This window comes from Mucilaginibacter daejeonensis (genome assembly GCF_020783335.1).
In the GTDB taxonomy this organism is placed as follows: Bacteria; Bacteroidota; Bacteroidia; order Sphingobacteriales; family Sphingobacteriaceae; genus Mucilaginibacter; species Mucilaginibacter daejeonensis.
Genome location: NZ_CP086068.1, coordinates 4,381,001 through 4,438,671 on the forward strand (window position 1 = coordinate 4,381,001; position 57,671 = coordinate 4,438,671).

Genomic DNA, 57,671 nt, shown 5'->3' on the forward strand with positions numbered 1-57,671 from the left:
GTTCCAAGTTCCAGGTAACGCGTGAGTTCATAGATGCGGCCACTCAACTCAAATTCATTGCACGTGCGGGCGCCGGGATGGATAATATCGATGAAGAGTATGCTAAACAGAAAGGCATTGCATTGGTCAATGCACCTGAAGGCAATATGGACGCTGTAGGCGAGCATGCTGTAGGAATGCTATTGTCTTTAATGAATAATCTGAACCGTGGCGATGCCCAGATCCGCAACGGAGAATGGCTCCGCGAAGCCAACCGGGGTTATGAGCTGAAGGGCTGTACCGTAGGCATAGTGGGATACGGCCATATGGGCCAAAGCTTTGCCCGCAAGCTAAAAGGCTTTGGGGTAGATGTGATCGCCTACGATAAATACAAGACAGGCTTCAGCGATGGCTTTGCCCGCGAGGTAAGTATGGAAGAGATCGTTAAACATAGCGAGGTACTAAGCCTCCATGTGCCGCTCACCAAAGAGACCAAGGCGCTGGTGAATGACGAGTATCTGTTCCATTTTCGCAAGCCTATATTTTTGATCAATACCTCACGCGGGCAGGTGGTGAATACCCAGGCGGTACTCAACGGCATCAAGGCAGGCAAGATATTGGGGGCAGGCCTCGATGTGCTGGAGACCGAGAAGTTCCCGGTCCTGGCCGAGCAGCCCTGGTTCGATGAATTGAAGCAGAGCGACAAGGTGTTACTGAGCCCGCACGTGGCCGGCTGGACCTTCGACTCGTACCGCAAGATCAGTGAGATAATGGCACTCAAAATAAAAAATTTGGATATTCAAACTTAAAAATCCTATCTTCGTTGTAATACCAAACAAGACTATGCTGGCGTTAAGCCTACATAGTCTTGTTTGTTTTTTATAGCAGCCGTACGTCCTTTCTACAAAATGGGAAGGGCGGTTTTTTTTGGTCGCTATTTCGTTTACATATCTATTTAAAATATTGTGTTATGGCAGATGTTGCTTACTATACCAAAGAAGGTCTGGAAAAACTAAAAGAAGAATTACAACAGTTAAAAACTACTGGCAGAGCCAATATAGCCAAGGCCATAGCCGAGGCGCGTGATAAAGGTGATCTTTCGGAGAACGCGGAATATGATGCCGCCAAGGAAGCTCAAGGCCTGCATGAGACCAAGATCGCCAAGCTGGAAGAGACACTGGCCAACGCACGTTTACTGGATGAGTCGAAACTTGATACCTCAAAGGTGCTGGCTTTATCGATCGTGAAGATAAAGAATAAAAAGAACGGTGCCACCATGAGCTACCAACTGGTATCAGAGACCGAAGCCGACCTTAAGGCTGGCAAGATATCCGTAGCATCGCCAATAGCCAAAGGCCTGTTAGGCAAAAAGGTAGGCGATACCACCGAGATACAAGTGCCCGCCGGCAAAGTGGAATTCGAGATATTGGAGATCAGTAGATAAGTGATTAGTGAGCGGTCGATCGGTGAGTGGTTGATACCTCTCATACGACCGATCAACTACTTAACCATTCTAACTATTTAACTAACCACAACTACCCATGAGCGTTTTTTCAAAGATCATATCAGGAGAGATTCCTGCCTATAAAGTCGCTGAAAGCGTTGACTTTTTAGCATTTTTGGATATCGGTCCGCTTGCCGAAGGCCACGTGCTGGTGATCCCTAAAAAAGAGGTGGATTACTTATTTGATCTGGAGGATGAGTTATACACAGGCTTGCAGTTGTTCGCCAAGATCGTGGCCACTGCGTTGAAGGCTGCCATTCCCTGTAAAAAGGTGGGCGTAGCGGTGATCGGTTTAGAGGTACCTCATGCACACATTCACCTCATACCCATGAACCGTGTGGACGACATGAACTTTGCCCGCCCTAAACTCAGCTTCACGCCAGAAGAATTAGAAGCTACGGCCGAGAAGATCAAAGCGGCCTTAAGAGAAGAATAATTTTTTTTTCTACAGCAGCCGTCATTTTAGATGATAAGCATACAGATCAGGTATCTGTTCGATCATTTAAAATGACGGCTCTTTTTTAAGCGGATCACTCCTTCTTTTTGATCTGTAAGGGGTTGGCTACCCGCTTGCTGTTATCCTTCACAAAAGCCTCCCAGCCAGAATAGCTGATCTTGCTTCCCCTGCCCGTGGTGATCTTTTGGAAGCTATGACAAACGGCCACGGCCAATCCGTCGGTAGCATCCAAGAACTCAGGAGTTTCTTTAAAATTTAACAAACGTTGCAGCATGGCAGCTACCTGCTCTTTGGTGGCATTACCGTTGCCCGTGATCGCTTGCTTGATCTTACGCGGCGAGTACTCGTTGACCGGGATATTGCGTGATAAGGCGGCAGCTATGGCCGTACCCTGAGCCCTCCCCAGTTTGAGCATCACCTGGATATTCTTGCCATAAAAAGGTGCCTCGATAGCCAAAGCATCGGGGTGATAATTATCGATCAGCGCTATCGTCTTTTCAAAGATGCGTTGCAGTTTGAGCATGTGCTCCTCGGTGGTGCCGGGTATCTTCACACTACCCAAGGCGATCAACTCCATTTTGGAGCCTGTCTCTTTCACCAGCCCGTATCCCATTACGGCGGTGCCCGGGTCGATGCCTAAAATAATGCGTTCTTTTTGCGGTTGCGCTATCACACAGCAAAGATAGCTTTTAAACGGCGGTCAGCCTTGTAGTATATGCAGATACTCGTCCCGGCTGATGAAGATAGCACCCATACTTTCGAGGTGTTCGGTATGTACCTGACAATCGATGAGCTCAAAACCACCGTTGAGACAAAGGTGAATGAGCGCGGTCTTAGAGGCGTTACTCACCTTACTGAACATGCTCTCGCCGCAGAACACCCTGCCGGTATCCACACCATACAGGCCGCCAACCAGCTCATCATCCTGCCAAACCTCGTAGGAATGTGCATGGCCATTACGGTTGAGCTCGATGTAGGCCTCCTTCATATCATCGGTTATCCAGGTACCGTCCTGACCTTCGCGGGGCATAGCCGAGCACGCCTCAATGACCTGCGGAAAAGCCTCATCTACAGTGACCTTGAACCTACCCGAACGCAGCACCTGCCGCATGCTTTTACTGACCTTGAGCTGCGATGGATACAGCACGAACCGCTCATGAGGCGAATACCACAGGATCGGGGTATCATCACTATACCAGGGGAATATGCCCTGACGGTAGGCCAGCAACAACCGCTCGACCGACAGATCACCGCCTACGGCGAGCAGACCATCAGGCTCGGCAAGGGCCGGGTCGGGGAATAAAAGGCGGTCGTCTAACCTGAAGATCATGCCGCAAATATAACAGGGAACGGTATATAACGTGATCTTATACCATGCGGCCGTGATCTGTTACATTTATGTGCATAACGCTGCCCTGCTTATCAACTGCTTGAAAATTCTTAATAATTACAGCTTTTTCTTGTTATTTCCGGAAATTCAAGCTTGTCGGAATGGTTAAAGCCAGCCTGTTTTGTTACATCTGTGAAACAGAAATGAAGTAGTGAAACAGCAGGTCGGTCGGCCAATTCGAACAACCTTATGCCTTTTTCCGGATCACCAGTTTTTTGTTCTGTGCACGGGTAATGGCGTCCATATATTGTTGCATTTCGGCGTATTTAGCGGCCGGGATCACGTGCTTATCCAGGTTGAACTTTACCGTACTGGTGAGCTCATTTTTGGCGGCATCGTACTTGTAGCTGGCATCATAGGTGCCGTAACTGAATTTTAGACTCACATTTTCAGGTACCGATTCAGCCTCGAAACCCTCGGGTAAACTGATCACCGTGGTACAGGCCTTTTGCATAGGATGATCAAAGTAAAAGTCGCCACGGCGCTTGTCTGTTACTGGCGGCGCGAATTGCCACAGGTCAAATACCCTCGGGCGGTAGAACTTCTTGTTACCGGCAGACAGCTCGGCAAAGGTATCGTACTCCAGATCAAAGTTCACTTCTTTAGTACCCGCACTATCGGCAGCTTCCTTGATATCGAACGCGGATGGTTGTTTAAAGTTGAGCGACCGGATCAGATAGGCCTTTTGCTGGTCCTGGCTAATGGTGGGCAATTCATCAACGAACAGGTCGCGGTAACCGCCCGTGCTCAGGATCTTCACTTTGGCCGTGGCGCCACCTTCCGGCGTCAGTTTGACCAAAACACGGCTATTGAACTGGTTATCGGCACGGGTGCTGCGTGGCGTATTCACCAGTTTGCCACCTTCCTCGGTAATGATCAGGGCGTTACGGTTCTCTGTAAATTCGCCCAATTTGCCAAAGGCGCTGGTGTTGCTGGTACATTCCAGCCAGGTGGTATCGCTTTTAAAAGGGATGCAAAGGATCACATGGTTAAAGGGTGAGGCCGGAAAATCAGCATCCACTGGCTCATCATTGGTACCGGAATTGATCACCGCGTAGTGCGACCGGATGCCGGCCGCTTTTAGCAAAGTGTACATGTAATTGGATAACGCTTTGCAATCACCATACTTGTTCTTATCAACAAATGATGCCGGGAATGGCTTTAATCCACCTATGCCCAACTGCACGCTAACATAACGCATGTTCTGCTGCATATAGGTGTATAGCGCTTTAGCCTTGTCCTTATCGTTGTTGTAAGGCTCTACCATTTTCCTGATCTCGGCCACGCGCTGCGCCGAAAGGTCGCAAACGTCGGCATTGAGGTCTTGCTGCCACTGGCCAAAACTTTTCCAGGTACTGATGTCGCCCGGCCGGCCAAAGTACTCGAACTTATCCGCCGCGAACATGATCCTTGGCTCTACCGACCAGTCGGGCACGTTGTCTTCATGTTCCTCGGCTTTCAGGTCCTTTACCTGCCAGGTGTAAACATCGTACTGACCTTGTTTTTCCTGATTAGGTACGATGTTGGTATTCTTGTTCTTGTACCTGAACTTAACTTCGGGCACAACCGATATGCGATAAGTGGAGTTCTGTACCGAGGTCTCGCGCGGACGCAGGCGCCACTGAAAAAGATCGATGTAGCTATTCATCGACATCTCATAGATCTTCTCGATGGTGATCGGGTAGCTGGCCACACTGTGCCGCAATGCCATAAAACGGCTATCGGTGATCATGGAGAACCCATCGGCGGCCGAGCGATCATACATATCGCTCTTGCTATATTTTTTGATGAGTTTGCCCTGCGCATCATACACCAGCATTTGAGCCGAGTTGATGCTGCTGAACTTTTTATCATAAGGCAGATACATGGATGCCGAGGCGTCTCCCTTTTCGTCCAATATGGTCACTATATCATGTGTACGAGCCACGATGTGGCCCGGGCCCGATACTTTCATATCCTCCAGTGAATAGCGTACCACCCGGTGAGCATCTTGTTTAAGCTGTTCGGGTATGGCCGATGCGAGGTAAAGATCCTTAGGAATATTTTTATCCTGGGCAATGGCCGTGTTCACGCATAACAAGGTCAGCGCGGCAAAAAATAGTTTTGAAGACATGATAGGGTCTATCCTTTTTTAAGTACTACCTGCTCGTTCAGCATCTCGTGCATCTTTTTATAGAACTCGCGCAGGTAAGGGTAATCCTCCTTAGGATAAAAGTTCTTCTTGTTGTTGATCTGGTAACGGATCAGCAAAGTACCGTCCTCCTGGGCCACTGTTCTATTGCACGATATGCTTTTGTCGGGCATCATCAGGCTTAGGCTTTTAGGCAGTGCATCGGTATGGTAACCAGCGGGTAGTTTGATCACCGTGGTCAGTGAGTAGGTATTGCAGTGGCCCAGATCAATGTTGCTCACCCTGTTCTCGGTGATGAACGGGTTGCTGCTCATACCCGAGAAGGGTATCGGGTTAAAGTAGATGTAATTATTGTCAGACCCGGTAAGTTCAAGCTTAAAGTTGATATTGTGATTGAGCGGCAAGCTATCCACATCAATGTTATCCATCTTTAATGAGGTAATGGTAAGGCTGTTGTTATTGCCACGCAGCTGATCGGTATACTTTTTCTCGCCGTTGGTCTTGAAGTTGGTCAAGCCGGCTAAACGCCCGTAGTTGAAGTTGCTGATCTGAGCGGTACCGCTCATGCGGCTATCTGCCGATATCTCGGCGTTAATGTAGGCCACATAGCGCTCAGGTACCTCATTGTCCACAAATTTAAGGTCGTACCTCTTATTATCCTTATCGACCCACAGGGCGTGCGAATTCAATACCTCGTCGGGTATATCCAGGTGGCTGTTATACTTGTTGGTGGCATCAAGCACATAATACTTGGTACTATCTACCGGTACGTAAACCACTGCACGGTTGAATTGATACAGGAACGAGAACGCCGGGTTCACTTTACCGTGCGAGCGGGTGCTCACCAGCATAGGATATGACCTTACGCCGCTTTGCTTAAGCAGGTGATAAAGGATCAGGTTCACTTCAGTAGAGTTACCTGTTTTCTTTTCCCATGCCTTTACGGTTCCGTCATTAGTATACCAGCGGTCGATGCCGTTCCATTTCATGGCGTTCTTTACCTCACCGAACAGGTAAGCTATCTTTTGTCCGTCGGTCTTCAGCGCTTTGGCCTTGGTGATCAGCTCTTCCTCGCCGGCCAGTTTACGCCTTAACTGCGAGCCAAAATCTTCGTGATCGGCCAGTATGCTACCTACCTTGGCCCAGGTGTCTGAAAATGATTGGGTGAAACCTGCCGGTGGTTGGAAGTGTACCAGTTGAAAATAGATCGTGCGGGTATTATCTACCTCTGAGCTCATGTACGGCTCCTTGATCATGGAAGGTACATCGTCCATCACGTACAACTCCTTATCCTCGTTAAGCATCACTGCATTGGTAGCACTGCCTGTAGTGATGGAGCGCGTTACCTTACTGGTTAAATGTTGGGTAAATGGCGCGTAGTTGCGCTGCTGGGTACGGAAGATGAACCACTCGGGTATGGTGGTGATCAGTTCGCTGTGTTTGACCGGGATGGTCTCCTGGAAGGCCCAATCGGGTATGCTGCTTAATGAATTTACGGTACGGCGGTATTTGTACTCGATCACCGATCCGGCCTTAACGTTCGGGAACGAAAAGATCATGGCCATTAGGTTCTTGTCCACGTTCTCGGTATACACCTGCTTTTTATCAAGCTTGGTCACCTCTACCTTGTCATTGTTCAGGTTAAAGATCTCGGCCTGCAGGTTGGTGATGTACTCATAACGGTTACCACCATAATATTCTATACGGATGTCGCCCTGCTTTTTGCCTGCATCGGTCAGTATCTTGATGCGCTTGTGGTATTCCACAACGATGTTAAAAGACTCATCGTAATAAACATCGCCTTTACTGAAAAGCACCATGGCGTTGGCGTCCTTCTCAAAGTCGCATGTCTTCATTTCAAGGTCGGCCTTGTCGATCTTGCCGAAAGCAGGTGTGTGGGATTCGATCTTTTGTTGTCCAAAAGACAGCGCGGTGCTCAATAGCAACACCGCAAGAGGCATTAGGGTACGCTTCATGTGATAAGGAATGATCGTACCAAATTACAAAGTTTTAAAAACTTTCAAAACAATTATACTACTTGATCTGTAAATGCGTTCTATTAAGTACGTCAAAAAATTATTCCCGTCGATCAAACCTTTAGCTCTGCTGGCCGTCGAAGTATAAATAAGCTGATCTATAGCTTCTGAACACACTCCTCTTTATTGATATAAATTTAACATGGCCACACTTGTTAACGATGCGGTAATAGCGCAACTTTACAATTGAGCATAGCATGTTACGTTAATGAACATCAACATATACAGTTCTACTGACCATAACTGTTATATATGGACAATTCGAAGCAAATAAAGCATTTGTATGCACGGGCCGGCTTTGGCATCGACCTTACCGACCTGCATCAGCAGCGCAACTGGAGCCCTAAAAAGGCACTCAAAAAGCTGTTCAAGGATTCGGAAACGATCACCCCGCTACAAGCCGTGACCGAGAACCTCGACATCACCTTTGGCTCGCGCAAGGATGCCACAGAAGAGGAGCGCAAGATGTTGCAGGAGAAACGCAACCAGCAGGAAAAGGCGCTCAATGCTGCCTGGATGCTGCAAATGAGCAACACCAAGGCTCAACTGCGCGAAAAGCTCACCTTGTTTTGGCATAACCACTTTGCCTGTAACATTGGCAACTATTATTATCAGCAACAGCTAAATAACATACAGCGCAAGCATGCTCTGGGCAACTTCAAGACCTTGCTGGTCGAGGTATCGCAGTCGCCCGCCATGCTGCAGTTCCTGAACAATCAACAGAATTACAAAGGCCACCCCAACGAGAACTTTGCCCGCGAGCTGATGGAGCTTTTCACACTGGGCAGGGGGCATTATACTGAGCAAGACATCAAGGAATCGGCCAGGGCCTTTACCGGCTGGGCTTATAACGGCAAGACCGGCGACTTTACCTTTCGCCCGGGTAGTCATGACAACAAGCCCAAGACCTTCATGGGCCGCACCGACAACTTTTGCGGCGAGGATATTATCGATATCATCCTCGATAATAAGCAAACGGCCAAATACATCAGCACCAAATTGTACCGCTACCTGGTGAACGAGATCCCTGACGAAGGGCACGTGAACCAGATGGCCGACGTTTTTTACAACAACAAATATGAGATAGCTCCGCTGCTGGAGTTCGTGCTCACGGCCGACTGGTTCTACGAGGATAAGAACGTTGGCAATCTGATCCGCTCGCCGGTGGAGCTTTTGGTGGGGCTCGACCGCAGGTTCTATATCACTTACAATAACCCCGATGTGCTGCTGCAATTTCAGCGTACGCTGGGGCAGGTATTGTTCCGTCCGCCCAATGTGGCCGGCTGGCCGGGTGGCCGCAACTGGATCGACAGTTCATCGCTCATGTACCGCATGAAGATACCATCGACCATTTTGAACGCCGGCGTGATCGATTTTGCGGGCAAGGCCACCCCTGAGGATGAGGCCTATTTGGCATCACAGCGCAAGCAGCAGTTCAATGTGATCAAACGCGTGCAGGCCCAGCCTGATTGGAACAAGTTCTTGCAGGGAGTGCCGCTCAAGATATCGCACGAAGAACTTGCGCAATACCTGCTGGAGCCGCCGATCAATGCCCGCATCAAGGCCGAGGTGGATGCCGCACCGGATATTAAAACACTGGTGATCCAGTTGGTAAGCACGCCTGAGTATCAGTTATGTTAGTTATAGGTTGAGCAGTTGAACGGTGAGTGGTTAAGTGGTTATCGAACCACTCACTATTCACTACTTCGCCGCTCACTAAAGTGAAACGCTATGAAACGCAGAGATTTTTTAAAGACCAGCACCCTCGCCTCCAGCGCCCTGCTGATACCTGCTTTTTTAAAACCTTTTGAAGGTTTTGCCATGGATGCCATCACCGGCCACAAGAACCTGGTGATCATTCAGCTATCGGGTGGTAATGATGGTTTGAACACCGTAGTGCCCTTTGGCAACGACATATATTACCAAAAGCGAAAAAGCATTGCCATTGCCAATACCGATGTGGTGAAGCTTAACGATATGCAGGGCCTCAACCCTGCCCTGGGCGCACTAAAGGAAATTTACGACCAGGGATGGATGAGCGTGATCAACTCGGTGGGCTACCCTAATCCCGACCGGTCACACTTCCGCTCCATGGATATATGGCAAACCGCCAGCGATGCCAACGAGTTCCTGACCACCGGCTGGATCGGCCGCTATCTTGATTCCAACTGCCAAACCTGTAAGGATCCGTATACGGCCATTGAGGTGGACGATACCCTTTCATTGGCCATGAAAGGCAAGAACATGAAAGGCATTGCCGTTCAGGACCCTAATAAATTATACCAAACCACCCGCGAGCCGTTTTTCAAGGACCTGGTTCACGGCCCTGAAGATGCCCACTTGCACGAGGATAACTTAGGCTACCTGTACAAGACCATGATCGAGACCTATTCATCGGCCGATCACATTCAAAATACTTCCAAGATCTACAACGTAACGGCACCCTACCCTGCCACGGGCCTGGCCAACCAGTTGCGCACGGTATCCAAATTCATCAACTCAGGGCTCGAAACGCGCATCTACTATGTGTCATTAGGCGGATTTGACACCCACGTGGGGCAGCAGGCACAACAAGGTCGTCAGCTTAAGATCTATGGTGACGCGGTAGCGGCCTTTGTGAAGGACCTAAAGCAGACCGGCAAACTGGACGATACCCTGATCATGACCTTTAGCGAATTTGGCCGCCGCGTAGAGCAGAACGCCAGTAACGGCACCGACCATGGCACCGCCAACAATGTGTTCCTGTTCGGCGGTAAGCTCAGTAAGGCCGGTATATACAACGATGCTCCCGACCTGCAGAACCTTGACAACGGCGACCTTAAATACCAGGTGGATTTCAGAGATGTTTACGCTACCCTGTTGAATAAGTGGTTAGACGTTGATAACGCCAGCATATTGAACAAGAATTTTGCCGGATTGAACCTGGTATGACCTTGGCCTTCTTGAATTGATAGTGGTCACTTAAGGATCGACGATCATCAAGTGATCCGATTTCTATCAAAAGCCTTGCATATTTACTAATTTATTTAGCAAATTTGTTGTATGGCTTTTGAGCGGAACGATGAATTTTTCAAGGGGCGGGGAGCGCAGGTCAATACGCACAATAAGTTCTTGGCCAACAGGTACATCGCTGAGCACATCGAGGGGCTGGACGAGCCGCTTTTGCACAATAGCCGTACGCAATTATTCCACGAGAATCCGAAGACCATCGTTAGCAAGTCGAACAGTCCTGACCTGAGCCACATGCACTCGATCAACCCATACCAGGGCTGCGAACATGGCTGCATCTATTGCTACGCCCGCAACAGCCACGAGTACTACGGCTTTAGTGCCGGGCTCGATTTTGAACGCAAGATCATCGTTAAACATAACGCTCCCGAACTGCTGGAAGACTATTTTAACAAACGCCGTTACGAGCCGGTGCCCATCGTGCTTTCGGGCAATACGGATTGCTACCAACCCATCGAGCGTGACCTCAAGATTACACGGCGCCTGCTGGAGATATTTTTGCAGTACCGCCACCCGGTGAGTATCATCACTAAGAACAACCTGATCCTGCGCGATCTGGACATCGTGACCCAACTGGCCAAGCTCAACCTGATCCATGTCAATGTATCCATCACCACGCTGGATGAGCAGCTACGCCAAAAGCTCGAACCCCGCACCGTGACCTCCATAGGCCGGCTCACCACCATTGAGAAACTGGCTCGCAACGGTGTACCCGTACGGGTCATGACCGCGCCCATCATCCCCGGGTTGAACAGCAATGAGGTACCCGGCATCATCAAGGCCGCTGCTAACAGGGGGGCGGTATCTGCCGGGTTCACCATGGTAAGGCTGAACGGTTCTATTGCCGAGATCTTTACCGACTGGCTGCACAAGACCTTCCCCGACCGGGCCGAAAAAGTACTGAACCTGATCCGCGAATGCCATGATGGCAAGCTGAATGACAGCGACTTCGGCCGCCGCATGAGCGGCGATGGCGAGGTCGCGGCATCCATACATCAGCTGTACCGCATGGCCTGCAAAAAATACCTGGCCGACCGCGAGATGCCAGGCTATGACCTTACCATCTTCACGCCAAAGACCGGACGGCAGGTAACGATGTTCTGATCCGACTTGTTAAACTCACATTACATCGCTAACTTCAGGTAACTTAACCAATAACCATTATGACCTTTAAGAATGCGATCAGCTGGTTCGAGATACCGGCAGTTGAAATTGAAAGAGCTCAACATTTTTATGAGACCATTTTTGATATGAAAATGGAATTCATGGACTTTGATGGCTACAAAATGGCCATGTTCCCGATCGAAGACCCGATGAACGGGGTGGGCGGCGCCCTATGCCAAATATCTGACTTTCACCAACCATCTGCCAACAGCGGCACCATGATCTATTTGAACGCTAACCCTGATGTTAGCTTGGTATTGAATAAGGTAGAAGCTGCCGGCGGCAAAGTGATATCACCTAAAACGGAGATATCGCCAGAGTACGGCTACATGGGTGTTTTTCTCGATACCGAGGGCAACCGCGTGGCACTGCACTCGGTTCCTGAAAAATATTTGTGAAAGTAGCTTTGGTGTATGCTGAGCCTGTCGAGCCACTGTCATTGTTTAGATGCTTCTACAGGCTCACACATTTTTATGACCTACTGTTGCAAAATGTAATAGCTACCCGTAAAGGTTAAATAACAACAATTATGAGAACCTTTATCAAGATCACTTTCATTATCATGCTGTTCAGCGTGGTAAGCGCCTGTAAGAAGGACAAGTTGAATACCACATCTTTGACCGGGAAATGGAAACTCACAGAACGATCATACAGCACAGGCGGACCTATGGTCACTGAAAAAGTGTCGGGCAACCAATACGTTCATTTTAAAGCTGACGGCAAATTTGAAAGTGACCATATAACCGGTTACGTGAGCTACAAGATCACCGATGGCGGCAAGGTGGACCTATACAAAACCGATGGCACCATTTTCACCTATGCCTATGGTTTTGATGACAACAAACTGTTCATGAGCCCAAGAACTGCGATATGTGTAGAAGGCTGTAGCACCGGCTACGCTAAATTGTCTGACCGTTAAAAGTGCCTATGCAGGCACCCCTACGCCGATCTCGCTCAACAGGTCAACTGCTTCATCGATGCTCATCACACCTTCCACACTAATGCGGAGGGTGTTCTTGACCTCTTTCATGTTCACCTTACGCGGGTTGTTCTTCACAAATTGCAGCACCTGCATAAAGGCTACCGACTCAAAATACTGAGATTGCTGGTTAGTTAAAAAGTAGCCACGCAGCACGTTCTTCTTAAGCGATATCTTTTCGAAGCCAATGGCCTTGCCTAACCATTGCAGGCGGATGGTGTTGAACAGGTCCTTCACCTGCAGAGGCACCGGCCCAAAGCGATCGGCCAGTTGTTTTTCAAAGGCCATCAGCTCGGTCTCGTTCTCCAGCTTTGATATCTCGGTGTACAGGTTATAACGCTCGGTCAGGTTGGTCACATACTCATCGGGGATCAGGATCTCCATATCGGTATCGATCTGGGTAAAGGTGATGAACGGCCGCGGCTTTTCATCCTTGAACACCTCCTTGAACTCTTCGTCCTTCAGCTCCTGAATGGCCTCGTCCAGTATCTTGTGATACATCTCAAAACCTATCTCGGCAATAAAGCCGCTTTGCTCGGCACCCAGCAGATTACCGCTACCACGTATATCGAGGTCGCGCATGGCCACGTTGAAACCGCTACCCAACTCGCTAAACTCCTCTATAGCGCTCAAACGCTTGCGCGCCTCAGAGGTCAAGGTCGATAGCGGCGGACTCAACAAGTAGCAGAACGCCTTTTTATTGCTACGCCCCACGCGGCCACGCATCTGGTGCAGATCGCTAAGGCCGAACATGTGGGCATGGTTAATGATGATGGTATTGGCATTAGGGATATCCAAACCGGCCTCAATAATGGTGGTGGCCACCAGCACATCGTACTCATGGTTCACAAATTTGAGCATCACATCCTCCAGGTCATCACCCTCTAACTGCCCGTGAGCTATGCCTATACGAGCCTTAGGTACCAGTTTGCGGATCAATCCACCCAATTGCGGCAGATCGGCCACGCGGTTATGGATGAAGAATATCTGCCCACCGCGATCGATCTCATATTCCACAGCTTCTTTGATCAGCGTGTCATTAAAAACGTGTAACTCGGTCACCACCGGTTGCCGGTTAGGCGGTGGTGTGGATATGATGGAAAGGTCACGCGCGCCCATGAGCGAAAAGTGCAGGGTACGCGGTATAGGCGTTGCGGTAAGCGTCAGCGTATCTACATTGGCACGCATGGCCTTAAGTTTCTCTTTGGTGGCCACACCAAATTTCTGCTCCTCATCAATGATCATTAACCCCAGGTCTTTGAACTTCACATCCTTGCTCACCAAACGGTGCGTACCAATGATGATGTCCAGTTTACCCTCAGCCAGTTTGGCCAATGAGTCCTTGATCTGTTTGTTGGTCTTAAAGCGGTTAATAAAATCGATGTTGGCCGGGAAACCTTTGAGCCTATCGCTAAAGGTCTTGTAATGTTGCGCTGCTAAAATAGTGGTAGGCACCAATACGGCAACTTGTTTACTATCAGCCACGGCCTTGAAGGCCGCCCTTATGGCCACCTCCGTTTTACCAAATCCCACGTCGCCACAAATAAGGCGGTCCATCGGGTGCGGCGATTCCATGTCCTTCTTGAGGTCGTTGGTCGCTTTTTCCTGATCTGGGGTATCCTCGTAAATAAAGCTAGCTTCCAACTCGGTCTGCAAATAGCTATCGGGCGAGAACGCGTTACCTTGCTTGGTCTTGCGTATGGCGTACAACTTGATCAGGTCGCGCGCTATGTCTTTAACTTTTTTTTTTGTGGTCTTCTTCAGCCGCTCCCAGGTGTCGGTACCCAACTTGTTCATTTTAGGAACCGAACCCTCCTTACCGCTGAACTTAGAGATGCGGTTAAGCGAGTTGATGTTGACATAAAGCAGGTCATTATCGGCGTAGATCAGCCTGATCATTTCCTGCATCTTGCCGTTCACCTCCACTTTTTCGAGGCCGGCATACTTGCCTATGCCGTGATCGATGTGCGTCACATAATCGCCCGGTTTAAGGTCACGCAGTTCTTTCAGGGTGATCGCTTGCGAGCGCTGATAGCCTTTGCGCAGTTTGTATTTATAATAGCGGTCAAATATTTGGTGGTCGGTATAGCAGGCCAGTTTCTGTTCACGATCAATAAAGCCTTCCCGCACGCTCACGTGGATGGGTGTGAACTTTACGGTCTTGTCCAGATCGTCGAATATGGCGTACAGGCGCTCTACCTGTTTGGTACTATCGGTAAAGATCAGGTTCTCGATGTGCTCTATATCATTGTTCTTGATATTGTGGATGAGCAGCTGAAAATCCTTATTGAACGATGGCTGTGGACGGATATCGAAATTGAGCGTATGATCGGCGTTGTAGAAGAACTGCTTACCGAACTCGATCACGGCAAAATCATGCAGCTGATCAGCGATCAGTTTTTCATCAGTAAAAGCGAATTTCGGGTCTATCCAATCCGGGTTCTGGTTCTTTTCCTCAGCCGATAGGGCTTTCCATAATTGGGTGGCCTTTTTAAAGCCATCGCGGATGATGTCGAAAGTGAACTGCACATCACGTATCCAAACCTGGGTGTCACGCTCTACATATTCCAACAGCGAGATATTGTTCTCGGTCAGGAACTTTGATTGAACGTTAGGCACGATGGTGATCGCCTTGACCCTTTCTGCAGATAATTGGCTTTCTATCTCAAAAGTACGGATGGATTCGATGTGATCGCCAAAGAACTCCACGCGGTAAGGCAGATCATGCGAAAAGGAGAAGATATCCACGATACCGCCTCTGATCGAGAATTGGCCCGGCTCATAAACAAAATCAACACGTTCAAAATCATACTCGATCAGGAACTCGTTGATGAAATCGATGCTTAATTTATTGTCAACACTTATCTCAAGCGTGTTCTTCTCCAGCGATGAACGGTCGATCACCTTTTCGGCCAGGGCCTCAGGGTAACTCACAATGATCTGTCCATACTCGGTGGAGTGGTTCAGTTCGTTCAACACCTCGGCTCGGGCCAGTACATTGCTGGCATCAGGCTGCGTGAACTCAAAAGCTTTGCGGTACGAGGATGGGAACAGCAATACTTCTTTACCGGTCAAGTTCTCCAGATCGGCCTGAAAGTAGCTTGCCTCCTCCCTGTCGGGCAGTACGAATAGCTGATGTTTATGCTGTAAAAAGTACAACGCAACGGCAATGGTGGCATCGCTCGAGCCTACCAATCCGCGCAGTTGTATACGAGGATTACGCGAGCTGTTGAGTGCCTGAGCCAGTTGAGTGACCCTGTTGTCGGTCTTGTACCTTTCTAATATATCACGAATGTTCAAAACAATGCAAATGTAAACCCCGTGCCGCCTAAAGGGGAATGTTTTGGAAATTAATTTTCAGCAGAACTACCGATGATCAAAAAAGTTTCGGTGCCAGATATACCTGACAAGTTATCTAAAAAACTCCCTCGGGTAAGTATGATAAGCAAACAATTAAGTATTAATGATCCTTTTAAACACATAATCACTCAAAACAAATAGTCAACTTAACCAAATAGAACCATGAAGAATGCATTTTTATCAGGGCTCATCATTGGCGTACTGAGCGGCCTTTGGCTGTTCATCATGCGGTGGGCCGGCTATACCACTTTTAACGATCAGGTAGCACCTATAGAATATGTTTCGATACTGATCCCGGTGATCGGCGTATTTTGGGGCTTGTGGAGCTATCGCGAACAAGACCTGGGCGGCAGGATGGGCTTTTTAGAAGGCCTGATCCAAAGCTTTAAGATACTGATCATTGGCGGCCTGCTTGCAGGTTTCTTTGGCGTAGTGTATATCAACTACGTAGAAGCAGGCTCAAATTTCCGCGATTTTTCGGGCCGATTATTTGGCGCATTGCTCATCGGTGTGCTATCTTCATTGGCGGCAACATTGCTGCTCATGAACAAGTCGAACCACAGCGTTGATTGATCTACTCAAAAAGAACATTGAACTGATATTCTGGACAGCGGCCATCCTTGCGTTGGCCGCTGCTGATCCTTCGGCACAGCCACATTACACAATTTGCGTGTTCAAGCTGGCTGGTATCAACTGGTGCCCGGGCTGCGGCCTGGGCCATTCTATTTCATGGCTTTTGCACGGCGATATAGCTGCATCGTTGAAAGCACACTGGCTCGGCATACCTGCGTTGGCAATAATTTTTTGGCGTACCGGCCAATTATTGAAACGGATGGCTATCTTTAAAGCATCACAAAACTACGAACCATCATGAACCAAAATCCTTTCGTTATACTGCCAGGTATCACCCCCGAAGAACTTTCATTCCTTCAGCAAGCAACAGCCGGCCTGAGCGAAGTGCAGTTGAACAGTTTCAAATTTATTTATCAAGGCAAACGCCGCAGTCCGCAAGACATTTTATTGTTCACACTGATCGGGTTCGTAGGCGTAGCCGGTGTTCAACGCTTTATGATCGGCCAGATCGGCATGGGCATCATTTACATCCTTACCGCTGGTTTTTGTATGATCGGTACCATTGTGGATCTGATCAACCACAAAAACCTCGCTAACGAGTATAATGCACAAATGGCCATGGAAAGCGTACAAATGGTACAGATGGGGACGTTTTAGACCCCCTCTAGATCTCCCCCAAGGGGGAGACTTGAAGATCAGCAACTAAAATATCAACCTACAAATAGAAGTCCTCCCCCTCGGGGAGGGTTGGGTGGGGTTATGAAATTATATCAATTGACCACATACCTGGAAAGTATAGCACCGCTGGCTTACCAGGAAGATTACGATAACTCGGGCCTGATCGTGGGCAGCGGTGACCAGGAGATCAGCCAGGCGCTCATCTCGTTAGATTGCACCGAAGAGGTGGTGGACGAGGCTATCCGCACCGGTTGCGAGCTGATCATCTCACACCATCCGATCGTTTTTAAGGGACTAAAGCGTTTCAATGGCAAAAGCTATGTGGAGCGTGTAGTACAAAAGGCTATCAGGCATGATATCGCCCTTTACGCCATCCACACCAACTTAGATAACGTGACCGGCGGGGTCAACGCCCGCATTGCCCAAACGCTGGGTTTGCAGAACACGCGTATACTGGCAGCCAAGCAAGGGCTGTTAAAAAAGCTGGTGACCTACGTTCCGTTAAGCCATGCTGATGCCGTGCGCAGCGCACTTTTTGAGGCCGGCGCAGGCAACATTGGTAACTACAGCGAATGCAGCTTTAATGCTGAGGGAACCGGCACCTTTAAAGGTAACGAACATACCGACCCGTATGTGGGCATACCAGGCCAGCAACACCAGGAGGCCGAGGTACGCATTGAGACCGTTTACCCGGCGCACCTGGAAAGCAAGATACTGATGGCGCTGGTATTAACTCACCCTTATGAGGAAGTGGCCTATGACCTTTACCTGCTCACCAACAAGCACCAGCAGGTAGGCTCAGGCATGGTGGGCGAGCTGGAAGCGCCAATGAGCGAGACCGACTTTTTACGGCATCTGAAAGGCGCCATGCGTGCCGATGTGGTTAAGCATACCGCGTTACTGAACCGCACCGTAAAAAAGGTAGCGGTTTGCGGGGGATCGGGAGGCTTTTTACTGAAGCAAGCGATCGCCGCCGGTGCCGATGTGTTTGTGACCGCCGACTATAAGTATCATGAATATTTTGATGCCGAAGGAAAGATCGTGATCGCCGACATTGGGCACTTTGAAAGTGAGCAATTTACACAGCACCTATTGTATGAAATAATACAGAAAAAATTTAGTAACTTTGCGGTCCGTTTAACAGAAATTAATACAAACCCCATAAAATATTTTATTTGATGGAACAAACCGTAGAACAAAAGCTGAAAGCTTTATATGACCTACAAACTATCCATACCAAGATCGACAGGATACGCCAGGTAAGAGGTGAGCTGCCAATGGAAGTTGCTGACCTTGAAGATGACGTAGCCGGCCTGGAGACCCGTATCCAGAAAATAAAGAACGAGCTTGACGATCTTGAGGACGATATCGTTACCCGCAAGAACCTGATCCGTGATGCTCAGGCCAACATCAAAAAATATGAGGGCCAACTTTCAGAAGTTAAGAACAACCGTGAGTATGACGCTATCTCGAAAGAGATCGAGATACAAGGACTTGATATACAGGTAAGCGAGAAAAAGATCCGTGAGTATGGTTTCGAGATCAGCTCAAAAACTCAGATCTATGACAAGGCCATGGCCGACCTTGAAGGCCGCCGTACCGACCTGGAAGCTAAAAAAGAAGAATTAGGCACCATTACCGCCGAAACTGAAAAAGAAGAGAACGAACTGACCGCTCAGGCCGAAGCTGCAAAGCAGAACATTGAGGAGCGTTTACTTACTGCCTACAGCCGGCTACGCGGTAACGCCAAGAACGGTTTGGCCGTAGTGACCATTCAGCGTGATTCATGCTCAGGTTGCTTTAACCAGATCCCGCCTCAACGTCAGGCTGATATCCGTCAGCGCAAAAAGATCATCGTTTGCGAACATTGCGGACGTATCTTGGTTGATGAACAAATGGCGCTCGAAGAAGAGAACGCATAACATCAGTACCCAAAATATTGAAGAAGTTATAAGGCGCCTGCATCAGGCGCCTTTTTTTGTACATGAAGAGATACATCTTACCCCTCGTTCTTTTTTTACTCGCCGGTCACCGGGCTTCCGCTAATTTTGATATTAATGCCAACTGCCTGCAGGCGTATAAAAATATCCTGAGCTTTAAGCTCAAAGCTGCACGCACGCTTATCGACCGCGAAAAAGCCGCTCACCCCCAAAATGGCTTTGCCATACTGCTCGATAATTATTACGACTATTTCTGGCTGCTTACCACCGAGAGCAAGACCGATTACGACCGCCTGAAAGAGAACCGCTCAAGCCGTATCGACCGGTTAGAGGACGAGGATAAGAACTCTCCCTACTACAACTTTGCCCTGGCCCAGGTGAACCTGCAATGGGCACTCATGAACAGCCGCTTTGGCGATAATACCGCCGCAGGCTTTGCCATTAACCGGGCATTTAAACTGCTCAAAGAAAACCAGAAGAAGTTCCCTGGTTTTCTACCCAACGATGTACCGCTGGGGGTGGTGAACGTAGCGCTGGGCGCCCTGCCTGACGGTGCACTCAAAAGCGCATTGAATCTGTTCGGCATCAAAGGCAACATCGAGAACGGAATGACGCTGTTACAAAACGCCACCAACAAGCTTTTACGGACCGATCAGGCATACTTTTATGATGAAGCGGTGTTCTATACCACTTACCTGCAAACCGACGTAGTGAACGACCCACAGGCGTACTCCAAGATGCTTCAGTATACCTCGCACATGGATGACGCCAGCTTATTGAAAGGCTACATTAAAGGCTACGTGGCCTTGCGTACCGGGCATAGCACCGAAGCGATCAGCTTTTTTGACAAATCTCCTGACGGTGCCGACTACCAGTCATACCCTTATCTGGATTATCTCTCGGCACTGGCCCGCATGAATATTGACGACCATTCAGCGATCAACTATTTCAATAAGTTCCTGCAAACCAATAAAGGCGTAAACTTCATTAAAGATACCTACCTGCACCTGGCATGGGATGCCTTGCTGGATGGAAACGTTAAACGCTACAATGCCTTTGTCCAGTTGGTCAAGACCAAAGGCTACATCTATAACGAACGCGATAAACGCGCCCTCACCGAAATCGCCGACCCGCAATATGACCCTGCCTTGCTGCGTGCCCGTTTGTGGTACGATGGTGGCTTGTATGAAAAGGCATTGAACCTACTGAAGAATAAAGATGCTGCATCCTTTAACACCACGCATGACAAGGCCGAATATTTTTACCGCCTGGGGCGAGTGTATGATGCATTGAAAAAGGACAGCAACGCACTGAGCAGCTACCAGCAGGCCATTAGTGCGGGAAAAGGTACCAAGTACTATTTTGCGCCAATGTCGGCCTTAAAGATGGGCAACGTGTATGAGGACATGAAGGATACTGCGCGAGCCATAACCTATTATCAAATGGCGATCAGCTTTAAAGATCATCAACAAGAGAACAGCATCGAACAGCGAGCCAAAGAAGGCTTGAAGCGTTTGAAGAAGTGATCTGACGACCAGCTCCCATCAAATATAAAGCGCCTGCCGGACGAACCGGGCAGGCGCTTCTGTTTATATGAACATCAAATAAATGTCTTACTTGGCAGCCACATCAAAGCGGTCAAGGTTCATTACCTTGGTCCAGGCGGCCACAAAGTCGTTAATGAACTTTTGTTGGCCATCGGCACTACCGTAAACCTCGGCAATGGCACGCAATTCCGCATGTGAACCGAATACTAGATCGGCACGGGTGGCGGTCCATTTTACCTCACCGGTCTTGCGGTCTGCACCTTCGAATAGCTCACGATCGCCGTTGACCGACTTCCATGCTGTACCCATATCTAACAGGTTCACAAAAAAGTCGTTGGTCAGCTGACCCTCGCGTTGAGTAAATATACCATGCTTAGAACCATCAAAGTTGATGTTGATGGCACGCAAACCACCGATCAACACAGTAAGTTCAGGCGCGGTCAGGGTAAGCAAATGTGCCTTATCTACCAGTAACTCCTCAGTAGGCACTTGTACACGTGGTTTACGATAGTTACGGAAACCATCAGCAACAGGTTCCAGGAACTTGAATGACTCCACATCGGTTTGCTCCTGTGAAGCATCGGTGCGGCCAGCCGTGAATGGCACGGTAACATCATGACCTGCATCCTTAGCTGCCTTCTCTATAGCTGCATTACCTGCAAGCACGATAAGATCGGCCAATGACACTTTCTTACCACCAGTTTGTGCACCGTTAAAGTCGTTCTGAATACCTTCTAACACGCCCAATACCTTTTGCAACTGAGCAGGGTTATTCACGTTCCAATCCTTTTGTGGAGCCAAACGCACGCGGGCACCATTAGCGCCACCACGCTTGTCTGATCCACGGAAGGTAGAGGCTGATGCCCAAGCGGTAGAAGCCAATTCAGAAACGCTTAAACCAGAGGCCAGGATCTTATCTTTCAAGGTGGCCACATCAGCATCATCTACCAAAGCATGATCAACGGCCGGAACGATGTCTTGCCATAATAGGTCTTCCTGAGGTACATCATTCCCTAGGTAAAGCATCTTAGGCCCCATATCGCGATGGGTCAGTTTGAACCATGCACGCGCAAATGCATCAGCAAATTGGTCAGGGTTCTCTAAAAAGCGTCTTGATATTTTTTCATACTCCGGGTCGAACCTTAAAGAAAGATCGGTAGTGAGCATGGTCGGTTTGTGTTTTTTATTGGCATCGTAAGCATCCGGAATAATGTCGCCGGCATCCTTAGCTACCCATTGATGGGCACCCGCGGGGCTTTTGGTCAACTCCCACTCAAAGCCAAAAAGGTTCTCAAAGTAATTGTTGCTCCACTGGGTAGGCGTAGTGGTCCAGGTCACTTCCAAGCCGCTGGTGATGGTATCGGCACCTTTACCTGTACCAAAGCTGTTATGCCAGCCAAAGCCTTGTGATTCCATCGTTGCACCTTCAGGCTCATCGCCAACGTGGTCAGACGGTGCAGCACCGTGCGTTTTACCAAAGGTATGGCCACCGGCGATCAGCGCCACGGTCTCCTCGTCATTCATGGCCATGCGGCCGAACGTATCGCGAATATCCTTAGCGGCCAGTACCGGGTCAGGGTTACCATCAGGGCCTTCAGGGTTCACGTATATCAAACCCATTTGTACCGCAGCCAGTGGCTTTTCAAGGTTACGGGTATGCACCTTTCCATCGGCATTATCGTCAGATACCAGGATACCATGATCCTCGTCAACACCTTCTGAACCTTGTGCGTAACGGATATCGCCACCTAACCAGGTGCGTTCCGAACCCCAGTAAACCGATTCATCAGCCTCCCAGGCATCTTTACGGCCACCGGCAAAGCCAAAGGTCTTGAAGCCCATTGATTCCAGCGCTACGTTACCGGTCAGGATCATCAGATCGGCCCATGATATTTTACGACCGTATTTTTGTTTGATGGGCCAAAGTAAACGGCGGGCTTTATCCAGGCTCACGTTATCAGGCCAACTGTTCAAAGGGGCAAAGCGCTGTAAACCTGCACCTGCACCGCCACGACCGTCGGTAACGCGATAGGTACCGGCGCTGTGCCAGGCCATACGGATGAACAAGCCACCGTAATGGCCAAAATCAGCAGGCCACCAATCTTGCGAATCGGTCATTAAAGCATACAGGTCTTGCTTTACCGCTTCCAGGTCAAGGCTTTTAAATTCTTCTGCATAGTCAAAGCTTTCATCCAATGGATTCGATAAAGATGAGTTTTGACGAAGGATATTCAGTTTTAATTGGTTAGGCCACCAGTCATTGTTACGGGTGCCCCCACCGCCAACATTGTGCTTCATGTCACCGTTCAGGAACGGGCATTTAGTGATGTCATTTGATCCGTTTTCCATGTAAATTTTCGGTTTATTATTTAATTAGTGATGCTGATACGGCTATTACCTATTTACATCTGTTATACAAATGTATGTGTTGGATACATTGGTAGTATGCTTATCAATTAATAAGATAAGTTATAGATATTACCTATCGATATTTAATTTTATATAACTTAGCTGAATACCTATACCCCATGAAGACCATATTGATCCTACGCAAAAGTATCCTGTTCGCCATCATACCCGTTCTATTTTTGAACATCACAGCTTTCACGATGAAGATCCAGCATTGGCCCTTTACACAGTGGGTAGTTATCGCAAGTGCTTGTGTATCGGCGATATTGATGTTGATGATATTTGCGTGGCTCATCGTCACCTTATTCGGCTTTAAGATCATACTGCGGAAAGCCAAACAGGTACAATAAACTACCACTTAAGACCGACCGGGCGTCAAGTCGGTATCACGATCGAACATAAAAGAAAAGGGCATGGCTTGCGGCCATACCCTCTTCTCAAAAAACTATCATCACTACTATTAAAAGATCTTATTGCTGATCATCATCCGGACCATCGTCAGGAACGCCGGTCACTACATAGACCTTTTTTCCTGAACTGTCGCGCTGCTGATGCAGGTAAACACCATCAGGCGTTACATAATATTTCTCGCCGTTGATCTTTACTTTCTGGCTGTTCTCGGGTAACTCATCGATCACGTCACCGATCTGCGGCATGGCGCCGTTATCAGTACCACTCACTTGTTGGCCATCTTCGGTGTTCAGTTCACCATCTTTACCAGCCACACGATATACCACACGGCCATTATCTTTGGTAACAGGCAAGTAATACACACCGTTCGATTCGTAATACTGTACACCATCTATCGTGATGGCCTCGGCGTTATCAGGCAGGGCATTTACCTCGGCGCCAACCGGTGGCTCTACCACGGTGTATTGGTTGTTTTGTTGCTGGTAGTAAAAGCCATTGCTGTAATAGTATGGGTAACCGCCCCAATAGAACGGATAATAACCGTAAGGCAACACACCGATGCTAAATCCTAAGCGTGGGTAGTAATATTGATTGTAAAAGCCACCATAGTAGTGGTAAAAACCACCATAAGGGCGACCATAAAAACCTCTTACCCCACCGCGGTAATATGACCGGCCGTAAAATGAACGACCGCCAAACCCAGGACGAATTCCCGGACGACCACTAAAACCAGGACGACCGAAGTTGCCCCTGAAACCATAGTTGCCACGGGGCGAACTAAAGCCTGGCCTCGAGAATGAGGATCCGCCACGATCCGGCCTTATACCTGAGCGATCAATGTTGTTAGGCCTTGAGCCGAAACTTTGACGATCTGGCCTTTGGGAGAAATTGCCTCCACCGAAGCTTGGTCGGTTGCCACCGCCAAAGCTCGGACGGCTTCCTCCACCAAAATTACCGCCTGAGCGGCTACCGAAGCCACCGCCAAAACCTCCACGCGAGCCACCGCCACCGAAGCCTCCACCACCGTGGAAACCACCGCCACCGCCGCCTCTTCCACCACGTTGTGCACTGGCGTCATAAGTAAGCGAGAATGTGATGATCACGCTTAGGCCAAGTGCTGCTAAATATCTTCCTAAAGTTCTCATTTTGTCTTTCAGAACACTGGGCTCCTAACTGTTCATCTCCAATGTTGCTTATTGATAGACGAACTAACCTTATCAAAGTTTAATCGGGCGTTAAAGTATCCATCATTCCAGCGTCATTTGACAAGCATCCAAACCACTTTGCGCTGAGGATGTTGCTTTAATAAACACAGAAGACCATGACACTACCTAATGAACAACAGCCGAACGATGTATCGGCATCTGATAACGACCGCGTACAGGATGCCGGCAATGCCGATGCAGCCAAATTCAACGCCGATGAGCAGGAACGCTTTGTGAACGACAGTATCAGCTCGGAAACCGACCTGACCGATGATGCAGGCGATCAGCACGCCACACCGGCCGCTGACCAAGGCAGCAAAACAGAGTTGGAAGACAACCTGGGCGGAGGCACCAATCTCTCGCTGGACCAGCTCAAAAAAGAAGGCGGCCCTGAAAGCCGCTAGATCGTGATCAAACAAAAAAGGCCCCTGCAGAACAGGGGCCTTTTGTATGGAATGAAGTTCGGTATTAATGATCGTCAGCCAGAAATTTGGTACGACGGTAACCGGTATACTTAAGGGTATAGGTACCATTTGCAGCTGACGAGATCGTAGCCGTAAAGGTCAACTGATCGGTAGTAACACCTGAACCAGGCGCTTTGGTACCGTTCTTGATGATCTTACCATCGGTGATCACGACCGGTTTGGCGGTCCAAGCGCCAGTGATATCAGTACCGCTTGGCTGGGCAAAAGTACCTGCGCTCAGGTTAACGTTCACCAATGTTTGATACCCGTAATCGGTCTCTTTTAACCACATCTGGGTAGAAGAGTTAGAGGCGGTGTTAAAGGTCGAGATACGGTACCAAGCTGGGTCGCCGTCATCGGCCTGTACCCAAAACTCTCCGGACATATCCTGCACTGCCGTGCCGCCGGCATCGATCGTGTCCTTACGGCATGAACTGAACACGACAACGAATGCTATCAGTGTATATATGATCTTTTTCATAATATCTTGCAATAGTAATTATTGTTTAACAAAGTTCCGCAATGCGGTTCCGTAGCCTTGGTTATTGATCACCCATGAGAAAGCGGTAAGCTTACCACCGACCACAGTAGATACCTCACTTGATGAGCTCGTGGTCAAACCATCGCTGCTGATCTGAGATGGGATGTACACACGGTTACCAACCTGGTTGAATGCAACAGCGGTCAAGCTCACGTTGGCAGCACCACCTGGATTATCCACCAGGTAAACGCCTGAACCGATCTTGGTAAAGGTAGCCACCTGGCCTGTTGATGCTCTCAGGTAAGTTCCGCTAAAGTCATTAGCAGCTGCTGTAGCATCAGGACCTGTAACGATCACCGTACGGCTCGCTTTTGCAGAAAAACCGTCTTTGTTAGTTGCAGAATAGTTCAGTGTGTAAACACCTGCCGTAGCAGTGTTCACCGTACCGGTAGTGGTCACTTTAAGGTCATTGGAACCTTCTTTAGCTACTATACCTGGTTCCACGTAAGTACCACCTTTTGCAACCACAACATATTTGCTACCGGTCATGGTAAATACCGGGAAGTTGGTGATGGTCGATTCTCCAACAGTACCTTCTGGGTAATCGAAATTATCTTTTTGGCACGAGTATATCGAGACACATAACAATGCCGCCCCGATGAATTTTAAATATTTTTTCATGTTCAATTTCATTGGTGTGTTCATTGATTATTTACCCCACCATACTGGAGTGGTGATCGGAACTTCTGCAGGAGTGTTGCTGTTACGGCTACGCTCAACGTCAGGGAATACCAAACGCTTAGGGAAACGGCCCGATGTTACACCGTTGGCAGAATAAACCCATTGGCCAGGTACATAAGACGCATCGGTAGAGTATACCGTGCTTGTACGTGGGTAACCGGTACGCTCTTGCTCAAAGAAACCTTCAAGCGTGTGACCTGTGTTAGGGAATGAAGCCCATTTTTGAACGATGATCGCCTCGATCTTTTGCTCAGTGGTACCACCTGTTGGGAAAGGATACAATGAACCGCGGGTAGCGCCTGCCTGTGCGAAAGCAGCATTAACACCAGCTTCGTACAATGTGCCCGCGCTGGCACCTCCGTTGAAACGAAGATCAGCCTCAGACTGCAGGAAGAAAGACTCAGCCGCTGTCAGGAAAAATACCGGATCGGTAGGTTTCTGAACAGGTGTGTTAGCGTTAGCATACTCTGGGTGTGAGGTCAATGAAGCATTGAAATCACCTTGATTTATCGATACAGGGCTAGCCGTACCGAAGTAGCTAACCGCACGAGGGTCGTTGTTAGCGATCAGGTAGGTAGCTAAGGTTCTGCTTGCACGCAGGTTAGTGGTAGTATTAAGGGCGTAAACGTTATAAGTATAGAACGGGTTACGCTTATCAGTGTTATCACTGTAGCTGGTCACACCTGCGTTAACGGCCAGGTAATCAGCATTCCTTGCTTTCAGTTTTTGATAACCGGCTTGTGCATCAGCTGGTGCCTTGTTGATCATACGCAGATACATTCTTAGTTCAAGCGTGTTAGCGAACTGGCGCCATTTGCTCATATCACCCTGGAACAGGAAGTCAGCAGATGCTGCGGTACCGGTTAGGTTGGTAGAGTAGTTGGTGGCTAAAGCAGCGTCGATCTCGGCCAGCAAACCTTTGTAGATAGACTGGCCATCATCAAATTTTGGCTGCAGGCCATCGATACCTTTGAACGCCTCGCTGTAAGGCACCTGATCGTAAAGATCTACCAGTGTTTCGTAAACTACGGCTTTCATTACAGTGCTCATCAGGTAATACTGATTGTTGCCCTGTGCTTTTGACTGAGTGATAGCCAGCTGAAGGTCATTCAGTGCTCCGGCAAATAACTCGCTGTAGTTAGCATTAAGGTCAGTACGGATCAGGTTATACGCATCAATGCTACGGTACTGGCTCGAGTTGTTCGACTGTGCCCAGTACTGTGACCATATACCACCTAATATATTCAACTCGCCACCCATACGGCCAGCAGCCGATATTACTGCCGAAGGGAATAAGATCTGTGGTGTGGCCTTGTCTATCGAAGGATTGTTAGGGCTCACGTTTATATCAGCGATCTTGCTGCATCCGAAAGACAGGGATGACAGAGCAAGCACTAATGCTGATTTATATATCGTTGTTTTTTTCATGTTGTTAGATCAATTAAAATGAAACCTTTAATGACGCACCAAAGTAACGCAGTGGAGGAGCGGTCCTGAACTCGCCTAACTCACTGGCCAGATCGATACCCTGGTTAGATACCTCTGGGTCGATGGTTTGGTTACGTTTTGGCAACCAAGTGTAAAGGTTACGGCCAAATACGGTGATCATTGCACGCTGGGCGCCTACCTTTTGAGCGATAGATGCTGGCAAGCTGTAGGCTAAAGTAGCCTCACGAAGTTTAACAAAGGTCTTATCTAAGATCCGGTTCTGGTAAGCCAAAGCTTTGTTAGAAGTTGGATAGTAGTAATCATCAACGTTAGTTTCGGTGATCTGAGTAGTGTTCTCTACGTAGCTGGTGGTACCATTAGCGTTGGTAACGGCTTGTACCGAGTTAGGTACGATGAACGGACGACGATCGTTGTACAAAGTTTTTTGGTCAGCACCAACAAAGTTCAACAGGTCGGCAGTTCCAGAGTAGAACTTACCACCCTGACGCCAATCAAGCGTAAAGCTGAAAGTAAAGTTCTTGTAACGTAACTGGTTGTTCATACCCATTTGGAAGTCAGACTGCGAAGTACCGTAGTTACCCAACTCTGTTGAAGTGACCGGGAAACCCTGGCTGTTCACTACGATACGGCCTTGTGGATCATAAACCGCTTGAGGTGCCAAGAACACGCCCAATGGCTGACCAGCGATAGCTGCTAATTGTGCATCATAAGCACTGTTCAAAACAACCTTATTCAAACCGTTAGGTAACTCTAATACTAAGTTACGGTTGCGGGTAAAGTTGTAGTTCACATCCCAGGTCACATCCTTAGATCTGATCGGTGTACCATGTAACGAGAACTCGATACCACGGTTACGTACTCTACCAAAGTTCAATACTGCTGTGGTATAACCTGATGATGGAGAAGTTGATACCGGAAGGATCTGGTCTTTTTTAACACGGCTGTAGTAAGTAAAATCAAAACCTAAACGGTTCTTGAAGAAACTTGCCTCAGCACCTAACTCAAGCTCGGTCTGGGTCTCTGGTTTCAGGTTACCGTTGTTCAGCTGGTTGCTGATGGTGAAACCTGGTACACCATTGAATGGGAACGAGTTGTTACCAAAACCTAAAGCAACGTTAGTAGCGGTGATGGCGTTCAGGATACGATACGGATCGGTGTCGCTACCGGTCTTACCGTAGCTGGCTCTTAATTTGGCGCTTGATACCGAGCTGTTCTGTAAACCTAATGACTCGATGATGTTGTAAGCTAAGCTGGCTCCTGGGTAGAAGTAATCGTTCTTACCTTTTGGCAGGGTCGATGACCAGTCATTACGGCCGGTCAGGGTCAAATACAGGTAACGTTTGTAACCGATAGTGGCCTGAGCGTAAACGCCTAATAAACGACGGTGGCTTTCATTTTCGAAGCTGGTAGGTTGGTTAGAAGTGTTCGACAACTGGTAGAAACCAGGGATCGTCAAACCTTGAACCTCGCTGCTCAGCGTGCGGCTGCCACGGTCGTTGTAGTTAACACCCACTAAACCGTTCAAATCAAAATCAGATGTGATAGCGGTGTTAAAAAGGGCGTTGACCTTCGAATCGTATTCGAATTGTTTGTACGCATCCTCGATCACGTTACCAACGTCAGCAGCGCGGGTAGCACCTTCAGGGTTGGTAGGGTTAGCACCGTTCCAGCTGCCTACAGCAGGATTGTTCACGTTGTGCCAGATCCTGTCGCCGGCGTTATTCACGTCGACACCTTGTTGGATCTGGAAGCTCAACCATTTGTTGGCTTTGTATTGCAGGTTGACGTTACCGTACACCCTATCGCTGCGGTAGCGGCTACCGTTCTCATACAAGGTGTAGTATGGATTCTCGGCAAATGGGGTAAAGTAGTTATCAACGTTAAAGTATTTGTTCTTGTAGTCGCGCAGGTCGCGGATCGGGATGTTGCCCGGGATCTGCAGGATCTCTTCGTAAAAGTTAGAACCGATACCTGAGTCGCCCTGGCCGGTGGCCACAAAACGAGAGGCTTTGCTTACATAGTTCATTGAAGCCTCAGCTGTGAAGCCTTTGTAAGTGGTCGATCCTTTTAAGCTGAAGTTGTTACGCTTGTAAGAATCATTGTTTGATGGCAGGATACCGTTGCTGTATACGTTACCGTATGACATGTAGTAGGTAGAGTTCTCGTTACCACCACTCAACGCGATCTGGTTGTTCAACTCCAAACCGGTATCAAAAGCGTTCTTAACATTGTCTTTAACGAATGAGAATGGTTTCAACAATTGAGAGTTGTCAACAATGGCACCCCATGGTCTAACCACACCATCATATTTAGGACCCCAGTTACCGTTCTCAGAGATGTAAGATTGTGAATCCCAACCCTGACCGAACACTTGTTGCGGGTGATAGGTCAAAGCTACGTTGGTCAATGTGGTACCTAAGGTCACATCGATAACCGGCTTGCCAGCTTTACCTCTCTTGGTAGTGATCAAGATAACACCGTTAGAACCGCGTGAACCGTAAAGTGCGGTAGCCGCTGATCCTTTCAGGATGCTCATGCTCTCGATCGAGTTAGGATCGATATCGTTAGCGTTATTACCAAAATCGAAGTTGGCATCCGAACCCGGACGTGAGTTATCGATCGGCACACCGTCAACGATGTACAAAGGCTGGTTACTACCAGTGATAGACGAGAAGCTACGGATGATCACTTTGGTAGAACCACCTGGTGCACCCGAAGTGTTCGAGATCTGTACACCGGCCACTTTACCTTGCAAACCGCTGAATAAGTTGATCGATGACGAAGCATTGATCTGCTCAGTGGTCACAGTGGTTTGAGCGTAACCCAGTGATTTCTTTTCGCGGCGGGTACCTAACGCGGTAACTACCACCTCGCCAAGCTGCTTTACATTAGGCGCAAGTGCAATGTTCAATACAGCACCTGATGGAGTGCTCTCTTGCTGATCATAGCCCAAAAAGGTAAACACCAAAGCACCACCTGTAGGTACTTTGATCGAGTATTTACCAAAAGCATCTGTTGAACTGGCGGTCTGTGTGCCTTTGACCTTCACCACCACACCAGGGAGTGGCTGGCCGTCGTCCTTGGCTGTAACCGTACCTGTTACGGCACGGTCTTGTGCATAAGTTTGCCCAAAGCAAAGCAAAACCAAGCACAAACTCAGAAGTAGAAGTTTCTTCATGTTGTTGTTTTAAGTTCAGTTAATTATTAAATACTCATTAAAAGTATGTTATAATTTATACAAAATCAAATTTTGTAACGACAAAGTTAAAATTCGACCAATTTTTAATTAAGTTCATTTATTTTAGTACTATGTATTGCATAATACATTCTTAAACATATATCTTTGTATCATGCTTGTAGAGAACACCCAAACCCAAATGCGAAAAGGCATACTGGAGTATTGCATACTCTGTGTGATCGCCAAGGGCGAGATATATGCATCAGACATCATCGCCGAACTTAAAAAAGCACAACTCCTTGTGGTTGAGGGCACTTTGTACCCGTTGCTAACCCGATTAAAAAATAACGGCCTGCTCAGCTACAACTGGGTAGAATCCACATCCGGTCCGCCACGAAAGTATTACGCTCTGTCAGATGACGGCCGCAAAGTGCTTGAGCAACTGGACAAGACCTGGCAGGAACTTGCTTTTGCCGTAAATACATCTATCGAAGGAAGAAAATAATCGCACCACCTATCATATCACCATCATGAACAAAACGATCATCATCAACATAAACGGTACTGTATTCCACATCGAGGAACAGGCTTACGAACTGCTCAAGGAGTACATGACCGACGTAAAAAGACACTTTTTCAACTCGGCCGATAGCCTCGAGATCACTACCGACATCGAGAACCGCATAGCCGAAATGTTCACCGAGATACTGGAACGCGAAAGCCGCCAAGCCATTATTGACCTGGACGTACAGGCCGTGATCGCACAAATGGGTTCGGTGAAGGACTTTGAAAGTGCCGAACAAGAAGATCAAACACGCTTTGAAGACCCTGCCTCGCCTTTTACAACTGGCACACGCCGCCTGTTCAGAGATCCCGACGACCACTTGATCGGTGGTGTATGTGCCGGTATAGCCAATTATTTTGACGTGCAGGCCATCTGGATCCGGTTCATGTTCGCCGCTGCGTTCGTGTTTTTCGGAAGCGGTGCTTTGGTATATATCATCCTTTGGCTGATCGTACCCAAGGCGCATAACCGTGCCGAACGCATGGCCATGAAGGGTGAACCACTGGATCTTCAAGGCTTCAAAAGGAACTTTGAGGCAGAATTAAATTCGGTGAGCGGCCGTTTGAACGAGATGACACATGATGCCCGTCCGTTCATTTACAAGACCCGCGACCTGATCAGTGACTTCTTTCATCACTTAGGCGTGTTCTTCCGTACCTCCGGCAAAGTGATCATCAAATTGCTCGGCATAGCGGTGATCCTGATGTGTGTCGCGCTCATCATTATGGCTATCTTTGCACTGGTATCTACCTGGTTCTTCGGGGGCAATCAATTCTCGGTACCTGACAGCTTTTTTAATTACGAGTACATCAACCAGGTAAGGGCCGCGTTCCTCATCATCGTGGTGCTGCCATTGACCGCGATCATCGTGGCGATATCTTCAGCGATATTCGGTACCACCGGCCTCAACCGGTCGGCAGGTGTTACTTTGTTGGTGATCTGGATCAGCGCCGTAGCTATATTAGGCGTGCATACCTCAAGGGTATTGTCGGAGTTCAGGGATTCGGCCGGATTTACCAAGACACTTAAGATACAGCCTAACGCCAAACAGGTGTACTATTTGGAATTGAACGAGACCATGTACCTGACCGCAGAGGACAGCTCACGCTTGGATATCAAGAACAAGTTCAGAGACATGGTGCTCACGCAACATGACGAAGAGGACATGAACCCTCGCAATATGCAGATCGACATCGAGCGTTCAGACGTGCCTTACCCGGTATTGCAGGAGGAATTCACCTCGCGTGGCCGTAATTATGAGAGTGCCCTGAGCAATGCCCGTAATACTCGCTACGTGTTCATCCAACAAGACTCGGTACTGAAGTTCGACCGTAAGCTGCGCCGCCTTGACCCTAAAGGATGGCATAATGAAGAAGTACGCTTAGTTCTGCGTATACCTCTCAACGCCACGTTGATGGTGAACGACCGCATCGCGCGCTATATCACTAATTATATCGACCTCTATAACTGCAATCCTGGTGGCGAGAACCGCAGTGAGAACCGTTACGCTCCGTTCGTGATGACCAATGAAGGACTGAGATGCAAGTTGGACAGCACTACCATCAGCAGCGATAATGGCGTACAAGTGCAAGATGACCAGTCGACCACCATAGACACCATATCGGCGACGGTGCCTGCTCCTGATACTATATATATTGATAGCGTTGAAGCGCCATCACGCAAACCCGTGGTGATCAGACGTCACCGCAAACGCTAAGATATAAGCGCCCGCGTGCTGCCACTACTGTTCATGATGTTATAAATGGCAGCACGCCGGGTGCTTACTTTTTCTTCTCGCTTTTCCTCTATCTTAAAACATAAGATAGCGGGCATTAGCGCCCGGTAATGAAGCTGTATCCCCTGCCCACCAAAGATACTTTCTGAAAAAAAATGAAGTTTCGGTGTAACCTTGGCGCGTATACGAGCATCTTACTAACAGATAACAAAACATGCCGGTCCGTTCGGCCAGCATAACGACCATAAAGAACAAGTCGACTAAAATTTAAAAAGACCGAAGATCTTTAATGGGATAACTATTGCTCAACTTTTACACACTAAACTATCATAACACACATGAAACCAATAATTTATAAAATATTTGCTGCCATTGCTCTAATAGCCGGACCTGTATTGGCCAAGGCTCAGGCAGTAGCACCTACCGGTAAAGTCAATGGCAACGTGATCAACGATCAAAACAAACCGGTCGACTTTGCCACCATTACCTTATTACGGGCCAAAGACTCGACCGTAGTGAAAAGCAGCCTGACCAACGAGGCCGGTCATTACACCATCGAACGCATCGTTAACGGTACTTACCTGATCAAAGCAACCGTTGTAGGTTATGAGAAAATGGTGAGCGCCCCCGTATCGATCACTGCTAACAGCAACATCACCGTACCTGCATTGCAGTTACGGTCACTCACCAAGAACCTGTCTGCAGTGAATGTGGTAGCTACCAAACCACTGATCGAGCGCAAGATCGACCGCACTGTAATGAATGTGGAGAACAGCGTACTGGCCGCGGGCAACTCAGCTATGGAGATACTGGAACGTGCTCCGGGCGTTACGGTCGATAAGGACGATAACATCAGCCTGAAAGGCAAACAAGGCGTGACCGTAATGATCGATAACAAGTTGACCTACCTGTCGGCTGCACAGCTGGCTACGTTGTTAAGGTCTACCGATGGTAATAACATCCAATCTATCGAGATCATTACCAACCCATCAGCCAAGTATGATGCTGCCGGTAACGCAGGTATCATCAACATCAAAATGAAGAAGAACCGCCAGGCCGGTACCAATGGTAGCTTTGCAGCTACCGGTGGCTACGGCCATAACCATAAGGCCAGCACATCGCTCAACCTGAACCACAAGGAGAACAATGTGAACATCTTTGGTAATTACAGCTATAACAATAACAAACGTCCGCAGGATATTACCTTGAACCGTACCATTAGCAATGGCGGAACCAATACCTTTTTTAATGAGCGTACCGATATGCTGCGCGAGCGTAGCGCCCATAACTACAAGGCAGGTGCCGATTGGGACATCAATAAAAGGAACACTTTAGGCATACAAGTGTCAGGTTACAACTCGGCCTCTGATGCCAGCACGTTTAATAATACGCTGATCAGCCCCGACCAGATCACCAACAGCGCGGTGACCACAACCCGCAATATGGCCACCGACCGTTATAACAACATCACCGCCAACATTAACAACCGCATGGTATTTGATACCCTGGGTAAAGAGTTAAGTATGGATGCTGATTACTCTTACTTTTGGAACCGCCAGACCAACAATTACACCAACAATTACTTTTTTGCCGACGGCCAGACCCTTCGTACCCAGTCATTACTACGCAACAGCCTACCTACCAAGATAGACATCGTGACATACAAGGCCGATTACGTGAATCCTATCGGTAAGACCATGAAACTGGAAGCTGGCTTAAAGGTGAGCTATGTAGGTACCAACAATGACCTCCGTACCGACTCCTTATTGAATAACAACTGGGTAGCCGATGCCGGCCGCACCAACCTGTATAAATACACCGAGAACGTGAACGCTGCCTACTTCAACTTTAGTAAGAGCTGGAAAAAGACCTCGGTACAAGCCGGTCTACGTGCAGAGCAAACCAACTCTAAAGGCGACTCTCGCGATATTAAAGGTGTAGCTTCGGTGAATGAACGCCACTACCTAAGCTGGTTCCCAAGCGTGTTCGTTAACCAGGAACTGAGTGACAACCATACTTTAGGTATCAACTACAGCCGCCGTATAGATCGCCCAAGCTATGATGACCTGAACAGCTTTGTACAGATATTGAACGCTTACACCTATCAGCAAGGTAACCCTAATCTGAGGCCGCAGTTCACCAACTCGTACGAGTTATCATATACCTTTAAAAAACGCTATAACCTGACCTTGGGTTACAGCCGCACCACCGACGTGATGGTAGAGGTACCTAAACAGATAGACGCTCAAAAAGTAACTTTCATTACCCGCGAGAACCTGGCCATACAGAATTCCTACAACCTGAATATGAATTTGCCGTTCACTATAGCCAAATGGTGGAGCATGAACAACAACATCACCGGTTTTTACCTGGGCTTTAAAGCCAACTCACCTGATCTGCAGATCAACAATGGCCAGTATGCGGCCAACGGCAACTCGATCAACACCTTTACCGTGAGCAAGACCTTAAAGTTCGAGGGTACCTTTAACTACCAATCGGCATTGACCTATGGTTTGTTCCATATACGCCGTAACTATGGCTTTGACGCCGGTGTGAGCAGGTCGTTCGCGGCTAAGAAAGCTACTTTGAAATTCTCGGTGAGCGATATCTTTAACACCCGCCAGCAATACCTCACCGTACGCCAGGGCAACCTGAACTTTAACGTGTTCCAAAAGAACGAGACCCGCGTGGCCCGTTTGACCTTTACCTACAACTTTGGTAATGCCAAGATCCAAAGCCGTCGCCATAACAGCGCTTCAGGTGCCGAACAAGGCCGTGTAAAAGGAGGTAACTAAACCAGTACCTGCATCATACTTATATTATATATATATATACAAAGACCGCCACTGTACCACAGGGCGGTCTTTGTATTTTAGTACAACTCTGATCTGAGAGAGTCGTTATCAATTTCGCAAAAATGCTCACACCTCACCTTATCTGGGCGCGATCTGATGTCTTGCTGTACTTTCCAAGGTGTTACATTTCGCGCTTATGGTGTTACATTTGGTGTTACATTCTTGAAAAATGTCGTTTTTTCTTGAAAAAGTTGGGTTTTTACAAATCTCGCAACACTAAAAAACGGGGAAATTTGGGGAATTTGGTTTCATCGGTGTACACTTTTTTGCAAATGTAACACGCTCGTTCCCCTCCTCTCTCCTACCTTTTTAAGGTGCTGATCTCAACATGCCTTTGACCTCTTAATTCACCATGAACACGGCGTTACTGAACAGCAGCTTGCCGCCCTCCCAAAAACTACGGAACAGCGGATCATCGGCCAGGTAAATGATGGTGCCACGGCCTTTAGGCTCCACGCCGAACAGCAGACCAGTGCTTAGTTTTTGTTTGGCCTTTTGGCCGGCAAAGCCTGTAGTGTAGCTATCCTTTTTAAGTACGCCAACATTTACGGCGCCATCGGTCAGGTAGTCGTACACATCATCGCCCAGTTTAAGGGTATAATAGTATTTAGAATAACCGTAACCCAGCGGGTGTGTATTGTCCAGGTATACCTTATATATAGCACCGGGTACATTGCCTTTTAATGATTCGCGGTCACGATCCGCGTACGGCATCAGGTCGGGCTTCTTGTTCTTGTCTTCCTTTTTGTCCTCTTCCTTGCTCTTTAAGTTAAAACCTTTTTTATCGGCGAATTGGCTGATCGCGCCGCCCATGGCGATCAGGCGGCCGCCATCGTTCACCCAATCCTGTATGCGTTCCAGCGGGAACTTGGAGTAGCGCCCATCTGGCAGGATCATTACATCATGATCGCTCAGCTTGATGCGCTCCAGGTCCTGGTAGCGTACCACGGTAACCGGGTAACCGATCTGCTGTTCAAAAAAGTGCCATACCTCGCCCATGTCATTGGCCGATACACCCTCGCCCGAAACCAGCATCACTTTAGGTTTGGCCAAAAAACCTACAGCACTTGAGCCTAGGTCGGCCCCCTTGTCAGAGAAGCCGGTAGTGAGCGGTGTCAATTTGCGCTGATACTTGGAAGCGGCATCAGTAAGCTCCCGTTCCATATCGGCCTGTTTGTTGCCCGCACGGGTGATAATGAGCGAGCCAGCTGCGAATTTTTTGCCGGCCGCCTCGAACGGTGCATTAGACACCCGTACTTTTACGCCTTTTTGCAGCAGGTACGACAAGAACTTCACATCCTCCACACTGCGCCATTCGGCAACGTAGGCATAAGCACCTTTATATTCAGGTGCAGCCTGTGTAAGTGTGCCCGGGGCCGGTTTTGCGCCTGATAGATCCATCGATCCTTTAACGCCGTAGGCCTTAAGACCATAAGCATAAGGTAACGACCATGCCGTGATGTCGTAAGTATTAGAGTCGGCCACAAAGGTCTTGGGTTCCAATAGTACGGTCAGCAATACGGCTTTCGGCTGGTGCGCATCGATCACAATGTCTTTAGGCTCCACGTTAAAACCCTCGGTAGCGCCGGTGAAATAGTTAAAGCCACTTGCCTTGCGCGACAGGTTAGTATGATACTCGATCCGGTTGTTGGTGAGCAGTTGCTCCAGCTTCACCATATTATCGGCATTCTCGTTCTTGATCACATACGTTTGGTACGTACCCGGCGGATTGGTGCGGGCATTATCAAAGTAGCGCTTATACTCGGTCAGTATCTTGGCAGCATTGGCCGATGCTGTTTCGATCGTACTCAACCCGTTAGAGTGATGATGGGCTATGCGATCGGCCAGGGTAAGGGTGTCGCCGCTGCGCATTTGCGCGGCCAGTCCACCTGCCGGGCCACCACCCTGCTCATAGGTCATGCCAATGGAGCCGTTATATAAAGGATAGGTATCTCCATAAGATGGATACAGCAGGTCGAACACCTCTTTGGTAAAGTACAGCCAGCCGTTCTGGTCAAAGTACTTGGCATTGTTCTTCCCGATGGTGGTCTGGAACTCGCGCTGCCACGGCGTAATGTCCTTATGAAAAGGCTCGGCCGCCGGGGCAAAGTAGTATGGGTTGTTAACGCCCTGCTCATGAAAATCGACATGGATCTGCGGCAGCCATTGGTTATACAGACCGGCACGGGCCTGCACCTCCTTTTGCGTTTGCCAGGCCCAGTCGCGGTTCAGGTCAAAGTAATAATGGTTTACCCGCCCACCCGGCCAGGGTTCCATGTGCTCGCGCGATACCAGGTCGGCATCGGGCGTAACGCCACGCACCTGGTTATAAAAGTTCACGTAACGGTCGCGCCCATCAGGGTTCAGGCAAGGATCGATCACCACTATGGTATTCTTTAACCAGGCCTGTGTACGGCTGTTGCCGGGATCCACCATATCATAAAGCGTCTGCATGGCCGCCTCGCTGCTGCTTGGCTCGTTGCCATGCACGTTATAGCTCAGCCAAACAATGGCCGGGGCATTGGTCAGTGTGGCAGGGGCTTTACTCAAACCGGCCAAATACAGGTTGTGGTTACGGATGTCATCCAACCGTGCCAAGTTCTCCTCACTACCTACAAAGGCCACCATAAGGGGGCGACCCTCGTTAGTGGTGCCATAAGGCAACAGCTTTATCTTTTTAGAGGCTTGCGCCATGTACTGAAAATACTCGGCAATGCGGTAATGATAAGTATACTGGCTGCCCAGCTCATACCCTACAAATTGTGCAGGAGTACGCAGCGCCTGTGCGAACGAACAACAAGCCACGGCTAACAGCAAAGCCAGTGTGTAAAGTTTTTTCATGCAAAATGATCTGATGTGCCTAAGCTAAGCAATGCAACGCTAACAACCATTGCCAGCCATATAAAAATTGTAGCTTTGCCCGTTCTAAGGCAGCGCTGACATTCCTTGATCCATCCATGACCCCGTTACAGGCACTACAAAAATATTACGGTTACACGCAGTTCCGTCACCAGCAGGAGGCCATCATTAAACAGGTGATGAGCGGTGGCGATGCTTTGGTGCTGATGCCCACGGGTGGTGGTAAATCGCTTTGTTACCAGTTGCCTGCGGTACTGTTGCCAGGGCTCACACTGGTGATATCGCCCCTGATCGCGTTGATGAAAGACCAGGTGGATGCGCTAAACCTGACCGGCATCCCGGCGGCCTATCTTAACTCTACCCAAAGCAGCGGCGAACAAACCAATATCATTAGCCGTGTCAAAAATGGCGAGATCAAGTTGCTGTATTTGGCGCCTGAGCGGCTGTTCAGTTCGGAGAGCCGTTTGGTAAGCTTTTTGAAACAGCTACCGGTAAGCTTGATCGCGATCGATGAGGCACACTGTATATCGCACTGGGGGCATGATTTCAGGCCCGAGTACCTGATGCTGGCACACTTTAAAACGGAGTTCCCGCTCATACCGGTGATCGCCCTAACCGCCACAGCCGATGAGCTGACCCGGCAAGACATTCGCGACAAGCTGGCCCTGCACCAGCCGGCCGAGTTCGTCTCCTCCTTCAATCGGCCTAACATCAGCTACACCGTGTCGCCTAAAAAGAACGCCTACCAGCAACTGCTCCACTTTTTGAACGAGCGGCGCGACGAGTCGGGCATCATCTATTGCCTGTCGCGCGCGGCCACTGAGGACCTGGCCACCGATCTGCGGGCACAGGGCTATGCGGCCAGTGCCTACCATGCCGGGTTGGACATTGATACCAAGGCCCGCAACCAGGAACAGTTCCTGCGCGATGAGATCAAGATCATGGTAGCTACCATTGCCTTTGGCATGGGTATTAATAAGAGTAACGTGCGGTACGTGGTCCACTACGACCTGCCCAAAAATATAGAAGGTTACTACCAGGAGACCGGCCGTGCCGGGCGCGATGGTTTGCCGTCCGAAGCCTTGCTATTCTTTTCGGCGGGTGATGCTTTTAAGCTCAAGAATTTTGCCCGGGTCGAGGGCAACGAGGAACAAAGCGCCATCATGCTTAAAAAGCTGGACGATATGGTGAAGTACTGCCAGCTACAAACCTGCCGCCGACAGTACCTCATGCACTATTTTAACGAACCCTTTGGTGATCATTGCGGCTCGTGCGATGTTTGCCTCACCGAATATAAGACCATTGATGGTACCGTGCTGGCTCAAAAGGCCCTATCGGCCGTTGCCCGGCTGGATCAGCGCTTTGGCGCGAACTATGTGATCGATCTGCTGCGCGGCTCCAAAAGCGAAAAGATATGGGCCGACCACAAACAGCTCAAGACCTATGGCATTGGTGCCGATGTGAGTAAGGCCGACTGGCAACGCTACATTGCCCAGCTGGTGACCCAGGGCTATTTGCGCACCACCGATGATCAATACCCGATCCTGAAACTGACCGACCAAAGTGAGGACGTGCTGAAAGGCCGCCAAAAGGTAGAGTTCAGCATAGCCGAGGAGGTGGAACTGGCCACCGAGTTGCAGACACCGGTATACGAGGCCGGGCTATTGCAAGACCTCAAGACCATACGCCTCAACCTGGCCATGAAAGAGAACGTACCGGCCTACCTCATTTTGTCTGACGCTACTTTGCTTGAGATCGCCACCTACCTGCCGCAAACCCCTAACGAGCTAAGCAAGATATCGGGTTTTGGTGAAGTGAAATTGGTACGCTATGGCGACGCTTTTTTACAGGCCACACTGGCGTATTGCCACCAGTACGGACTGACCTCCAAGATCGGGACCAAGCAAAGCAAGCCAGCCACCCGCACCAAAAGCCCTCGGGCATCATCAGGTAACACCCAGCGCGAGAGCCTTGAACTATACAAGGGCGGCCTGAGCTTGGACGAGATCGCGCAACAACGCCAGTTAAGCATCACCACCATACAGAACCACCTGTGCGGCTTCATCGAGACCGGCGAACTGGATGTATATGAACTGGTGACAGCCAAAAAGATCCCTGCGATACAGGATGCCATTGAGAAGTATGGCACCGAGCGCCTTGCTCCCCTCAAAGAGGTATTGGGCGATGCCTACACCTATGCCGAGATAAAGGCGGTGATCAGCTGGTCAAAAAAAGATCAGGCATAAAAAAAGCCGGGTCCCTGATCAGGGACCCGGCTCATTACACATTTTATTTAATTACTTGCTCCCTACTGAGGCCGAGGTGTTATTGTTCTTTTGTAAAGAACGTAACTCCGCTTTCAGGGCGTCGATCTGTTGTTGCTGCTCTTTGATGGCGCCCAACAGTACAGGCACCAAACCTTGCACATCAACGGTGCTAACATCGGCCGAGCGCTGGCTGCCTTTGCCGGCAGGATATAGCCTGCTTTCGGTACGTACCAGGGCCGGTAATACCGAACGTACATTATCGGCATTGAAACCATACTGGGTACCACCCGGCATCTTCACACCCGGTACCAGTTGGGTATTATACTGGTAAGTAACCGGTTGCAGTCGGTTCACCGCATCTAAAGCGCCGGTCACGGGCGACATATTCTTTTTGAGGTCGTCCTCATTAACTTGTTTGGTTTGTGCTAACGCTACAGTAGCGAATAATGACAGTGCCAATTGCACCATCACGAATTTCAAATTTTTCATGATCGTAGTTATGATAGATAAAATAAATAGGTACACTAACGGGACGGCCATGCACATGCATTACCCGACCGGTTGAAAAGGGAATAAGAAAAAAAGCTTAGCAGGATGGCGGTGGAGTGAGTACCTCGGCGTAATGCCAGTATGAGGCACGATCGTTCACCACACCTTTAGAACGGTAGGGCAATAAAAGTACGGGTTCGGTAAAGTTGAAATAAGTAAGCTCGTGAAGATAGTCTCTCGCTGTCTCTACCCTCAGGCTTTCGGTCTCCTTGATAGGATCTTCGGCGCTGTTGTCATCACCATTGATACTGGCACTGATGTGCTGGCCAAAAATAGAGATAACAGGAATATGGCTGCCTTCGAGCATGATCGCAAGCAGGAAACTTAAAGCAAGATATTTTAAGGAACTGGTCTTCAAAACTGGCTTATAACTATCGGTACAAAAATACGAATTAGTTATATTTTTAACGTTGGGCGCTAAAATATGTTTCGAATTTATGACGATACACCGCCCTGATCATCACACGTTCAGGTTCCAGATCTTTTCAGCCCGGCGGCCAATGAACCAGAACGATAAGGCCAGTATAGCAAAGAATACCGTGTACGGGATGTGGCTCCACAGGTACTCAAAGTATTTGGTGTAAATGAAGATGAGCACGAACGTGATACCGAACTCGCGTGCGATGGCATCCTTGGTCTTTAACCCAAAGAGGGTGAACCCACCGGCCACAGCCATGGCTATAATTCCCCAGTAATAAAGGTCGAGCTGCTTTACGTTGGCCCACTCTTCTATGTGGCCGTAATTGCCAAATATGCTGAGCAGCCACAAAGAAATGAATAGATATAAGAGGGCGACCACGTAGGTAAGGTCCCAAAAGTTGGCCAGCCATTTTTTGCTTTTTAGCAGGTAGCAACCAGCCAACAGCACCAGGCTGAACAATACGAAACGCAACGGGTAATTCAACCCTAAAAAGTAATAGCTCCAGCGCGTTTGATAACCGGTCTCGGTACCGAACCAACTACCCAATGATACCAGCATGAACAGCCAGATCATACGCGAGTTAAGTTTATAGGCAAGCACGCCATAAATGAGTACCGAGAGCAGGAATAACAAAGAGAAGTGCCCGGAACCGTTATCGAGCGCTTTGCCCAGGTAAGCTATGCTACAGGCCGTGAACAACACCCCGGTAAATATGGTAGCCTCATTACTGAAAACCCGTTCGGGGTATATCTTTTCGCGGCGGTTGCCCAAAAAGTAAGCAGCGGCGGCGATCAGGGCAGCCGCGGCACTGATCAGGATATCAGGCGTATAATACAGTCCTTTTAGCCAGTTGAGTACCTTATCACTAATGATGAGTGAACCAATGGCGATGGCGCCGCAAACGAGCGCGATCCAGAAAGAGTATTGCGCCAGGCGCATCCAATCGAAACCTTTTACCTCGGTAGAGCTTTTCAGTTGTTTGACCTGTTCGGGCGTGAGCGAGCCTTCGCGTTCCCAATGGGTCAGCACGCGGTCGAGGAACTCACTTTCCTGCTTATCGAGGTTCAGTTTCATTTAGTGCGTTGGTAGTTGGGGTGTGATTCACAGCAGTTTTTACGCTGACCAACCCCATCTAAAAGACCAATTTATAAAGTATTAGCGAATTATGAGAAAAAAGATGGATCAGTTCATAGTTTATAGATGATAGTTCATGGTAGTTATTGATACTCATAGAAAGTGATGGCAGAACATACTTCCTCCATGAACTATGAACCATCAGCTATCAACTCTTCTACGAATCCAACATCTTCAAAACCTCTACTCTATCCTGCGCCAGTTGTTCTTTCAATCCTTCCAGTGAGGTGAACTTTACATCATGCCGTACAAAATGGATAAAGTTCATTTGCAGGGTCTGGTTGTAAATGTCGCGGTCGAAATCGAATATATTGACCTCGATATTGCGGGTCATACCGTTAATGGTGGGCCGATGACCGATATAGGCCATCCCTTTGAACTCCTCGTCGCCAATTTTTACCGTGGCGGCGAATATGCCATCGGCCGGGATCAGCTTGTAGCCTTCTTCTACCAGTAAGTTTGCCGTAGGATAACCCAGTTGCCGCCCGATCTGGTTACCGCGGATCACCTTGCCTGTTATAAAAAAGGGGTAACCTAAAAAGGTATTGGCCTTGTCGATATCAGACACCATAAGCGCTTCCCGTATACGGGTCGAACTCACGGCTACATCGTTAATGTCTTGTTCCGGTATCTCGATCACCTCAAAGCCGTATACCGGCGCTGCTTTTTGCAGATCAGCTATACCGCCCTGGCGGTCCTTGCCGAAACGGTGATCATATCCGATAATGATGCGGCGGGTACCAATGCGGTTCACCAGCACATCGCGGATGTATGCCTCAGCCGTTTGGTTAGAGAAATCGCGAGAAAAAGGTGTAATGATCAGGTGATCGACACCCAATGCTTCCAGCAGTTGAGCCCGCTCATGTATGGTGGTGATCAGCTTAAGGTCCTGGTCCTCCGGATGAATGATCATGCGCGGATGCGGAAAAAAGGTAAGGATCACCGTTTCGCCGCCGGTCTGTTGCGCCAGTTCTTTCAACTGGGCTATGATCTGCCGGTGCCCCTGGTGTACCCCGTCAAAGGTCCCAATGGTGACCACCGCATTACTCAGCGGCGTGAACTCGTCAATGTGGTGATAGATCTTCATGATAAACCTCCGGCCCCTCCAGCCCCTCCCAAACCCTCCCCGGGAGGGAGGGCTTTATAATAATTATCGGATGACATTTCGTTTGTTGATAAGTGAACTTTTTGCTCCCTATCTGGTAGGCTATTTATCTTTTCGTTTATAATGCCAAATATCTTTTGAGGAGCGCTTAAAACTTCATCATTCGTGAATCTGACCACTTCGAAGCCCCAATGATTCAGCATTTCTGTTCTTGTATCATCGGCTTCTTTATTGGTTTCGTGGTATTTGCCGTCAACCTCGATCACCAATCCTTTTTGTAAGCACACAAAGTCAACAATGAAGTTATCGATCACATGCTGCCTCCTTACTTTGTAACCGGTGGCGTTGTTACGCAGTAATTGCCACATCACGTTTTCTGCTTCTGTAGGAACATGACGATTGGCCAGGCTATTTCCTTTCAGGGTTTCATAGCTCAGAGGATTCGCACTCTCCCGGTAGGTCCTGACGTTCTCACCGTCGTTCTCCTGAAGCCCTCCCTCCCGGGGAGGGTTTGGGTGGGGCTTTTGCTTGATCATATTCACCAGCTCCATAACCTCCCAGGCATCTTCTACCTTGAAATTGCCACTACGCGTACGGCGCAGGCGGCTCAGGTAGGCGCCGTTGTTCACGGCCTTGCCCAGGTCATGTGCCAGGGAACGGATGTAAGTGCCTTTGCTGCATACGACCCTGAAATCTACCTCGGGCAGTTCGATACGGGTAAGTTCGAATTCGGTGATGGTCACCGTGCGCGACTTGAGTTCTACGTCCTCACCGCGGCGGGCCTTTTCGTACAGGCGTTCGCCGTTCACCTTGATGGCCGAGTGCGCTGGCGGGTATTGCTGTATCTCACCGATTAACTGAGCACAGGCGTCGCGCAGGTCCTGCTCGTTCAGGTGGGTGATATCAAAGGTCTGGTCGGGCTCGGTCTCCATATCATATGATGGGGTGGTGGCGCCCAGTACCAACGTGCCGGTGTATTCTTTTTCTTCGGCCTGAAAGGTATCGATCTGTTTGGTCATTTTGCCGGTACAGACGATCAGCAATCCGGTGGCCAGCGGGTCAAGGGTACCGGCATGGCCTACCTTTAATTTCAGGGGTTTGAAAGCGTTACGTACTTTGCCTACGATGTCGAAACTGGTCCAGCGGTAAGGCTTGTTGATCAGCAGCAGCTCGCCTTCGGCAAAATCGAAATGCTCTTTATGTTTGGTGTATAGTTCGCTCAAGATGCGGTAGTTAAAACGCAAAAATACGCATTTTAGGTGGAGTTGGTGATGGGGTGTTGGATGAGGGATGATTGTGGTAAGTTCGCTACGTTTATGTTACCAACTTGTCATCCTGAGCGGAGCCGAAGGATCTTATACAGCTGACTATCTCACCCGCTTGGCGTATGTGATGTTTCACTGAGTTCAACATGACAAGTGGCAGTAAGTACGACGGACCTAACCTGATACCCGAGACGCCCGAGTACCCCGTCTATCTTCTCCAACAGCCTAACTATTCCGCCGTGTCGGTCAAACACTTACACCAGCGAGGTGTTGTAATCGAGAATAAATCTAAATAGTATTTGACCCAAACCCATTTACCTTTCAAACTGTAAATTTCGTACATTCGCGGCGTTCGCACTTTTGCAGAGTTCGCGAACGTACTATTGTTCATTTTTTACCTAAAAGGATCAAACAAATGGCTTTTGATTTAGATATGATCAAAAAGGTGTACGACCGCTACAGCAGCCGTATAGATGCGGCCCGCAAAGCGACCGGCAAACCTTTGACTTTAACCGAGAAAATTTTATATGCCCACCTTTCTGAAGGCGAAGCTAAAGCAGCTTTTCAGCGTGGTGTGGATTATGTTGACTTTGCACCTGACCGTGTGGCCATGCAAGATGCCACCGCGCAAATGGCCCTGCTGCAGTTCATGCAAGCTGGTCGCCCTAAAGTTGCGGTACCTTCAACCGTGCATTGCGATCACCTGATCCAAGCCAAGATCGGTGCTACTGAAGACTTAAATACAGCTAAAGACATCAACAGCGAGGTTTATGACTTCCTGTCGTCAGTGTCTGATAAATACGGTATCGGTTTCTGGAAACCAGGTGCAGGTATCATTCACCAGGTAGTGTTAGAGAACTACGCTTTCCCGGGTGGTATGATGATCGGTACCGACTCACACACCCCTAACGCGGGTGGTTTGGGTATGGTGGCTATCGGTGTTGGTGGTGCTGATGCCTGCGACGTGATGGCTGGCCTGCCATGGGAGCTTAAATTCCCTAAGCTGCTGGGTGTGAAACTGACCGGTAAACTTTCGGGCTGGAGCTCGGCCAAGGACGTGATCCTGCGTGTGGCTGGCATTCTGACCGTAAAAGGCGGTACCGGTTACATCGTTGAGTACTTTGGTGAAGGTGCCCGTTCATTATCGGCCACTGGTAAAGGTACCATCTGTAACATGGGTGCCGAGATCGGTGCTACCACCTCTATCTTCGGTTACGACGATAAAGCTGCTGCTTACCTGCGTGGTACCAAACGTGCCGACATCGCTGACATGGCCGATGCCATTGCCCAGCACCTGACCGGCGACGAAGAGGTTTACGCAAACCCTGAGCAATACTTTGACCAGGTGATCGAGATCAACCTGAGCGAGCTGGAGCCACACATCAATGGTCCGTTCACTCCGGACCTGGCCTGGCCTTTATCAAAATTCGCTACTGCTGTTAAAGAGAACGGCTGGCCAACCACTTTAGAGGTAGGTTTGATCGGCTCTTGTACCAACTCATCTTACGAGGATATCACCCGTGCGGCCTCTTTGGCCAAACAGGCTATCGATAAGAACTTGAAGACCAAAGCCGAGTACACCGTAACCCCAGGTTCAGAACTGGTGCGTTACACCGTAGAGCGCGATGGTTATTTAGATACCTTCGAGAAGATAGGTGGTGTGATCTTGGCAAACGCCTGCGGTCCATGTATCGGTCAGTGGTCACGTCATACTGACGATCCTACCCGCAAGAACTCGATCATCACTTCGTTCAACCGTAACTTTGCCAAACGTCAGGATGGCAACCCTAATACCCACGCTTTCGTGGCTTCGCCTGAGATCGTTACCGCTTTAGCTATCGCCGGTGATCTTACCTTTAACCCAATGACCGACACGCTGACCAATCAGAACGGTGAGCAGGTTAAGTTAGACGAGCCTCAAGGCATCGAGCTACCAGTAAAAGGTTTTGCTGTTGAGGATGCCGGTTACCAGGCACCAGCTGCCGATGGTAGCGGCGTACAGGTGATCGTTGATCCAAAATCGTCACGTTTGCAATTACTGGAGCCATTTGCGGCCTGGGAAGGTACCGACCTTAAAGATCTGCGTTTGCTGATCAAAGCTAAAGGTAAATGTACTACCGACCACATCTCTATGGCCGGTCCATGGTTAAAGTTCCGTGGTCACCTGGATAACATCAGTAACAACATGCTGATCGGTGCCATCAACTACTTTAATAACAATGCCGATAGCGTTAAAAATGAGATCACTGGTGAGTACGGTCCTGTACCAGCTACTCAGCGCGATTACAAAGCCAATGGCATTGGTACCGTAGTAGTAGGCGACGAGAACTATGGCGAAGGTTCATCACGTGAGCACGCTGCCATGGAGCCACGTCACTTAGGCGTACGTGCGATCCTGGTAAAATCATTTGCCCGTATCCACGAGACCAACCTGAAAAAACAAGGTATGCTGGCCATCACCTTTGCTGATACTGCCGATTACGACAAAGTTCAGGAAGATGACAAGATCGACATCCTGGGTCTGACCGAATTTGCTCCTGGTAAACAACTGACCGTGGTGTTACACCACGCCGACGGTTCGCAGGATTCATTTGCTGTTAACCATACCTACAATGCTCAGCAGATCGAGTGGTTCAAAGCCGGTGGCGCATTGAACATCATCCGTAAGCAACAAGCTGCTTAATTCTTTTAAGCTCTAAGTATATCAAAGCCCTTGCCTAAAGCAAGGGCTTTTTGCTTTTAGCAACCTTTTACCCGGTACGGTGTTATCATCATCCATATACTATGATCACGTTCACCATCATCACCGTTATAATATTGCTGGGCCTGGGTTATGCGGCCTATAGACTGTTCAGTAAAAAGCCTGCCGATCTGCCTGCCAATGTTACGCTTAGCAAGCCGTTACAACAGTTGCTGCAACAGCATGTGAGTTATTACCGCGACCTGGCCGATACTGAAAAGCCCCGGTTCGAAAGCATGATCGCCGGCTTTTTGGAAGCGGTACGCATTGAGGGTGTAGGTTTGGAGATCACCGACCTTGACCGGGTGCTGATCGCCTCAAGCGCTATCATCCCCATTTTTGGCTATAAAGAATGGCGTTATACCAACCTCACCAATGTGATCTTGTATCCTGACACATTCAACAATGAGTTTCAATTTGAGGGCGATGGCGAGGGCCGCAACATAATGGGCATGGTAGGCTCAGGCTATATGAACGGGCAAATGTTACTATCGAGGGCGGCATTGACGAAAGGCTTTTCGGCTACATCGGGCAAGAGCAATACCGGCATCCACGAATTTGTGCACCTTTTAGATAAAAGCGATGGTGCTACGGATGGTGTGCCTGAGAATGTATTACCACATGAGTATGCTACGCCTTGGCTCAAGATGATGCACCAGGAGATCAGTAGGATAGAACGCGGCCACTCTGACATCGACCCTTACGCGTCCACCAATGAGGCCGAGTTCCTGGCTGTAGCCTCCGAGTACTTTTTTGAGAAGCCCGACCAGTTCCGTCAAAAGCACCCTGAACTGTATGAGCAATTGAGCCGCATATTTGCACAAGACCCGGCCACTGGGCGTGATCAGTTAATATCGTAAATATATCCGGAAGCGGCCGGACCAGCTACAAAGCAGGTGTACACAGCGCAGTTATTACCGCCGGTACGGTCGTCTTTAGATACGCGGAAGCTGATATCGGTCTTGGCCCGGTTAGTGCGTAAGAACTCGTCTACGTAGCAATAGTTCTTCACCATAAAAGCGTTCTGGTAGGTTTGGGTCGAATTCGGGACTGCCCAGCTTGAGGTACCAATGGTGCCTATATCATTGGTCACCTGGATCACTACCGTGCCACAGGCGTTATACACTATTTTCCCTGTGAAGGTCTTGCTGTAAACGGTCTCTTTTCGGCAACCGGTAATGATGATGGTCAGCGCTGTTAAAATGATCAGGCAGGTAGTGATATGTTTCATGGTACTATTTTACTAAAGTCATCAACACCGTTAGGCTCCCAGGTCCTTCGCCGGTGGATCCATCTCGAAAAACAATAAAAGGCGTTCGAAATGAATACGTTAAGCTGAAATAAAACGCTACAGCCTGTTAGCTGGTTCAATAACATTTAGTAAAAGGCCGGCTTTATGACCATCAGCTTTCATGCTGATGCTGCAGCAACTGGCGTTCGATCCGGCTATCAGGCACGAACCAGATCACGGCCACCGCAGCGTACAGTACCAAAGCGATGTAAGGGTAGATGAACGTAGAGGCAATGGCCAGCAGGTAAAGCGTGATGGAGAGCTTGGTCTTTCGATCGTTACCCACAGCTTTGGCCAGTACCGAATCAGGACCGGCCTGCGCCACCAGCATGCGCGCCAAAATAATGAACGCAATGGCGCACATCAGCATCACTACGCCGTACATCATCACCGGCCATTGCTCAAAATGGTTCTCGCCCATCCAGCCGGTCACAAAGGGGATCACCGATAGCCAAAAGAGGAGGTGAAGGTTAGCCCACAACACCCCGCCCCTCACCAGTTTTACAGCATGGAACAAATGGTGATGGTTGTTCCAATAGATGCCCACATAAATGAAGCTGAGCACGTAGCATAAGAACGTAGGGATAAGCGGTACGAGCGAATGCAGGTCGGTATGGTGAGGCACCTTGAGTTCGAGCACCATAATGGTGATAATGATGGCGATCACGCCATCGCTAAAGGCCTCGATGCGTCCTTTGTTCATGATGTAGTGGTGTTTGTTGACGCTAAAATAAAGTAAAAATACAGCACCGCATGTGGTAGGGCTGGCAGCACCGCGATCTTTTTCGCATATTTAACGCAATGTACAGGTATAGGATATTTATTTTAGGGGTGATGATGGCCATATTAACGGCCTGTGGGCATCAGGAAGAAAAAGGCAAGCGCACAGTGTTCGCCATTAACCTTGACCAGGGCCTCACCAGTATGGACCCCGCCTTTGCCCGTAACCAAAATGCCCTTTGGATGGATAACCAGGTGTTTAACGGACTGGTACAGATCGATGATAGCCTGCACATTAAACCCTGCGTGGCCAAAAGTTGGGAGCTATCGACCGACGGCCTATTATACACCTTCCACCTGCGTAAAGATGTTTATTTTCAGGACGACCCTCTATTTAAAGGAGGTAAAGGCCGCCTGGCAACAGCTGCTGATATGGTGTACAGCTTTGGCCGCCTGATCGACCCAAAGGTAGCCTCGTCGGGCTCGTGGATATTCAGCGATAAGGTGACCGGTAAGGAAGCCTTTATGGCCCCTAATGATAGCACCTTCCAGATCAAATTGAAACAGCCGTTCCCACCATTGCTGGCCCTGCTAACGGCGCAGTACTGCTCGGTGGTGCCGCACGAGGTGGTGGATCATTATGGCAAGGATTTCAGGAGCCACCCGGTAGGCACCGGCCCGTTCCGGTTCAAGTATTGGAAAGAGGGCGAGGTGATGGTGCTCCTCAAGAATCCCAATTATTGGGAGAAAGATGCTCAAGGTCACCGACTGCCTTATCTTGATGCCATCAAGGCCACGTTCATCAGTGATAAACAAACGGCCTTTATGGAGTTCATTAAGCAAAAACATGACTTTTTTAACGGCATAGATGGCAGTTACCGCGATGACATACTGACCAAGGGGGGCTCGATCACCCGCAAGTACAAAGGCAAGTTCAGCATGAGTATAGCCCCGTTCCTCAACACCGAGTATTTGGGCATACTGGTTGATACCAACCTGGCCATTGTCAAAAATTCGCCCTTGCGGATGCTTAAGGTGCGGCAGGCCATTAATTACGCGATCAACAAGGGACGCATGATCAAATACTTGCGCAACAGCACCGGCACGCCGGGCTATGCAGGCTTTATCCCACAGGGTATGCCGGGCTATGATAGCACGGCCGTGCATGGTTACCGTTACGATATTGAAAAAGCCAAGCGCTTACTGGCCGAGGCCGGTTTTCCAGGTGGCCGCAACTTGCCCGACATTACCCTGAGTACCACGGTGAGCTACCGCGATTTGATCGAGTTCATCCAGGGCGAGTTGCAAAAGGTAGGCATCACCACCCATGTAGAATTGGTGCAGGGCGCCAGTCTGCGCGAGCTGATCGCCAAGAACGGCGTTAACTTTTTCCGGGCCTCATGGATAGCTGATTACCCTGACGGGGAGAATTACCTGTCGGTATTTTACGGTAAGAACAAGATCCCCTTCGGACCCAACTATACCGGCTTTCACAATAAAAAGTTCGATGCTTTATTTGAGCAGGCCTATCATGTAAGCAATGATACCGCCCGCTTCAAACTCTACCAGCAAATGGACGACCTTATGATGCAGCAAGCCCCCGTAGTGATCCTGTATTACGACAAACTGGTGAACCTGTACCAGAACAACATCAGTGGCGTACACATCAACGCGCAAAACTTGCTGATCTTGAAGGATGTGAAGAAGAATTAATACATTGTTTTCACAACTTATGACTATGAGGTCTTACCTGATCATCGTCGCCTTAATAATGTGTTTCTTGAAAAGCGAAGCTCAGCCTAAAGAAAGCGACAAATTATATTGGAAAGCTCTCAAAAGCTATACAAATTATTTGGACACGGCATATAAAGACCGAACGCTAAAGCCTCAAGTAATCTATCTAAAGCAACAAGACTTCATTGACAGCATACCGCGATACATGAATGGGTACAAGATAGAACTGATCACCAACCAGAATTATAAAAGCCTGTATAAACAGCATGGTGGGCATCTAACACATACCGTCATGTTTCCCGTAAAGTTAATTGCAGGTCGAGCAGAGATAAATGTGATTCCTTATTCAGGCACTTTGAAACGTAAAGATCTCAATTTGGGCTTAAGCGACGGAGTGAATATCATATTCAAGTTCAATTGTGACCAAGGAGAATTTTTTGTAAGCGATGTAAAGGCTTGGGGAATTTGAGGTACGATCAGATACTATCATCCAGCCTGCGGTCAGTGTTATCACTATCAATGCTCGGAATCAAAATTATAACGGATAAGCTCGATCTCATGAAGCACTATGCTCTTCGGATATTTATTGATCTGTTCACTAAGCAGACCGTAGATTCCAGCATGTGGTTGGTGTTATCACCGACCATGATCAAGCGAACCATTTCAACGTGGGGTCAGCGTTATCACCGATCGCGATCAAAGCGACCTCGATAGCCCCTCAAATGCCTATCTTTGCCTTAACTATGGACGAACGCTTTCTACTCACGGTGACCTACAAGGGCGAGGTATTGAAATATGATGCCGAGCTGCGTAACTATGGCTATGTGCACCGTGTGAGTGTAGATATTGACGGCGTTCCAGTGCAGTTCGAGCATGATGAGGAAGGCTACTACCGGGCACTGGTAAGCCCTGAACAAGTGAACAGTAAAGACAATGACCTTGAGGTCGGCTTGCTACAAGCCATTGCCCAAAAACTCGAACAAATACACCAGGCAGAGTAGCGCTAAGCCTGGTTAGCGGATAGATTTAGATGACGTTGCCGCTTCCCTGATATCCTTCACCTCCAAAACATCTTTAGGGTAACCGTACGCCGTGGCATGGATCATGCCCAGGCCAAGCTCCTTTAATGTACCCAACATGCCCGGCATCAGCGGGCGCAACACCGGGAACAACCAGTTGATGTATTTGTAAAAGCCTAGCGTGTTCTTCAGCCCCGGCGTAGGCTGTAAAAAGCCCGGTCTGAAATTGTACACCTTTTCGAACGGTAATAGCTTCAGGTCGTTCTCCACCTTACCCTTTACCCGGCTCCAGTTACTGCCGCCTTGTTCGCTGCTGTTGGTACCCGCACCCGATATGTAGCTGAACGTCATGCTGCCATTGAGGCGGCTCAATGTGGTGGCCACCTGCATGGTGAGTTCGTAAGTGGTTCGGTAATATTCTTCCTTGCTTTTACCTACCGATGTGGTGCCCAGGCAAAAAAAGCAGGCGTTGTAACCTGTGAGCTCATGCTCGATGGCGGTAAGGTCGAACAGGTCCTGATGTACCACCTCGGTCACTTTAGGGTGCTGAATGCCGCTTACACGGCGGTTCAACAACAGCACCTTTTCTACCTCGGGGGCGTTCAGGCTTTCGTGCAATACGCCCTCGCCTACCATGCCGGTGGCACCGGTCAGGATCACGCGAAGCTTGGGTAAGTTCTGTAGGTTCATAGCTGTTAGGTTATCGTGGTATGTATTACAACCCTTAAGTGTGATCTGTTTGGCCGGTCAATTGTGACGCCCGTCATTTTTTATGTCGGCCCTATCAGGTAGCTTTACCATTAATCAGTAAAAAGTACCATGATCGCGCCAATAACTACCATAGCCGGGCGCATGGTACTGCTTAAATTTGTAGTGTTATGAAAAAGGTCATTCCGGTTTACGATATCTGCACCCTTTCTGAATTTAAGCAGGAAGACATCCTGATCAGCAGGTTCGCGCCGTACCGTGCCCATCATCATGACCTGCACCTGGCGCACAAGCATACCTTTTACCATTTGGTGCTTTTTACCAAAGGCGGCGGTACGCACGCGATCGATTTTGAGCAGTTCACCGTGAGGCCTTACCAAATCTATTTCATGATACCGGGCCAGGTGCACAGCTGGGACTTTGAGGGCGTGGTAGATGGTTATGTAATCAACTTTTCAGAGCAGTTCTTCCGGTCGTTCCTGTTGAAACCCGACCATTTGGAGCAGTTCAGCTTTTTTAACGGCACCCTTACTGATGCCGTGATCGATCTGCCTGAGGCCATACAAAAGCCGGTCATTGCCTTGTTCGAGCAGTTGGTATATGAGAGCGAGGCCAACGAACGGATGGGACTGGATATGGTGCGCACGCTGATGCTGCAGGTCTTCATCCTGATCGGTAGGTTGGCACCAAGTCAGCAGGCCAGGCAGGTTAGCCCGTACAACTACACGCTACTGCGCAACTTTCATAAACTGATCGACAGTCATTATCAAACGCTGCGCCTGCCCAAGGAATATGCCGAACTGCTATACATCACCCCTAACCACCTAAACGCCCTGTGTAAGGATATGCTGGGCCTATCGGCAGGGGAAGTGATCCGCAACCGGATCATACTGGAGGCCAAACGGTTACTGATCAACCTCGAGTTGAGCATAGCCGAGATAGCCGCCTCGCTGGGTTTTGAGGACAACTCTTATTTTACCAAATTCTTTAAAAAACAGACCGCCCTTACACCCGAAGATTTCAGAAAACGAACTTTAAAGATCAAAGAATATGAGAACGATAAGCTTAGATAAAACCGCCTTGAAGAACGACCAGCATACCCCATCAGCCTTTCATTCAGCGTTACACGCTAAATGCCCTAAATGCCGCACCGGCAACATGTTCGCCAATGGCATGTACCATTTTGGCGGCCAAAAAATGAACAGCGAGTGCCCGCACTGCGGCTTCCATTTCGAGATCGAACCGGGCTACTTTTATGTGGCCATGTTCATCAGCTATGCCATGAACGTGGCGCAAATGGTCACTTTTGCGGTGGCGACCTATGTGCTCACCGGCAACATGGAATCGCCTTTGCTGTACATCAGCATCCTGCTTTTTGGAGCTTTGCTGCTGGCTCCGTTCAATTTCAGATACTCAAGGGTGATCCTGTTATACTGGCTCACTCCCGGCCTGCACTTTGATCCGCAGCGTTTGAATAAACGCAACGGACAGTAAGGCGGACAGTAAAGGACGGTCACATTAGCGGGGCCGTCCTTTTTATTTGATAACTTTGGTGGAAACCAGTTATACATGAAGACGAGGATCTTGCTGTTGCTGATGCTGCTCACGGGCATCGCTACCGTAGCTCAAACCACCAATAATCACGATGTTTACGCCTTTTGCTACTTTAAAGGCAACAGCGCCGATGGCCTGCACCTGGCCTACAGCACCGACGGCCTCAAATGGCAGGCTCTTCATAATGACAGCTCTTTTTTGAAGCCGGCCGTAGCGCAGGACCGCCTCATGCGTGACCCATGCATCATTCGTGGTGCCGATGGGCTTTTCCACATGGTATGGACCGTAAGCTGGAAGGACAAGGGCATAGGCTACGCCAGCTCGAAGGACCTGATCCACTGGTCGGAGCAGCAGTTCGTCCCCGTGATCGCCAAGGAGCAGGGCGCCCGTAACACCTGGGCGCCTGAGATCACGTATGATGCCCGCAACAAGCAGTACATGATCTACTGGGCATCTACCATTACCGGCCGTTACCCAAATGTCGACAGCACCCTGGAGGCGGGTTATAACCACCGCATCTATTACGTTACTACCAAGAACTTCAAGACCTTTAGCGATACTCAATTACTTTATGATCCGGGCTTCAACATTATTGACGCCACTATACTGCCGCTGGGTAAAAAATACATCATGTTCTTTAAGGACGAGACCTTGAAGCCTGTTCAAAAGAACCTTAAGATCGCCTATGCCGACCGCCTGACCGGTCCGTACCAACAGAGCGGCGACAAGATCACCGGTAACTATTGGGCCGAAGGACCTACCGCCCTACAGATCGGCAAGCAATGGATCGTTTACTTTGATAAGTACCGCGATCACCGCTACGGTGCCATCAGCTCTACCGACCTTAAGACCTGGACCGACATCTCCGACCAGATCCAACTACCTTCGGGAATCCGTCATGGTACGGTGTTCAAGATCACCACTGCCGAATTACAAAAGCTTAAAGCCCTTGATCATTAATGCGTATTAACTTGTCTCTGCTCCGCCCGGCCAAAAGTACATGGGCCCTACGCCTGTTGGTGGTATGCTTATACTTCCTCACCACCGCCTTTACCGATCCTGCTCCTATTTCGTTAGAGGGGATGTGGCGTTTCCGGATCGACCGGAATGACCAGGGTATCGCCCAAAAATGCTACCTGCAAAAACTGACCGACCAGATCAAACTGCCCGGCTCCATGGCCCAAAACCTGAAGGGTGATGACATTACCTTACAAACCAAGTGGACCGGCAGCATCTATGATAGTTCGTACTACTTTAACCCACATCTGGCCAAGTACCGCCAGCCGGGTAATATTCATATCCCGTTCTGGCTTACACCGGCTAAGCATTATGTAGGCGCGGCCTGGTACCAAAGGCAGGTCACCATTCCACAAACATGGGCCGGTAAGCGAGTAGTGCTTTACCTTGAAAGAGCGCACATTAAAACACAGGTTTGGGTAGATGACCACGAGATCGGCGGTCAGAACAGCCTGGTAGCCCCGCACGAATACGACCTGACCAGCTGCCTTGCCCCTGGCAACCACCAAATCACCATCAGGATCGATAACCGCCTTACCGAAGTGAACGTAGGCCCTGATTCGCACAGCGTGACCGACCATACGCAGGGCAACTGGAACGGTATCATTGGCAAGATGGAGCTGCAGGCCGGTGCCCTGGTACACATCGATGAGATACAGGTTTTCCCGCAGATCAGCACGCATACGGCTCATGTGAAGTTAACAGTAAGCAATCCCACCGGCAAAGCGTTCAAAGGTAACATGACCCTAAGTGCCAAGAGCTTTAATAGTAGTACCGTTCATCAAACGCGTGCGGCAGTAGCCGAGGTCAGCCTCGATAGCAAAGCCACCCGCACCATTGATCTTGATCTGCCCATGGGTAAGGAGGTGCAACTTTGGGACGAGTTCAGCCCGGCGCTGTACCGCCTGAGCGCATCGATCAGTGCCAAGGGCGCACCCGTTACTCAACAGTATACCGAGTTTGGCATGCGCGAGTTCACCATCAAAGGCACGCAGTTCCTGGTGAACGGCAGGCCGGTGTTCTTGCGTGGAACCGTGAACAATTGCGA

49 protein-coding genes and 1 pseudogene (2 of these 50 running past the window's edge) are annotated in these 57,671 nt (G+C 49.1%); 29 read left to right on the top strand and 21 right to left on the bottom strand.

Features of this window, described 5'->3' with window-relative positions:
- The 3 genes from LLH06_RS18805 to LLH06_RS18815 form a co-directional block, all read left to right on the top strand.
- Positions 1 to 788: the 3' portion of a 2-hydroxyacid dehydrogenase gene (locus LLH06_RS18805; protein ID WP_228170834.1), read on the top strand. The gene continues 148 nt to the left of window position 1, outside the view; 788 of the gene's 936 nt are visible here — the last part of the coding sequence; its start codon lies off the left edge, out of view; its stop codon occupies positions 786 to 788.
- A 161-nt stretch (positions 789 to 949) separates the two neighbouring features.
- Positions 950 to 1,423: a transcription elongation factor GreA gene (gene greA / locus LLH06_RS18810; RefSeq protein ID WP_228170835.1), complete on the top strand. Its 474-nt coding sequence runs from the start codon at positions 950 to 952 to the stop codon at positions 1,421 to 1,423.
- 97 nt (positions 1,424 to 1,520) lie between these two features.
- Positions 1,521 to 1,919 carry an HIT family protein gene (locus tag LLH06_RS18815; protein ID WP_228170836.1) on the top strand — a complete coding sequence of 133 codons (399 nt, stop codon included), beginning with the start codon at positions 1,521 to 1,523 and terminating at the stop codon, positions 1,917 to 1,919.
- Between the two features lie 94 nt (positions 1,920 to 2,013).
- Here the strand turns inward: LLH06_RS18815 and ruvC are convergent, their stop codons facing one another.
- The 4 genes from ruvC to LLH06_RS18835 all read right to left on the bottom strand — a co-directional run bounded on the left by ruvC (position 2,014) and on the right by LLH06_RS18835 (position 7,437).
- On the bottom strand, positions 2,014 to 2,613 hold the full coding sequence (ruvC, locus tag LLH06_RS18820; RefSeq protein WP_394800298.1) for a crossover junction endodeoxyribonuclease RuvC: 600 nt from the start codon (positions 2,611 to 2,613) through the stop codon (positions 2,014 to 2,016).
- A gap of 27 nt (positions 2,614 to 2,640) precedes the next feature.
- The gene (gene aat, locus LLH06_RS18825; RefSeq protein WP_228170837.1) at positions 2,641 to 3,270 is read right to left on the bottom strand and encodes a leucyl/phenylalanyl-tRNA--protein transferase; all 630 of its coding nucleotides are present in this window, start codon (positions 3,268 to 3,270) and stop codon (positions 2,641 to 2,643) included.
- Positions 3,271 to 3,517: 247 nt separating this feature from the next.
- Positions 3,518 to 5,443, bottom strand: a complete 1,926-nt coding sequence (locus LLH06_RS18830) for a DUF3857 domain-containing protein (RefSeq protein ID WP_228170838.1) — start codon at positions 5,441 to 5,443, stop codon at positions 3,518 to 3,520.
- 8 nt (positions 5,444 to 5,451) lie between these two features.
- Positions 5,452 to 7,437 (bottom strand): DUF3857 domain-containing protein, encoded by a 1,986-nt coding sequence (locus tag LLH06_RS18835; RefSeq protein WP_228170839.1) that lies wholly within the window; start codon positions 7,435 to 7,437, stop codon positions 5,452 to 5,454.
- Between the two features lie 312 nt (positions 7,438 to 7,749).
- Here LLH06_RS18835 and LLH06_RS18840 point away from each other — a divergent pair, with 312 nt between their 5' ends.
- From LLH06_RS18840 to LLH06_RS18860, 5 genes are all read left to right on the top strand, one after another.
- The gene (locus LLH06_RS18840) at positions 7,750 to 9,138 is read left to right on the top strand and encodes a DUF1800 domain-containing protein (protein WP_228170840.1); all 1,389 of its coding nucleotides are present in this window, start codon (positions 7,750 to 7,752) and stop codon (positions 9,136 to 9,138) included.
- 90 nt (positions 9,139 to 9,228) lie between these two features.
- Positions 9,229 to 10,428: a DUF1501 domain-containing protein gene (locus LLH06_RS18845; protein WP_228170841.1), complete on the top strand. Its 1,200-nt coding sequence runs from the start codon at positions 9,229 to 9,231 to the stop codon at positions 10,426 to 10,428.
- 111 nt (positions 10,429 to 10,539) lie between these two features.
- Complete coding sequence (locus LLH06_RS18850) at positions 10,540 to 11,610, top strand: PA0069 family radical SAM protein (protein ID WP_228170842.1); 1,071 nt, start codon at positions 10,540 to 10,542, stop codon at positions 11,608 to 11,610.
- A gap of 59 nt (positions 11,611 to 11,669) precedes the next feature.
- On the top strand, positions 11,670 to 12,068 hold the full coding sequence (locus LLH06_RS18855; RefSeq protein WP_228170843.1) for a VOC family protein: 399 nt from the start codon (positions 11,670 to 11,672) through the stop codon (positions 12,066 to 12,068).
- Between the two features lie 131 nt (positions 12,069 to 12,199).
- Positions 12,200 to 12,589: a hypothetical protein gene (locus LLH06_RS18860; RefSeq protein ID WP_228170844.1), complete on the top strand. Its 390-nt coding sequence runs from the start codon at positions 12,200 to 12,202 to the stop codon at positions 12,587 to 12,589.
- Positions 12,590 to 12,595: 6 nt separating this feature from the next.
- Here the strand turns inward: LLH06_RS18860 and mfd are convergent, their stop codons facing one another.
- A complete protein-coding gene (mfd, locus tag LLH06_RS18865; protein WP_228170845.1) occupies positions 12,596 to 15,949 on the bottom strand; it encodes a transcription-repair coupling factor in 3,354 nt (1,117 codons plus the stop codon).
- Between the two features lie 222 nt (positions 15,950 to 16,171).
- Here mfd and LLH06_RS18870 point away from each other — a divergent pair, with 222 nt between their 5' ends.
- From LLH06_RS18870 to LLH06_RS18895, 6 genes are all read left to right on the top strand, one after another.
- Complete coding sequence (locus tag LLH06_RS18870; RefSeq protein WP_228170846.1) at positions 16,172 to 16,582, top strand: DUF4199 domain-containing protein; 411 nt, start codon at positions 16,172 to 16,174, stop codon at positions 16,580 to 16,582.
- A complete protein-coding gene (locus tag LLH06_RS18875) occupies positions 16,575 to 16,883 on the top strand; it encodes a DUF2752 domain-containing protein (RefSeq protein ID WP_228170847.1) in 309 nt (102 codons plus the stop codon). Before LLH06_RS18870 ends, LLH06_RS18875 begins: the two co-directional genes overlap by 8 nt.
- Complete coding sequence (locus LLH06_RS18880; protein WP_228170848.1) at positions 16,880 to 17,239, top strand: TM2 domain-containing protein; 360 nt, start codon at positions 16,880 to 16,882, stop codon at positions 17,237 to 17,239. Before LLH06_RS18875 ends, LLH06_RS18880 begins: the two co-directional genes overlap by 4 nt.
- Positions 17,240 to 17,341: 102 nt before the next feature.
- A complete protein-coding gene (locus LLH06_RS18885) occupies positions 17,342 to 18,439 on the top strand; it encodes a Nif3-like dinuclear metal center hexameric protein (RefSeq protein ID WP_228170849.1) in 1,098 nt (365 codons plus the stop codon).
- Entirely contained in the window at positions 18,439 to 19,182 is a 744-nt protein-coding gene (locus LLH06_RS18890) for a zinc ribbon domain-containing protein (RefSeq protein ID WP_228170850.1), read from the top strand. Before LLH06_RS18885 ends, LLH06_RS18890 begins: the two co-directional genes overlap by 1 nt.
- 62 nt (positions 19,183 to 19,244) lie before the next feature.
- Positions 19,245 to 20,726 carry a tetratricopeptide repeat protein gene (locus tag LLH06_RS18895; RefSeq protein ID WP_228170851.1) on the top strand — a complete coding sequence of 494 codons (1,482 nt, stop codon included), beginning with the start codon at positions 19,245 to 19,247 and terminating at the stop codon, positions 20,724 to 20,726.
- Positions 20,727 to 20,813: 87 nt separating this feature from the next.
- Here the strand turns inward: LLH06_RS18895 and katG are convergent, their stop codons facing one another.
- Positions 20,814 to 23,096, bottom strand: coding sequence for a catalase/peroxidase HPI (katG, locus tag LLH06_RS18900; protein WP_228170852.1), 2,283 nt, complete (start codon positions 23,094 to 23,096; stop codon positions 20,814 to 20,816).
- 179 nt (positions 23,097 to 23,275) lie between these two features.
- Here katG and LLH06_RS18905 point away from each other — a divergent pair, with 179 nt between their 5' ends.
- On the top strand, positions 23,276 to 23,506 hold the full coding sequence (locus LLH06_RS18905) for a hypothetical protein (RefSeq protein ID WP_228170853.1): 231 nt from the start codon (positions 23,276 to 23,278) through the stop codon (positions 23,504 to 23,506).
- Positions 23,507 to 23,626: 120 nt separating this feature from the next.
- On the opposite strand, the gene LLH06_RS18910 is transcribed toward LLH06_RS18905, so the two are convergent.
- Entirely contained in the window at positions 23,627 to 24,712 is a 1,086-nt protein-coding gene (locus LLH06_RS18910; RefSeq protein ID WP_228170854.1) for a DUF6515 family protein, read from the bottom strand.
- 176 nt (positions 24,713 to 24,888) lie between these two features.
- On the opposite strand from LLH06_RS18910, the gene LLH06_RS18915 reads away from it, so the two are divergent.
- Entirely contained in the window at positions 24,889 to 25,176 is a 288-nt protein-coding gene (locus LLH06_RS18915; protein ID WP_228170855.1) for a hypothetical protein, read from the top strand.
- Between the two features lie 64 nt (positions 25,177 to 25,240).
- Here LLH06_RS18915 and LLH06_RS18920 read toward each other — a convergent pair whose 3' ends face one another.
- The 4 genes from LLH06_RS18920 to LLH06_RS18935 are packed head-to-tail and all read right to left on the bottom strand — an operon-like array spanning position 25,241 to position 31,085.
- A complete protein-coding gene (locus LLH06_RS18920) occupies positions 25,241 to 25,717 on the bottom strand; it encodes a lipid-binding protein (RefSeq protein WP_228170856.1) in 477 nt (158 codons plus the stop codon).
- Positions 25,718 to 25,735: 18 nt separating this feature from the next.
- Positions 25,736 to 26,398, bottom strand: coding sequence for an immunoglobulin-like domain-containing protein (locus tag LLH06_RS18925; protein WP_228170857.1), 663 nt, complete (start codon positions 26,396 to 26,398; stop codon positions 25,736 to 25,738).
- 27 nt (positions 26,399 to 26,425) lie between these two features.
- Entirely contained in the window at positions 26,426 to 27,886 is a 1,461-nt protein-coding gene (locus LLH06_RS18930; RefSeq protein ID WP_228170858.1) for a SusD/RagB family nutrient-binding outer membrane lipoprotein, read from the bottom strand.
- Between the two features lie 13 nt (positions 27,887 to 27,899).
- Positions 27,900 to 31,085, bottom strand: a complete 3,186-nt coding sequence (locus tag LLH06_RS18935) for a SusC/RagA family TonB-linked outer membrane protein (protein WP_228170859.1) — start codon at positions 31,083 to 31,085, stop codon at positions 27,900 to 27,902.
- Positions 31,086 to 31,257: 172 nt separating this feature from the next.
- Between LLH06_RS18935 and LLH06_RS18940 the strand changes: the two genes are divergently transcribed.
- The 3 genes from LLH06_RS18940 to LLH06_RS18950 all read left to right on the top strand — a co-directional run bounded on the left by LLH06_RS18940 (position 31,258) and on the right by LLH06_RS18950 (position 36,180).
- Positions 31,258 to 31,590 (top strand): PadR family transcriptional regulator, encoded by a 333-nt coding sequence (locus LLH06_RS18940; protein WP_228170860.1) that lies wholly within the window; start codon positions 31,258 to 31,260, stop codon positions 31,588 to 31,590.
- A 25-nt stretch (positions 31,591 to 31,615) separates the two neighbouring features.
- On the top strand, positions 31,616 to 33,367 hold the full coding sequence (locus tag LLH06_RS18945; RefSeq protein ID WP_228170861.1) for a PspC domain-containing protein: 1,752 nt from the start codon (positions 31,616 to 31,618) through the stop codon (positions 33,365 to 33,367).
- 356 nt (positions 33,368 to 33,723) lie between these two features.
- Positions 33,724 to 36,180 carry a TonB-dependent receptor domain-containing protein gene (locus LLH06_RS18950; protein ID WP_228170862.1) on the top strand — a complete coding sequence of 819 codons (2,457 nt, stop codon included), beginning with the start codon at positions 33,724 to 33,726 and terminating at the stop codon, positions 36,178 to 36,180.
- A gap of 402 nt (positions 36,181 to 36,582) precedes the next feature.
- On the opposite strand, the gene LLH06_RS18955 is transcribed toward LLH06_RS18950, so the two are convergent.
- A complete protein-coding gene (locus LLH06_RS18955) occupies positions 36,583 to 39,081 on the bottom strand; it encodes a M14 family metallopeptidase (RefSeq protein WP_228170863.1) in 2,499 nt (832 codons plus the stop codon).
- A 116-nt stretch (positions 39,082 to 39,197) separates the two neighbouring features.
- Here LLH06_RS18955 and recQ point away from each other — a divergent pair, with 116 nt between their 5' ends.
- Entirely contained in the window at positions 39,198 to 41,345 is a 2,148-nt protein-coding gene (gene recQ / locus LLH06_RS18960; RefSeq protein ID WP_228170864.1) for a DNA helicase RecQ, read from the top strand.
- Between the two features lie 51 nt (positions 41,346 to 41,396).
- Here the strand turns inward: recQ and LLH06_RS18965 are convergent, their stop codons facing one another.
- The 6 genes and pseudogenes from LLH06_RS18965 to truB all read right to left on the bottom strand — a co-directional run.
- Entirely contained in the window at positions 41,397 to 41,855 is a 459-nt protein-coding gene (locus LLH06_RS18965) for a tail fiber domain-containing protein (protein ID WP_228170865.1), read from the bottom strand.
- A 97-nt stretch (positions 41,856 to 41,952) separates the two neighbouring features.
- Positions 41,953 to 42,273, bottom strand: a complete 321-nt coding sequence (locus LLH06_RS18970; RefSeq protein WP_228170866.1) for a hypothetical protein — start codon at positions 42,271 to 42,273, stop codon at positions 41,953 to 41,955.
- A gap of 102 nt (positions 42,274 to 42,375) precedes the next feature.
- Complete coding sequence (locus tag LLH06_RS18975; protein WP_228170867.1) at positions 42,376 to 43,410, bottom strand: DUF2157 domain-containing protein; 1,035 nt, start codon at positions 43,408 to 43,410, stop codon at positions 42,376 to 42,378.
- A gap of 217 nt (positions 43,411 to 43,627) precedes the next feature.
- Positions 43,628 to 44,557 (bottom strand): bifunctional riboflavin kinase/FAD synthetase, encoded by a 930-nt coding sequence (locus LLH06_RS18980; RefSeq protein WP_228170868.1) that lies wholly within the window; start codon positions 44,555 to 44,557, stop codon positions 43,628 to 43,630.
- Positions 44,554 to 45,111, bottom strand: coding sequence for an endonuclease domain-containing protein (locus LLH06_RS18985; protein WP_228173315.1), 558 nt, complete (start codon positions 45,109 to 45,111; stop codon positions 44,554 to 44,556). The genes LLH06_RS18980 and LLH06_RS18985 overlap by 4 nt, the downstream gene beginning before the upstream one ends.
- Positions 45,097 to 45,798, bottom strand: a pseudogene (gene truB / locus LLH06_RS18990) (tRNA pseudouridine(55) synthase TruB); the annotation flags it as partial. The gene LLH06_RS18985 and the pseudogene truB, both read right to left, overlap by 15 nt.
- Before the next feature lie 457 nt (positions 45,799 to 46,255).
- Between truB and LLH06_RS18995 the strand changes: the two are divergent.
- Both LLH06_RS18995 and LLH06_RS19000 read left to right on the top strand, forming a co-directional pair.
- Entirely contained in the window at positions 46,256 to 48,523 is a 2,268-nt protein-coding gene (locus LLH06_RS18995; protein WP_228170869.1) for an aconitate hydratase, read from the top strand.
- Between the two features lie 101 nt (positions 48,524 to 48,624).
- Positions 48,625 to 49,440 carry a M90 family metallopeptidase gene (locus LLH06_RS19000; protein ID WP_228170870.1) on the top strand — a complete coding sequence of 272 codons (816 nt, stop codon included), beginning with the start codon at positions 48,625 to 48,627 and terminating at the stop codon, positions 49,438 to 49,440.
- Here LLH06_RS19000 and LLH06_RS19005 read toward each other — a convergent pair.
- Both LLH06_RS19005 and LLH06_RS19010 read right to left on the bottom strand, forming a co-directional pair.
- Positions 49,425 to 49,811, bottom strand: a complete 387-nt coding sequence (locus LLH06_RS19005) for a hypothetical protein (RefSeq protein WP_228170871.1) — start codon at positions 49,809 to 49,811, stop codon at positions 49,425 to 49,427. The genes LLH06_RS19000 and LLH06_RS19005 overlap by 16 nt on opposite strands.
- A 172-nt stretch (positions 49,812 to 49,983) precedes the next feature.
- Positions 49,984 to 50,574 (bottom strand): TMEM175 family protein, encoded by a 591-nt coding sequence (locus LLH06_RS19010; RefSeq protein WP_228170872.1) that lies wholly within the window; start codon positions 50,572 to 50,574, stop codon positions 49,984 to 49,986.
- 98 nt (positions 50,575 to 50,672) lie between these two features.
- Between LLH06_RS19010 and LLH06_RS19015 the strand changes: the two genes are divergently transcribed.
- The 3 genes from LLH06_RS19015 to LLH06_RS19025 all read left to right on the top strand — a co-directional run bounded on the left by LLH06_RS19015 (position 50,673) and on the right by LLH06_RS19025 (position 53,326).
- Positions 50,673 to 52,304, top strand: a complete 1,632-nt coding sequence (locus LLH06_RS19015; RefSeq protein WP_228170873.1) for an ABC transporter substrate-binding protein — start codon at positions 50,673 to 50,675, stop codon at positions 52,302 to 52,304.
- A gap of 67 nt (positions 52,305 to 52,371) precedes the next feature.
- Positions 52,372 to 52,794, top strand: a complete 423-nt coding sequence (locus LLH06_RS19020; RefSeq protein WP_228170874.1) for a hypothetical protein — start codon at positions 52,372 to 52,374, stop codon at positions 52,792 to 52,794.
- 199 nt (positions 52,795 to 52,993) lie between these two features.
- A complete protein-coding gene (locus LLH06_RS19025) occupies positions 52,994 to 53,326 on the top strand; it encodes a hypothetical protein (protein ID WP_228170875.1) in 333 nt (110 codons plus the stop codon).
- Between the two features lie 12 nt (positions 53,327 to 53,338).
- Here the strand turns inward: LLH06_RS19025 and LLH06_RS19030 are convergent, their stop codons facing one another.
- Complete coding sequence (locus LLH06_RS19030; protein WP_228170876.1) at positions 53,339 to 54,034, bottom strand: NAD-dependent epimerase/dehydratase family protein; 696 nt, start codon at positions 54,032 to 54,034, stop codon at positions 53,339 to 53,341.
- A gap of 188 nt (positions 54,035 to 54,222) precedes the next feature.
- Here LLH06_RS19030 and LLH06_RS19035 point away from each other — a divergent pair, with 188 nt between their 5' ends.
- The 4 genes from LLH06_RS19035 to LLH06_RS19050 all read left to right on the top strand — a co-directional run.
- The gene (locus LLH06_RS19035) at positions 54,223 to 55,125 is read left to right on the top strand and encodes an AraC family transcriptional regulator (protein ID WP_228170877.1); all 903 of its coding nucleotides are present in this window, start codon (positions 54,223 to 54,225) and stop codon (positions 55,123 to 55,125) included.
- Positions 55,103 to 55,546: a DUF983 domain-containing protein gene (locus LLH06_RS19040; protein ID WP_228170878.1), complete on the top strand. Its 444-nt coding sequence runs from the start codon at positions 55,103 to 55,105 to the stop codon at positions 55,544 to 55,546. Before LLH06_RS19035 ends, LLH06_RS19040 begins: the two co-directional genes overlap by 23 nt.
- A 75-nt stretch (positions 55,547 to 55,621) precedes the next feature.
- On the top strand, positions 55,622 to 56,566 hold the full coding sequence (locus LLH06_RS19045; RefSeq protein WP_228170879.1) for a glycoside hydrolase family 43 protein: 945 nt from the start codon (positions 55,622 to 55,624) through the stop codon (positions 56,564 to 56,566).
- Positions 56,566 to 57,671, top strand: the start of a protein-coding gene (locus LLH06_RS19050; RefSeq protein ID WP_228170880.1) for an exo-beta-1,4-galactosidase. It continues 1,840 nt past the right edge of the window; only the first 1,106 of its 2,946 coding nucleotides appear in the window; it begins with the start codon at positions 56,566 to 56,568; the stop codon falls past the right edge of the window. Before LLH06_RS19045 ends, LLH06_RS19050 begins: the two co-directional genes overlap by 1 nt.

Coding starts and splice junctions, on each gene's coding strand:
- greA (WP_228170835.1), top strand. CDS start 950: ATGGCAGATGTTGCTTACTATACCAAAGAAGGTCTGGAAAAACTAAAA.
- LLH06_RS18815 (WP_228170836.1), top strand. CDS start 1,521: ATGAGCGTTTTTTCAAAGATCATATCAGGAGAGATTCCTGCCTATAAA.
- aat (WP_228170837.1), bottom strand. CDS start 3,270: ATGATCTTCAGGTTAGACGACCGCCTTTTATTCCCCGACCCGGCCCTT.
- LLH06_RS18830 (WP_228170838.1), bottom strand. CDS start 5,443: ATGTCTTCAAAACTATTTTTTGCCGCGCTGACCTTGTTATGCGTGAAC.
- LLH06_RS18835 (WP_228170839.1), bottom strand. CDS start 7,437: ATGAAGCGTACCCTAATGCCTCTTGCGGTGTTGCTATTGAGCACCGCG.
- LLH06_RS18840 (WP_228170840.1), top strand. CDS start 7,750: ATGGACAATTCGAAGCAAATAAAGCATTTGTATGCACGGGCCGGCTTT.
- LLH06_RS18845 (WP_228170841.1), top strand. CDS start 9,229: ATGAAACGCAGAGATTTTTTAAAGACCAGCACCCTCGCCTCCAGCGCC.
- LLH06_RS18850 (WP_228170842.1), top strand. CDS start 10,540: ATGGCTTTTGAGCGGAACGATGAATTTTTCAAGGGGCGGGGAGCGCAG.
- LLH06_RS18855 (WP_228170843.1), top strand. CDS start 11,670: ATGACCTTTAAGAATGCGATCAGCTGGTTCGAGATACCGGCAGTTGAA.
- LLH06_RS18860 (WP_228170844.1), top strand. CDS start 12,200: ATGAGAACCTTTATCAAGATCACTTTCATTATCATGCTGTTCAGCGTG.
- LLH06_RS18870 (WP_228170846.1), top strand. CDS start 16,172: ATGAAGAATGCATTTTTATCAGGGCTCATCATTGGCGTACTGAGCGGC.
- LLH06_RS18880 (WP_228170848.1), top strand. CDS start 16,880: ATGAACCAAAATCCTTTCGTTATACTGCCAGGTATCACCCCCGAAGAA.
- LLH06_RS18885 (WP_228170849.1), top strand. CDS start 17,342: ATGAAATTATATCAATTGACCACATACCTGGAAAGTATAGCACCGCTG.
- LLH06_RS18890 (WP_228170850.1), top strand. CDS start 18,439: ATGGAACAAACCGTAGAACAAAAGCTGAAAGCTTTATATGACCTACAA.
- LLH06_RS18895 (WP_228170851.1), top strand. CDS start 19,245: ATGAAGAGATACATCTTACCCCTCGTTCTTTTTTTACTCGCCGGTCAC.
- katG (WP_228170852.1), bottom strand. CDS start 23,096: ATGGAAAACGGATCAAATGACATCACTAAATGCCCGTTCCTGAACGGT.
- LLH06_RS18905 (WP_228170853.1), top strand. CDS start 23,276: ATGAAGACCATATTGATCCTACGCAAAAGTATCCTGTTCGCCATCATA.
- LLH06_RS18910 (WP_228170854.1), bottom strand. CDS start 24,712: ATGAGAACTTTAGGAAGATATTTAGCAGCACTTGGCCTAAGCGTGATC.
- LLH06_RS18915 (WP_228170855.1), top strand. CDS start 24,889: ATGACACTACCTAATGAACAACAGCCGAACGATGTATCGGCATCTGAT.
- LLH06_RS18920 (WP_228170856.1), bottom strand. CDS start 25,717: ATGAAAAAGATCATATATACACTGATAGCATTCGTTGTCGTGTTCAGT.
- LLH06_RS18925 (WP_228170857.1), bottom strand. CDS start 26,398: ATGAAAAAATATTTAAAATTCATCGGGGCGGCATTGTTATGTGTCTCG.
- LLH06_RS18930 (WP_228170858.1), bottom strand. CDS start 27,886: ATGAAAAAAACAACGATATATAAATCAGCATTAGTGCTTGCTCTGTCA.
- LLH06_RS18935 (WP_228170859.1), bottom strand. CDS start 31,085: ATGAAGAAACTTCTACTTCTGAGTTTGTGCTTGGTTTTGCTTTGCTTT.
- LLH06_RS18940 (WP_228170860.1), top strand. CDS start 31,258: ATGCTTGTAGAGAACACCCAAACCCAAATGCGAAAAGGCATACTGGAG.
- LLH06_RS18945 (WP_228170861.1), top strand. CDS start 31,616: ATGAACAAAACGATCATCATCAACATAAACGGTACTGTATTCCACATC.
- LLH06_RS18950 (WP_228170862.1), top strand. CDS start 33,724: ATGAAACCAATAATTTATAAAATATTTGCTGCCATTGCTCTAATAGCC.
- LLH06_RS18955 (WP_228170863.1), bottom strand. CDS start 39,081: ATGAAAAAACTTTACACACTGGCTTTGCTGTTAGCCGTGGCTTGTTGT.
- recQ (WP_228170864.1), top strand. CDS start 39,198: ATGACCCCGTTACAGGCACTACAAAAATATTACGGTTACACGCAGTTC.
- LLH06_RS18965 (WP_228170865.1), bottom strand. CDS start 41,855: ATGAAAAATTTGAAATTCGTGATGGTGCAATTGGCACTGTCATTATTC.
- LLH06_RS18975 (WP_228170867.1), bottom strand. CDS start 43,410: ATGAAACTGAACCTCGATAAGCAGGAAAGTGAGTTCCTCGACCGCGTG.
- LLH06_RS18980 (WP_228170868.1), bottom strand. CDS start 44,557: ATGAAGATCTATCACCACATTGACGAGTTCACGCCGCTGAGTAATGCG.
- LLH06_RS18985 (WP_228173315.1), bottom strand. CDS start 45,111: ATGATCAAGCAAAAGCCCCACCCAAACCCTCCCCGGGAGGGAGGGCTT.
- LLH06_RS18995 (WP_228170869.1), top strand. CDS start 46,256: ATGGCTTTTGATTTAGATATGATCAAAAAGGTGTACGACCGCTACAGC.
- LLH06_RS19000 (WP_228170870.1), top strand. CDS start 48,625: ATGATCACGTTCACCATCATCACCGTTATAATATTGCTGGGCCTGGGT.
- LLH06_RS19005 (WP_228170871.1), bottom strand. CDS start 49,811: ATGAAACATATCACTACCTGCCTGATCATTTTAACAGCGCTGACCATC.
- LLH06_RS19010 (WP_228170872.1), bottom strand. CDS start 50,574: ATGAACAAAGGACGCATCGAGGCCTTTAGCGATGGCGTGATCGCCATC.
- LLH06_RS19015 (WP_228170873.1), top strand. CDS start 50,673: ATGTACAGGTATAGGATATTTATTTTAGGGGTGATGATGGCCATATTA.
- LLH06_RS19030 (WP_228170876.1), bottom strand. CDS start 54,034: ATGAACCTACAGAACTTACCCAAGCTTCGCGTGATCCTGACCGGTGCC.
- LLH06_RS19035 (WP_228170877.1), top strand. CDS start 54,223: ATGAAAAAGGTCATTCCGGTTTACGATATCTGCACCCTTTCTGAATTT.
- LLH06_RS19040 (WP_228170878.1), top strand. CDS start 55,103: ATGAGAACGATAAGCTTAGATAAAACCGCCTTGAAGAACGACCAGCAT.
- LLH06_RS19045 (WP_228170879.1), top strand. CDS start 55,622: ATGAAGACGAGGATCTTGCTGTTGCTGATGCTGCTCACGGGCATCGCT.